Source organism: Streptomyces sp. KMM 9044 (assembly GCF_024701375.2).
Taxonomy (GTDB): domain Bacteria; phylum Actinomycetota; class Actinomycetes; order Streptomycetales; family Streptomycetaceae; genus Streptomyces.
Genome location: NZ_CP113910.1, coordinates 3,963,981 through 4,019,682 on the forward strand (window position 1 = coordinate 3,963,981; position 55,702 = coordinate 4,019,682).

The window sequence follows — 55,702 nt, forward strand, 5'->3', positions numbered from 1 at the left end:
TCAGCCCCGACTCGAACTGCCCGTAGCAGGCGAAGAACAGTACGAAGCCCAGCACACACAGCTGCACCATGGCGCGGTTGCCCCTCAACTGTCTCCAACTGCCCCTGGCCGACGGAGCCGGTGCGCCCTCGACATGCGGCGAACGCGGCATCCGCACCGTCGCCATCACCACGACCAGCAGCAGGAACATCGCCGCCTCGATCGAGAACAGCACGGTGAAGGAGGAGGCTCTGCTCGTGTCGACGAGGTGTCCTCCGATGAGACCGCCGACCCCGAGCCCGAGGTTCTGCAGGAAGAACTGCATGGCGAACGCACGCGACCGGGTCTGAGCCGTGGAGCAGTCCACGATCATCGTCGCCAGTGCCGGCTGCATCACGGCCTGCCCGGCCCCGAGCGCCGCCGCCGACACCAGCACGCTCGACGCGCCGCTCGACAGGCCCAGGCTCAGCGCCCCGGCGGCGGCCGTGACCAGGGCGACGCGCAGCACCGGCAGCGGACCCCGCCGGACGATGGCACGCCCGGCGAACGGCAGCACGATCAGCGCCGCCACCGCGAACACGGCGAGCACGAGCCCCGCGGTCATGGCCCCGAGCCCTCGTACCTGCGCCACATAGACGTACAGGTAGGGGACGGTGAAGCCGAGCCCGAACGCACTGAGTGCGTTGCCCACGTGGATCCGGCGCATCGCAGCGCCCATCGCCCTGGTCACGTTCACCTCTTTCGGAAGTTAGGAGTGAAGACTTAAAGACTAAAGTTCGAAGGTGAAGAGTACACGTCGAACAACTTCAATGCGAAGGGCTTCGAGGTGAAGAGTGGCGTGCCATACTGCGGCCATGGGCGAGACCTCCGGCCTCAACGAGCCGACACTCGAAGAGCAGATCGCCGCGTACCAGCGCGAGTTCCAGGACCTCGACCCCCAGGTCGAGAAGATCGTCAACGCGCTGTCCCGGCTGAACCGCCGCATGAACGTCGCCTACGGCCGCCAGATCGCCGAGCTCGGCATCACCAATGCCGACTGGGAGGTCCTCAAGGTCCTCGTCCTGGCCGGCGCCCCGTACCGCATGGGTCCCAGTGATCTCGCCAAGCGCCTCGGACTCACGCCGGCCGCCATGACCCACCGGATCGACCGCATGGTGGCGGAGGGACTCGTCAACCGGGAACGGGACGAGACGAACCGCGTGCGGGTCATCGTCGAGGCGACATCCGCCGGCCGCGAGAAGTGGCTCGAGGTGATGCGCATGGCGGCGGGTTTCGAGGAGGACCTGCTCCAGGACCTCTCCTCGGAGGAGCGGATCGCCCTGGGTGAGGTGCTCACCCGCCTTCTGCGCAGGGTGGAGGACGCCCAGCCCGACGCCGGCGGGCGCCTCACCGATCTGGACTGACGGCCGCGGGCCACGAACGGCCGAAAAGATCTTGACAGAGGTCGCTTGACTTCCCTTTCCCCGATCCGTAGAGTTCTTCGAGTTGCCATCGGGACGTAACGGTTCTTCGGCGGCGCTTCCGCCGCGAAAGCGGCACTCAAAACCCCGGCACGACCTCTCCAGCGGACGACTATCGGCATGTCCGAATTCAATTCGCACGGGACGTCGCTGCTCGAATCGGATCCGAACAGCTCCGATTTGAGAAGCGGCGAGCAGGTCCGCTAAGGTTTGAGACGTCGGAACGGCCCAAGGGCCGGAAAGGCGAACCCCGCTGACCGGGGGTCAGGTCGAAGAAAAAGATCTGATAGAGTCGGATCCGCCGGAAAGGGGAACGCGAAAGCGGGAGCCTGGAAAGCGGAAGGCCCGAGGAAATCGGATCGGAAAGATCTGGTAGAGTCGGGGACGCAGGACCGAAGGGAAGCGCCCGGAGGAAAGCCCGAGAGGGTGAGTACGAAGGAAGCGTCCGTTCCTTGAGAACTCAACAGCGTGCCAAAAATCAACGCCAGATATGTTGATACCCCGTCCTCGGCCGTTCGGCCGGGACGAGGTTCCTTTGAAGAAAACACAGCGAGGACGCTGTGAACGGTCGGGCCTGTTCCGCTCGACTGTTCCGCTCTCGTGATGTGTCCTTCCCGGTTACGGGAGAGCATTCACGGAGAGTTTGATCCTGGCTCAGGACGAACGCTGGCGGCGTGCTTAACACATGCAAGTCGAACGATGAACCACTTCGGTGGGGATTAGTGGCGAACGGGTGAGTAACACGTGGGCAATCTGCCCTTCACTCTGGGACAAGCCCTGGAAACGGGGTCTAATACCGGATAACACTTCCACTCGCATGGGTGGGGGTTAAAAGCTCCGGCGGTGAGGGATGAGCCCGCGGCCTATCAGCTTGTTGGTGAGGTAATGGCTCACCAAGGCGACGACGGGTAGCCGGCCTGAGAGGGCGACCGGCCACACTGGGACTGAGACACGGCCCAGACTCCTACGGGAGGCAGCAGTGGGGAATATTGCACAATGGGCGAAAGCCTGATGCAGCGACGCCGCGTGAGGGATGACGGCCTTCGGGTTGTAAACCTCTTTCAGCAGGGAAGAAGCGAAAGTGACGGTACCTGCAGAAGAAGCGCCGGCTAACTACGTGCCAGCAGCCGCGGTAATACGTAGGGCGCGAGCGTTGTCCGGAATTATTGGGCGTAAAGAGCTCGTAGGCGGCTTGTCGCGTCGATTGTGAAAGCCCGGGGCTTAACCCCGGGTCTGCAGTCGATACGGGCAGGCTAGAGTGTGGTAGGGGAGATCGGAATTCCTGGTGTAGCGGTGAAATGCGCAGATATCAGGAGGAACACCGGTGGCGAAGGCGGATCTCTGGGCCATTACTGACGCTGAGGAGCGAAAGCGTGGGGAGCGAACAGGATTAGATACCCTGGTAGTCCACGCCGTAAACGGTGGGAACTAGGTGTTGGCGACATTCCACGTCGTCGGTGCCGCAGCTAACGCATTAAGTTCCCCGCCTGGGGAGTACGGCCGCAAGGCTAAAACTCAAAGGAATTGACGGGGGCCCGCACAAGCAGCGGAGCATGTGGCTTAATTCGACGCAACGCGAAGAACCTTACCAAGGCTTGACATACACCGGAAAGCATTAGAGATAGTGCCCCCCTTGTGGTCGGTGTACAGGTGGTGCATGGCTGTCGTCAGCTCGTGTCGTGAGATGTTGGGTTAAGTCCCGCAACGAGCGCAACCCTTGTTCTGTGTTGCCAGCATGCCCTTCGGGGTGATGGGGACTCACAGGAGACCGCCGGGGTCAACTCGGAGGAAGGTGGGGACGACGTCAAGTCATCATGCCCCTTATGTCTTGGGCTGCACACGTGCTACAATGGCCGGTACAATGAGCTGCGATGCCGTGAGGTGGAGCGAATCTCAAAAAGCCGGTCTCAGTTCGGATTGGGGTCTGCAACTCGACCCCATGAAGTCGGAGTTGCTAGTAATCGCAGATCAGCATTGCTGCGGTGAATACGTTCCCGGGCCTTGTACACACCGCCCGTCACGTCACGAAAGTCGGTAACACCCGAAGCCGGTGGCCCAACCCCCTTGTGGGGAGGGAGCTGTCGAAGGTGGGACTGGCGATTGGGACGAAGTCGTAACAAGGTAGCCGTACCGGAAGGTGCGGCTGGATCACCTCCTTTCTAAGGAGCACTTCCAGGCTGCCGGGCTTGCCCGGTGGTCCAGGGGCCAGTACACCGGCGCGTGTCCGGTGCTGGTTGCTCATGGGTGGAACGTTGATTAGTCGGTGCTCTTGGTTGTTTTCTTCTTCCAGTACTGCCCGCAGGGGTGTGGAACGTCGGGGGAGCGGCAGAGGGTGCCGGGCACGCTGTTGGGTGTCTGAGGGAATGATCCCTCTGGATGCCGGCCCCAGTGAACTCCGGTTGTTGCCGGGGGTGGTGGGTGGTTGGTCGTTGTTTGAGAACTGCACAGTGGACGCGAGCATCTGTGGCCAAGTTTTTAAGGGCGCACGGTGGATGCCTTGGCACCAGGAACCGATGAAGGACGTGGGAGGCCACGATAGGCCCCGGGGAGTCGTCAACCAGGCTTTGATCCGGGGGTGTCCGAATGGGGAAACCCGGCAGTCGTCATGGGCTGTCACCCATACCTGAACACATAGGGTATGTGGAGGGAACGCGGGGAAGTGAAACATCTCAGTACCCGCAGGAAGAGAAAACAACCGTGATTCCGGGAGTAGTGGCGAGCGAAACCGGATGAGGCTAAACCGTATGTGTGTGAGACCCGGCAGGGGTTGCGCATGCGGGGTTGTGGGATCTCTCTTCTGTTGTCTGCCGGCAACAGGGCGAGTCAGAAACCGTTGATGTAGGCGAAGGACATGCGAAAGGTCCGGCGTAGAGGGTAAGACCCCGTAGTCGAAACGTCAGCGGCTCGTTGGAGAGACACCCAAGTAGCACGGGGCCCGAGAAATCCCGTGTGAATCTGGCGGGACCACCCGCTAAGCCTAAATATTCCCTGGTGACCGATAGCGGATAGTACCGTGAGGGAATGGTGAAAAGTACCGCGGGAGCGGAGTGAAATAGTACCTGAAACCGTGTGCCTACAAGCCGTGGGAGCGTCGCGTCGAGTGCGTGCACTCGGCGTCGTGACTGCGTGCCTTTTGAAGAATGAGCCTGCGAGTTTGCGGTGTGTTGCGAGGTTAACCCGGGTGGGGAAGCCGTAGCGAAAGCGAGTCCGAACAGGGCGTTTCAGTAGCATGCTCAAGACCCGAAGCGGAGTGATCTAGCCATGGGCAGGTTGAAGCGGAGGTAAGACTTCGTGGAGGACCGAACCCACCAGGGTTGAAAACCTGGGGGATGACCTGTGGTTAGGGGTGAAAGGCCAATCAAACTCCGTGATAGCTGGTTCTCCCGAAATGCATTTAGGTGCAGCGTCGTGTGTTTCTTGCCGGAGGTAGAGCACTGGATAGGCGATGGGCCCTACCGGGTTACTGACCTTAGCCAAACTCCGAATGCCGGTAAGTGAGAGCGCGGCAGTGAGACTGTGGGGGATAAGCTCCATGGTCGAGAGGGAAACAGCCCAGAGCATCGACTAAGGCCCCCAAGCGTACGCTAAGTGGGAAAGGATGTGGAGTCGCACAGACAACCAGGAGGTTGGCTTAGAAGCAGCCATCCTTGAAAGAGTGCGTAATAGCTCACTGGTCTAGTGATTCCGCGCCGACAATGTAGCGGGGCTCAAGCGTACCGCCGAAGTCGTGTCATTGCGATATGTGCCCCCAACGGGGATCGTGATGGGTAGGGGAGCGTCGTGTGCCGGGTGAAGCAGCCGCGGAAGCGAGTTGTGGACGGTTCACGAGTGAGAATGCAGGCATGAGTAGCGATACACACGTGAGAAACGTGTGCGCCGATTGACTAAGGGTTCCTGGGTCAAGCTGATCTGCCCAGGGTAAGTCGGGACCTAAGGCGAGGCCGACAGGCGTAGTCGATGGATAACCGGTTGATATTCCGGTACCCGCTGTGAAGCGTCAAACATCGAGCATCGTGATGCTAAGGCCGTGAAGCCGTTCCGGACCCTTCGGGGAAGGGAAAGTGGTGGAGCCGCCGGTCCAAGCGGTCAGTAGGTGAGTGATGGGGTGACGCAGGAAGGTAGTCCAGCCCGGGCGGTGGTTGTCCCGGGGTAAGGGTGTAGGCCGTGCGGTAGGTAAATCCGTCGCACACGGGGCTGAGACCTGATGCCGAGCCGATTGTGGTGAAGTGGATGATCCTATGCTGTCGAGAAAAGCCTCTAGCGAGTTTTATGGCGGCCCGTACCCTAAACCGACTCAGGTGGTCAGGTAGAGAATACCGAGGCGTTCGGGTGAACTATGGTTAAGGAACTCGGCAAAATGCCCCCGTAACTTCGGGAGAAGGGGGGCCATGTCCGGTGATGGGGTTTTCCCTCTGAGCTGGGTGTGGCCGCAGAGACCAGCGAGAAGCGACTGTTTACTAAAAACACAGGTCCGTGCGAAGCCGTAAGGCGATGTATACGGACTGACGCCTGCCCGGTGCTGGAACGTTAAGGGGACCGGTTAGTCATTCTTCGGGGTGGCGAAGCTGAGAACTTAAGCGCCAGTAAACGGCGGTGGTAACTATAACCATCCTAAGGTAGCGAAATTCCTTGTCGGGTAAGTTCCGACCTGCACGAATGGCGTAACGACTTCTCGACTGTCTCAACCATAGGCCCGGTGAAATTGCACTACGAGTAAAGATGCTCGTTTCGCGCAGCAGGACGGAAAGACCCCGGGACCTTTACTACAGTTTGATATTGGTGTTCGGTTCGGCTTGTGTAGGATAGCTGGGAGACTGTGAAGCTGTCACGCCAGTGGTGGTGGAGTCGTCGTTGAAATACCAGTCTGGTCGTGCTGGATGTCTAACCTGGGTCCGTGATCCGGATCAGGGACAGTGTCTGATGGGTAGTTTAACTGGGGCGGTTGCCTCCTAAAGAGTAACGGAGGCGCCCAAAGGTTCCCTCAGCCTGGTTGGTAATCAGGTGTTGAGTGTAAGTGCACAAGGGAGCTTGACTGTGAGACCGACGGGTCGAGCAGGGACGAAAGTCGGGACTAGTGATCCGGCGGTGGCTTGTGGAAGCGCCGTCGCTCAACGGATAAAAGGTACCCCGGGGATAACAGGCTGATCTTCCCCAAGAGTCCATATCGACGGGATGGTTTGGCACCTCGATGTCGGCTCGTCGCATCCTGGGGCTGGAGTCGGTCCCAAGGGTTGGGCTGTTCGCCCATTAAAGCGGTACGCGAGCTGGGTTTAGAACGTCGTGAGACAGTTCGGTCCCTATCCGCTGTGCGCGTAGGAGTCTTGAGAAGGGCTGTCCCTAGTACGAGAGGACCGGGACGGACGAACCTCTGGTGTGCCAGTTGTCCTGCCAAGGGCATGGCTGGTTGGCTACGTTCGGGAGGGATAACCGCTGAAAGCATCTAAGCGGGAAGCCTGCTTCGAGATGAGGACTCCCACCTCCTGGAGAGGGTAAGGCTCCCAGTAGACGACTGGGTTGATAGGCCGGATATGGAAGCACGGCAACGTGTGGAGTTGACCGGTACTAATAGGCCGAGGGCTTGTCCTCAGTTGCTCGCGTCCACTGTGTTGGTTCTGAAACCACGAACGACCCCGTCGTCACCGGTATGCGGTGGTGGGCGGTGCGGTTGTCTGTTTCATAGTGTTTCGGTGGTCATAGCGTGGGGGAAACGCCCGGTTACATTCCGAACCCGGAAGCTAAGCCCTACCGCGCCGATGGTACTGCAGGGGGGACCCTGTGGGAGAGTAGGACGCCGCCGAACAATCTTTGACGGGAAGCCCCGTGCCCTTCGGCACGGGGCTTCCCGCGTTTAGGGTCGGTTTTATGACGGCTCCACCAGCTTGACGTCGTACGCCGGGGTCACTGCCTGGATGCAGTCCCTCGAGCCCGTTTCCTCGTCGAGGTCGAACGTCGTGAGGACGCGGGTGCGGTCGACGGTGGCGTGGGGGCGGAGCGGGTGCGGCTCATCGTGCCCCCCGACAACGGGCGCGCTCTCGGCTTCTACCGAAAGGCGGGATTCACCGAGAGCGGGGCGACCGTGCCGTTGGAGGGGAAGCCGGACGAGCGCGAGATCGAGATGGTCGTCGGGCGCTGAGCGGCACCGGCCCTGGTGCCGAGACGGCCACCGTCGGCACGGATCAGTCGGCCCGGAGAGCGGAGCGGGGGAAGACGACTCCCGTCAGGTCTTCGGAAACCTTCCACAGGCGGCGGGCCACCTCGGCGTCCTGCGCCTTCGCCGAGCGGCCGACCAGTTCCGGGGCGCCGCGGCCCTCCATGAAGCCGCTCGGCCCCGCGTAGCTGTTGCCAGGGACGTCCGCGACGGCTGCGTAGAGGGTGGGGAGGGCGCCGGCGTCCTCGCTCTGTGTGAGGAGGCCCGCCACCGCGGTCTTCACGCGGTGGCGGACACGTCCCCGGCCGTCGTACCTCAGCAGGTTGGTGGCCGCCAGACCCGGGTGCGCGGCGGTGGCGATCACGGGGGAGCCGGCCTCGGTGAGCCGGCGCTGGAGTTCCGAGGTGAACAGCAGGTTGGCGAGTTTGGACTGCGCGTACGCGGACATCGCCCGGTACGGCCTGTGCTCCCAGTTGAGGTCGTCGAAGTCGATCGAGCCCATCTTGTGGCCGTTGGACGAGAGAGTGACGACCCGCTCCCGGATCTGTGGCAGGAGGAGGTTCGTGAGCGCGAAGTGCCCCAGGTGGTTGGTGCCGAACTGCAGCTCGAAGCCGTCGGCCGTGCGGGAGAACGGCGGGATCATCACGCCCGCGTTGTTGATCAGTACGTCGACGGGGTCGGTGAAGTCCTCGGCGAACGCGCGGACCGAGGAGAGGTCGGCGAGGTCGAGCCGGCGGACCTCGGTGTGGCCGGACACCCCGGCGGCTGCCTCACGCCCTTTTCCGGCGTCGCGTACGGCGAACACGACGCGCGCCCCCTTGGCGGCGAGGACGCGGGCGGCGACGCGGCCGATCCCGCTGTTCGCGCCGGTGACGACGATCGTGCGGCCCGTCATGGACGGAATGTCCGCGGTGGAAAACGCTGATGTTGCCATGAGCTACAAAGTAGACTCCGACAACAAAGTAGTCAATGGATACACGCTGTTAGGGTGGGGCCATGCCAGACGCGATCGCGGACGCCACCGAAGAGAGGCCCTACCATCACGGCAACCTCCGGGCCGCCCTGCTCGACGCGGCCGCGCGCGGCCTGCGGGAGCGTGGCGCGGACCAGCTGTCGCTGCGCGACCTGGCCCGGGAAGTCGGCGTCAGCCACGCCGCGCCGCGCCGGCACTTCCCGGACCGCCAGGCACTGCTCGACGCGCTCGCCGAGGACGGGTTCGCCCGGCTGGACACGGTGCTGCGCGCCGCGCCGGCGGGCCCGGACGAGGACTTCCCCTCGCGCGTACGGGCCGCCATGACGGCCTACACCCGCTTCGCCACCGAGAACGCGGCGCTCCTCGAGCTGATGTACACCAGCAAGCACCGGCCGGGTGCGGAGCGGATCTTCAAGGCGGCGGAGGCGCCGTTCGGGCTCATGAACGCCCTGATCGTCCAGGGCCAGGAGCAGGGGGCGCTCCAGGCGGGCGAACCCGAGCGGATCGGGATCGTCCTGTTCGCGACCCTCCAGGGCATCGCTTCGATCACCAACGGCAACATCGTCCGGCCGGAACTGCTCGACGGGCTGGTGGAGACCGCCGTCGAGCAGTTCCTGCGCGGTGCCCGCCCGCTTGCGTGAGGCTCCTGACGCCTGCTGACGCCGCTCTGCGCCAACAGCAGAAGCTCACCGTGGCTCTTCCCCGGCCGTCAGCCCGGACGGCCCGTGAACCCGGTCGGCCTTCGAGTCCACCTGCGCGAGATCGGCGTCCCTCCGCAGCGCGGCAGAACCTCCGCGCTCCGTCAGCTCGTCCTCCGAGCCCCGGCCCCCGTCATCGCGAAGGCACTCGGCTGTCACGACGAGACCGCCACCCGCCTGGTCACCGAAGCCGGCGGGACCTGGAGCCGATACGCCGTTGGGGATCACACACGGTCACCGCCAGGTCGGGTTCCGCTGGGAACCGGCGGCATGTGATGACGAGAGTCCGCCAGTCCCGAGGCCGGTCTTCTCACCGGTGGCCGCACCACAGGGGGCGGAGCCGTTCGCGGAGTCCTCGTCAGCCGACGGCTCCCTTCGGGTGGTGGCGGCGCAGGTTGGCGGCGAGGACGCGGTCGAGTGTGCGGTCGGGCAGGATCCGGACCAGGCGGGTGATCAGGGCGGCGTCCCGGCCGGCGGTGTAGCGGGTGCGCGGCTTGCGGGTTGTCACGGCCTTCGCGATGACCAGGGCGGCGGCGTCGGCGGTCAGGCCCGATGCAGTGCCCGTGACCATCAGTTCGTTGTTCGCCCGGACCAGGCTGCCGTAGCGCTCGTCCTGCTCCGGCGTCATCCGGACGGCCATTTCGTTCGCCGCCTCGACCCCGCGGGCGGCCAGCTCCGTGCGGACGCCGCCGGGCTGGATCACCACCACCTGTACGCCCAGCGGCGCGACCTCCCGGCGGAGTGAGTCGCTGACCGCCTCCAGGGCGAACTTCGCGCCCGCGTAGGCGCCGTATGTGGCCATGGCGGCCGTGCCGCCGACCGAGCTGATGTTGATCACGCGGCCCTTGCTGCGCAGCAGTGCGGGGAGGAGCGCCTGAGTGACGGCGATGTGGCCGAACAGGTTGACTTCGAAGACCCGCCGCCACTCCGTCATCGGCAGGGTTTCGACCGGGGCGTTCACCTGGACGCCGGCGTTGTTGACGAGCGCGTGCAGGGCGCGCGGGTCGTCGGCGACCCGCGCGGCGAGTGCCTCCACCTGCTCGGACTTGGTGATGTCGAGGATGACCGGCTCGATGCCGGTCGATCGGACGGCGTCGGCGTCACGGTTGCGTCGCACGCCGGCCAGGACGTGAAAGCCCCGGCGAGCCAGTTCGCGGGCGGCCGACGCGCCCATGCCCGTGGAGGCTCCGGTCACGACGATCAGCTTCTGGGCTTCAGATGACGTTGTCACCTTGGCTACTGTACTGGTCCAGATGACATCGTCAACTGTAAGATGGGTGCCATGACCACCCGCGCGGAGTCCGCCGCCGCCACCCGCCGTGCCCTGCTCGACGCGGCCGCCGAACTCCTCGACCTCGGCGGCACCGAAGCGGTCACCTTGCGCGAGGTGGGCGCGCGGGCAGGCGTGACCCGGGGAGCGCCGTACCGGCACTTCACGGGCAAGGACAGCCTGCTCACCTCCGTCGCGGCCGAAGGCTGGGAACGGATCGGCGACCGGGTGCACACCCTGCGGACCGACCCGGCCCTGTCCGCCTCCGAGAAGCTGCGCGGCGCTCTCCACGCCCTCATCGACGTCGGCCGGGACCAGCCGCACCTGTACCAGGTGTTGTTCAGGCGGCGCGCGAACCTCCCCGGGCAACTCGGTGACGGGATGGACCGCATCCGGCGTCAGCTGTGCGGGCCGGAAGGCGACCCGGCCGTGGCCGACCGCGCGGCCGAGCGCTTCCAGGACGAGTTCCTGGACATCGTCGCCGCCCTCGTGGGAGAGCGGAACGCACGGCACTACGGAGCCGTGCTGCTGACCAGCGCCCACGGCATCGCGGGCATGGAGCTCAGCGGCCACCTCGACACGGACAAGTGGCACACCACCGCCGGCGAACTCGTCGACGCCCTCGTCCGCATGGTCACGGGTGCCGGCGAGGTGACATAGCAACGCCCCGCCTCCTCGTCACGCCCCGCCGCCCACCGCCACCCACAGCGTCGCTCGCGACGGAGCACACACCACCGCGCCCGGAGCCGGGCTCCTGGCTGCGAACGTGGGCAACCGACAGACGCGGAACGCGGTCACGCACCGAAGGGCCCTGGCCGGCTGGGCGGCACGCACATGTCGCCGCGCTGCCGCGGACCCGGCACCCCTGCCGAGCCCGGCGTTCGGTGTCCGATGCCGGTTCTCGCCCGGTCTTCGACGGACACGTGCAGCCGAGGGATAAGGCGGGGTATGGATCCGCAGCACTCCCGCTCGCTCGAACCGTCCGCCGCAGACGTGCTGCGCGCCCGGTACGCGAGCCGCCTGCCCGACGGGCTGGACGAGTTGACCGGACCGGCACACGGGCAGGTCGAGCTCCCGCTGCACGTCGCCTGGTCCGGCCTGCGCGCGTACGACCTCGACCGGCCGCGTCAGCGGATGAGCTTCTACCGGACCGTTCTGGCCGAGGGCCGGCGCCAGGACCTCCTTGTCTTCCTGAACCGGGACCTGCTCGCATCCCAGTGGCCGGCGCTGCGCACCCTGGTCAGCAGGCACATCCGCGACGTGTGGGAGGACGCCTTCCCCGAGCTCGCCCGTGAGGCGTCCGCCGCCGCGTGAACCTCAGCGGCCTGCACCGCCGTCTCCCGCCGGACGTCCTCACCATCGGCACGCCCTATCCGCTGGTCATCACCGGCGGATACGCCGTCCAGGCACACGGGCTGGTGAACCGGCTCAGTCAGGACCTCGACGTCGCCACGGAGAACCCCGCCCCCATGGCGGACATCGCCGAGCAGCTGCGCCGGGCCCTGACGGAGCGGGGCTGGCGCGTGACGGTGATCGGCGTCGACCCGCTGTCGGCCCGCCACCTCGCGGCCGACCCGGACACCGCCCCGGACACCGGCGAGGACTGCGCGGTGGATGTCCTCAAGGAGAACCTGTGGGCCGCGCCGCTCACCACCGCATACGGCCCGGTCCTCGCCCTCGACGACGTGATCGGGACCAAGGTCCGTGCCCTCGCCGACCGCGGCGCGGTCCGCGACCTGATCGACGTCCATGCCGCCTCCGCCCACCACACGGTCACCGTGCTCGAGCGGCTGGGCGAACGGCACGGCCGCGACGAGTTCCGCCGCGAGGACCCGAGTGACCGCCTGGCGGGCGCCGAGTGGTACGACGACGAGGAGTTCGCCGCCTACGACCTCACCGGGGAGCAGATCACGCAGCTCAGGACATGGGCCCGCCAGTGGGCGAACGACCTCGACCAACGCCTCGGCGAGGACGAGGACCCTCAGGGCACCTGAAGGCGGAGCCGGGGGCTGAGCAGCACGCGGTCAGAGTGTGCGAAGAGCCGGTCCACAGACGTCGTCGCCCGGTCCGGCAGCAGGACAGGTCACACGTCGGGTCGCGGCACCAACTAACCTGCGCTGGTGACCGGAACCGAGCTGGATGAGTTGATCGTTGCTGACGGTGCGGCGCTGCGCGCGTGGCTGCTGGACAACCACACCGCCTCTCCTGGCGTGTGGCTCGCCCTGACCAGGAAAGGCGGCTCCGTCACCACGCTGACCTGGCAGCAGGCGGTCGACGAGGCACTGTGCTTCGGCTGGATCGACGGGCAGGCCCGCAAGCGTGACGAGGAGAGTTCCTGGAGGCGGCTCACCCCGCGCCGGCCCCGTAGCGTCTGGTCCCAGCGCAACGTCGCCAACGTGGCCCGGTTGGAGGCGGCCGGTCTGATGCTGCCCGCCGGCCGCGCCGCGGTGGACGCCGCGAAGGCCGACGGGCGGTGGACGGCCGCCTATGCGCCGTCATCGGAAGCGGAGGTGCCGGCCGACCTGCGAGCCGCGATCGCCGCCGACCCAGCGGCGCAGGCGATGTTCGAGGTGCTCACCAGGACCAACCGCTTCGCCCTCATCAACCGGGTCGATGCCGTCAAGCGGGCCGAGACGCGCACCCGGAAGATCGCCGAGTGCGTGGCGATGCTGGTCCGGCACGAGACGGTCCACCCGCAGCGAGCCAGGCCGGCGGACCCGTCGGCGTCGTGACCGGGCGTCTGCCGGAACGGACCTCGAAACTCTGTCTCGTCCGCTTCGAGAAGCGTGCAGGTCTCCGCCGGTTCGCGGTCAGCCGTATCGTTCGACGAGCGCGTTGCCGATCGAGGCCAGACCGAGGCCAGGTGGTCTCGGGCACCCGGAGGGCCGGTCGCCTTGAGCCATTCGACCAGCCCGGCGAGCATGTACTCGTTGTGGCCGTGGAGCACGGCCTCGATGCGGCCGTCGGTCGTGGAACCTCCCACGTCGAACCGGCTGCCGAGCGCCATCCGGCGTATGCCTGTCCCGTGGGGTGTGCATACCGCCTGGATCTCCAGTGGTGTTCGTTTGCGGTCCCCGACCGTTCGGCGGCAGTCGCCGAAGCGGAACCCGCGGCCGGCTGCAGGCCCGTACGGACCTGACCTCTTCAGCTCAGAGGGGTCGGGCGACGCGGGGGCGGAACCGCCCGCAGCAGCTCCCACAGTGGACGCGAGCCCGACGCCCACACGGCCAGCGTCTGGCGGTCGACGACGTGCAGTCGCTGCTGTCCGGCGAACGTCACCGCGGGACCGGTCACCCGGCCGTTCGTGACGATCACCGCGACGTCGGCCCCGTGTACCTGCCGGGCCGTGCCGTTGAGTACCTGCAGATCCGGCGTCCCCACCGCCGAACCCCGAACGCCGTCACGGCGGTGCTTGCACTGGATCACCCAGCGCCGCCCGAACGGATCGGTGGCCTTCACGTCCGCGCCCAGGTCCCCGCGGCCCCCGACCCGCCGTGCGTCCCGGCAGCCGTCACGCTGCATCAGCTCCCGTACCGCGTCCTCGAACCGCGTGTGGTGCAGCGCGTCCAGCTGAGGAAGCCCGTAGCGCAGGCCCCGCGCCCGCACCGCCTCCCACCGCACCCGTTGCTGCCGGCCGTACAGCCAACCCCCACCGGCCAGCACGGCGAGCACCAGGACCACGACGAGGACCCACCAGTGCGCCAGCAGCCAGTTGACCGCCATCACCACCAGGCCGATGGCGGCAACCGCCACCACGGCGAAGACGAGCAGTTGCGCGTCCCGCTGCTGCTGCCGCCGGCTCGGTCGCCTCGTACGCCGCCGAGCCGGCGGCCGGTGCCGGGTCACCACTCCCACCGGATGGGGTACGACACCGACGGACGGGGCTCCGGCGCCCGCACGGCAGGGGCGTGGTCGAACCGGATCGGATACCGCCCCGTCGACTTCGGCGACGGGGCCTCGTCCTCCCCGGCAGAGAGGGTGCCGTGGCCCAGCCCGGCCACGGCCACGGCCACGAAACCGAAGATCGTTGTTTCCCGTCTGGCGCCCGGAGCCCACCGCGTATGACCGCGAACCGGTGTCCCGTCCGAGCACACGTACGACCGTACCCACGGCATACGAGCCTCCCTCTCGTCACAACTCCCCGCACAGCAGCACATGCTGACAGATGCCACTGACAACGCGTCAGGGTGTCGGTACTCGGAGTGGTCAAGGGGTCGCCCGTGCCGTCCGCTGTACGGCGCAGGCGGCCCTCTGGGGCACTGGCTCGCCGAAGTAGAAGCCCACCGTGCCGGCGGAGAAGTCCGTGCTGTTGAAGCCCACCGTGCCGCCGCCCGGCGGTGATCAGTCGACGGCCACGGCGCATACGTGACTCTCGAGCGTGCGGGCGTATCCGCCCCCACGCCGTTCCTGCGGGAAAGCCGGTCACTCGCGACCTCCGTCGCCCCGCAGGTACGCTCCTGCACGTGTCGCAGCCACCGCGGCCTCGGCGGCCTGGTCCGCGGCGGCCTCGTCGAGGCGGCTGCTGGTCAGCAGGCGGTAGTGGAGGGGGGCGGAGACGGCGCGGATCACCTCGTGGGCATCGGTGCCCTCGGGCGCCTCGCCCCGGTCGACGGCCTGGAGGAACAGCCATGGAATACAGTCGGCTGGGCGCATCAGGCCTCAAGGTCCCCGCACTGAGCTTCGGCACCGGCACCTTCGGCGGCCACAGACCGCTGTTCGGCGCCTGGGGCAAGACCCGACGCGCAAGAAGCATGCCGTCTCGTGGAGATCTGCCTCGACGCCGGGATCACGATCTCCGACACCGCCGACGTCTATTCCAGCGGGGCCTCCGAGGAGGTGCCGGGCGAGGCGATCAGAGGCCGCAGGGACCAGGCGATCGTGTCCACCAAGACCGGCCTGCCGATGGACGACGGCCCGGGCGACGCCGGCTCCTTCCGTTCGCGCCTGACCACCGCGTGCGAGGACGCCCTGCGTCGGCTCGGTACCGACTGCATCGACCTGTTCCACCTGCACGCCTTCGACGCCGGCACACCGGTCGACGAAGTCCTGTCCACGCTCGACGATCTCGTACGGGCAGGGAAGGTCCGCTACCCGGCATCTCCAACTTCTCCGGCTGGCAGGCGATGAAGTCCCTCGCGAGCGCGGAGAGATACGGCCACCCGCGCTATGTCGCCCATCAGGTCCACTCCTCCCTCGTCGGCCACGACTACGAAGGGGAGCTGATGCCCCTCGGGCTCGACCAGGGACTGGGAGCCCTCGTCTGGAGCCCGCTCGGCTGGGGACGGCTCGAACCCGGACGACACCGCAGCCTGGGGCATGGCACTCATCGCCGCTCTCTACACCAGCGCCGCCACCGACCCGGCCTTCGCCCCGGCCGATCAACTCCCCACCCTGCGCCTGATCCTCCATCGCTTCCCACGGCCCAACACCCGACAGGAGCCGGAGCGATGAACGGACCCCCACAGGACCCAATACGGCGGCAGGCGCACAGGGCGACTTCCGGCCGCGTCGGCGGCGAATACGCGACACCTCAACCTACGCGCCTGCCCGTCCCGAGGTAGAGGCCGAGGCCGTCGTGCGGCCAGCGGGCCCGGGACTGTTCGCGGGAGCGGAGGAGGGCCAGGGCGGGCATGCCCCGCTCCGGGCCGGTGGCGAGCAGGTCCGGGAGCTGGGGGAGCGGGGCCACGGCCGCCACGTCGTCCAGGACCAGCGTGAATGGTGGGTCGAGCCGACCGGAGGATGACCGTTCGGCCATGCGCCGGCCGTGCTCGACCACGCTTGCGGTGAGGGCCGTCAGCAACGGCATCGCACCCGGGCGGGTGCGGGGATCCTCGATGGACTCGCCCACCACATAGAGCGTGCCCCCTTCGTGGACGAAGGAATCCAGGGCGAGCGCATCAGTTCGGTCGGGCGTGCAGGCCTCGCGGACGTTGACCGTCGACAGGGCCGACAGCGCACGCGTCGTCAGTTGCTGCGCGATGTCCCGGCGTTCCGGGTACGCGGTGAGCGTCGACTCCAGTTCGCCGGCGGCGCCCGGGGCCGCCTTCGGGCTGGTGCGCAGGATGCGCACCGCCTCCTGGACCTGGGTGCCCTGTGCCCAGCGGTGGACGTGGCGGACGGTACGGCCGTCGATGGCGGCGGCGTGCAGGTAGCAGCGCAGGAGGGTCTGGGCGGTGTCGCTGACGGCCTGGTCGAGGCGGGAGGCGGGGAGGACCGGGGCCAGCAGGGCGGCGGCGCGCGCGACGGCCGTGTCCTTGGCCTCGCAGCCGCTGGTGGGCGACCAGTGGAGGCGGGCCGGGGTGTCGCAGAGGTGGGTCGGGTCGTAGAGGTGGATGGGGCCGAGCTTGGCCCGCGCGTCCTTCGTCTCCTCCCAGAGGGCGGGGTTCGAGGTGAGGACGAGAGCGGGGCCCTCCGCGTCCCGTACGGCCGCGGCGGCGGCGGTGCGACGGGCGTCCGGGGGGCCGTAGACCACCGGGTCGGAGGGCGAGGGGCGGACCGCGAGGGCCGACGGGGCCGGGTCCCCCAGCGGCGGGAGGGCTTCGGTGGGGGCGGGTTCGGCCTCCTGCGGTGGGGTCGTGGCCGGGAGCGGTTCCGTTTCCCGTCCCCGTACGGGATCGGGTGCCGTTCTCGGGGTCGGTACCTCGTGCTGGGCCGGCTCCGGCGAAGGTTCCGGCTTCGCCGTCGGGGCCGCGTGCCCCGCCGCCCGCTCGGCCTTCTGCCGGGCCCGTACCGCCCGCCACCGGGCCACCGTGCCCAGGACGAAGACGGTGAGGACGACCAGCAGCATCAGCTGGCCGATGAGCAGGCCCCAGAACAGCCCGTATCCCGGGAGGGCGGAGGCCGGGGTGTCCGGCCAGGCGTCCGGGACGTCGTGGGGCTGGGAGACGAGGTGGCGTATGGCGACCGGGGTGCGGGTGAAGGTGACACCGGACGGCCAGGAGCCGCGGGCGAAGAGGCTCGCGAGGCCCGTGGCCGTCCACACCAGCAGGGTGATGCCGAGCAGGAACGCGAGCAGCCCGACCAGCAGCCCGTCCGGGACGCCGCCCCGGCCGTCCCGCGCCTGACCCTGTCCGCCGCCGTGACCGTCCGGTCTCACGTCGGTTCCCTTCCCCTACGCCACCGTCGACTCGGAGTCGCCGACGTGCTGTTCCACGAAGGCCGCCGCCCGTTGCTCCGCCTCCAGCTCGGCGGCGCGCAGGGCGTCGTCGGCGGCGAGGAAGTCGACGGAGGACTCGGTCATCGCGCGGTCGGTGAAGACCAGCGGGCGCTCCGTCTCGGTGATGAGGTGTTTGACCACCTGCACATTGCCGTTGACGTCCCAGACCGCGATGCCCGGGGTGAGCGAGGGGATGATCTCCACCGCCCACCGGGGCAGGCCCAGCACTCTGCCCGTCGCCCGTGCCTCGTCGGCCTTCTGGGCGTAGATGGTCCGGGTCGACGCCATCTTGAGGATGGCCGCCGCCTCCTTCGCCGCCGCCCCGTCCACCACGTCGGACAGGTGGTGGACGACCGCGACGAACGACAGGCCGAGCCGTCGCCCGAACTTGAGCAGCCGCTGGAACAGCTGCGCCACAAAAGGGCTGTTGATGATGTGCCAGGCCTCCTCGACCAGGAAGATGCGCTTCTTGCGGTCGGGGCGGATCCAGGTGTGTTCCAGCCAGACGCCGACGATCGCCATCAGGATCGGCATGGCGATGGAGTTGCGGTCGATGTGGGACAGGTCGAAGACGATCAGCGGCGCGTCCAGGTCGATGCCGACCGTCGTCGGGCCGTCGAACATGCCGCGCAGGTCACCGTCGACGAGCCGGTCGAGCACCAGGGCGACGTCCAGGCCCCAGGCCCGCACGTCGTCTATGGCGACGTTCATCGCTTCCGCCGACTCCGCCTCGGGGTGGCGCAGGCGCTCGACGATGTCGGTGAGGACCGGCTGGCGTTCGACGATCGTCTCGGTGACGAAGGCGTGCGCGACCTTGAGCGCGAAGCCGGCGCGCTCGTCCAGGCCGTGCCCCATCGCGACCTCGATGATGGTGCGCAGCAGGGCGAGCTGGCCGGTCGTGGTGATCGACGGGTCGAGCGGGTTGAGGCGGATGCCGTGGTCCAGGGCGGCCCTCGGGTCCAGCCGGATGGGAGTGATGCCGAGTTCCTGCGCGATGAGGTTCCACTCGCCGACGCCGTCCTCGCCCTGTGCGTCCAGGACGACGACCTGGCGGTCGCGGAAGCGCAGCTGGCGCATGACGTACGTCTTCTCCAGCGCCGACTTGCCGTTGCCGGACTCGCCGAGGACCAGCCAGTGCGGCGCGGGGAGCTGCTGGCCGTAGAGCTGGAACGGGTCGTAGATGTAGCCCTTGCCGGAGTAGACCTCGCGGCCGATGATGACGCCGGAGTCGCCGAGGCCGGGGGCGGCGGTCGGGAGGTAGACGGCCTGCGCCTGGCCCGTGGAGGTGCGTACCGGCAGCCGTGTCGTCTCGACCTTGCCGAACAGGAACGACGTGAAGGCGTCGGTGACGACGGACAGCGGATCCCGCATCAGAACTCAGCCCCTACCTTCGAATGCCGGTGGCGAACGGGAGTGTGTTCACGAAGGCGCGGTGGTGCTCGCGGTCGCACCACTCCAGCTTCAGGTACGACTTTCCCGCCGACGCCCTGATGGTCCGCTTGTCGCGGGCCAGCGCCTCGGGGGTGCGGGAGGAGACGGTGATGTAGCCGACGAGGTTGACGCCGGCCGCGCCGCTGGCGAGGTCCTCGCCGCGCTGGTCGAGACGGCCGTGGGCGGCGATGTCGCGCGGGTCGACCGTGCGGTTCATCTTCGCGGCGCGCGAGGCCTCGGCCTCGTCGTTGGTCTTCTCCGTCAGCATGCGCTCGATGGCGACCTCGGTGGGCTCGAGGTCCATCGTCACGGCGACCGTGCGGATCACGTCCGGGGTGTGGACCAGGAGCGGCGCCAGGAAGTTGACGCCCACCGGGGTCATCGGCCACTCCTTCACCCAGGCCGTGGCGTGGCACCAGGGGGCGCGGGTGGAGGACTCGCGGGTCTTGGCCTGGAGGTAGGTGGGCTCCATGGCGTCGAGCTCGGCCGGCCAGGCGTTGCGCTTGGTCATCGCCTGGATGTGGTCGATCGGGTGGTCCGGGTCGTACATGGAGTGGATCAGCGAGGACAGGCGGCTCTGGCCGAGCGGCTGCCGGACGCGGATGTCGGCCTCCTGGAGCCGGGAGCAGATGTCGGTCAGCTCACGGGCCATGACGACGGCCAGCCCGGCGTCCCGGTCCACCTTGCCGCGCCCCTGGGTGCGCATCGCGCGCGCCATCGCGTTGGCCTCGGCGGCCAGGTCGCGGTTGAAGTGCATACAGGCGACGAGGTACGCGCGGTGCTGCTCGCTGCTGGTCGACACCATCGACTGCAGCTGGTCGTAGGACTGCTGGAGCCACGGCGGCGCCTGGTCGTCGCCGCGCTGTGAGACGTCCTTGGCGTGCGCGTCGGGGTCGGCGGGCAGCGTGCGGGCGAGCATCTGGATGCGGGTGACGAAGCCGTCGCCGTTGGCCACGTGCTTGAGCAACGTGCCGAAGCGGTCGACGAGCGCCTCCTGGTCCTCCGAGTCACGCAGGCCCACGCCGGGGCCCTCGATCTCGATGGCGGCGGTCACCGTCTTGCGGTCCGCGTGCAGCTGCACGGCGATCTCGTCGGGCCCGAACGGGGCGGCGAGCCAGGTGATCCGGCCGATCCCCGGCGGCGGGCCGATCTCGATCTCCCGGCCGTCGAGCCGGGTGCCGGCTTCGACGACGCCCGAGCGGTACGTCGTGCCCTGGCGCAGGGTCCGCTTGTAACTGCGGTTGATCTCGAACCACTTGTAGAAGGTGCGGCCCCTGTAGGGGACGTACACGGCCGCCAGGGCGATCATCGGGAGGCCCGTGAGCAGCACGATCCGCAGGGTCAGGACGGGGACGAGCAGACCGGCCATCATGCCGAAGAACGCGCCCACGACGATCAGCGCGATCTCACCGGTCTCGCGATTGCGGCCGACGATCGCGTTCGGCCGGGCGCGGCCGATCAGATACGTACGGCGGGGCGTGACCGGATGGGACATATGGGCTTCGGTCGTCAACGCCCTTCACCTCCCGTGCTGTTGCTGTTGCGGTTCCCGTGGGGCGTGCTCACCGGGCCGCCCTGGCGGGGGGCGGGTGCGGCGGAGGGGACGGCTCCGCCGCCGCTGTTCGAGGTGCGCGCGCTGTGCGCGGCGACTCCGCCGGAGACGGGGTTGGACGGGCGGGCACCGCCGGAGGACTGGCCGCCCCCGCCGCCGTTGCTGTCGGCGCGCGTGCTGTGGGTCTTGATGCCCTGCGCGACCATCGTCGCCGGGGAGGCCATGACCGCCGCGGCCTTGCCTTCGGCACCCTGCATGAGGCGGTTGCTGCGCGAGTTCGCGATCTCGTCTCCGAAGCCCGGCACGAAGCGGTAGATCATCGCGCTGGCGAAGATGGCCAGCAGGATGATCGCCAGGCCGGACACCACGGCCGAGAACGCGTCCGGACCGTCCTCGTTGGACAGCGCCCCCGCCAGGCCCAGCACTATGACGATGACCGGCTTCACCAGGATCACCGCGATCATGATGCCCGCCCAGCGCCGGACATGGCCCCACAGGTTCTTGTCGACCAGACCCGCGTACACGACCGTGCCCAGCAGCGCGCCCACGTAGAGCAGCGCCGCGCGGATGACCAGCTCCAGCCACAGCACCCCGGCCGCGACGATCGACACCAGCGAGACGACGATCAGCATGATCGGGCCGCCGCCGATGTCCGCGCCCTTCTCCAGGGCGCCGGCGAACGTGCCGAAGAACGTGTTCGTCTGGTCGCCGGTCGCGTTCGCCAGCACGTCCGTGATGCCGTCCGTGGCCGACACGATCGTGTAGAGGATCAGCGGGGTGAACGCCGAGGCCAGCACCGTCAGCCACAGGAAGCCGATCGCCTCGGACAGGGCCGTCGTGAGGGGGACACCCCGCACGGCCCGCTTGGCGACCGCCATCAGCCACAGCAGCAGCGTCAGGATCGTCGACGCGGCGAAGACGACCGCGTACTGCTTGAGGAACGTCGGGTTGGTGAAGTCCACGGCCGCGGTCTCGTCGACGGCGGCGCTGAGCTTCTTGATCGTCCAGGAGGCGGCGTCGGCGCAGCCCTGGGCCAGGGAGGCGAGGGGGTCGAGGGCGGAGGCGGGGCTGTCGAGGGTGCCGGCTCCGCCGGAGTCGCCGGAGGCTGCGCCATTGCCTTGCTCGCAGCGCTCCTTGGCGGGGCCGTGGATCAGGTCGCAGGGATTGTTGCTCTCCTCAGGAGTGGGCGTGGGGGTGGGCGCTGCCATGGCCCGGGTGGCGAAAAGGACGGCTGATACCTGTACGGCCGCAGCGATACCGGCCAGCTTGAACAGGCGACGATTAGCGGGCATACGTGAACCCTCCGTACTCCTCGACGGCCTTCGCCATCTCTTCGGCACTGGAGGCCCGCTCATCGCCGGGAACCGGCGTCGGGCCGTCCTTCTGAGAGTGAGTCACGATCTTCCAGTCGCCGTTGGTCCACTCGAGCTGAACAGTGATGGTGAACCAGCTGTTGATGACCGGGTTGGTGGAGCTCTCGCCCGCAAGGCCGAGGAGGCCGCTGCACCAGACTTCGACCGTCGCGGCGTTGTCGGAGGCCTCGATGACCTTGGTACCCATCGGGCTTGTACGCGAGACGAACGTGTAGCCCTCGGGCGTCGTGCCGTCCTCGTTCAGACCCACATTCTGGTTGAACTCCGGCGTGTACGCCTTGTCGAGTGTGGCTCCGAAGTCCGCAACCCGTGCGGGGACGAGGACCGAGTTCAGAATGGCGTCGCGCTTCCCCTTGTTGAACATCTCAGCCGACCCCAGCGCCACCGCGTAGTTCGCCGCCGCGCTCTCCGCTCCCTGGCGGTCCCGGGCGAAGCCTGAGGGGATGCCGGCGTTCACCGACCGGACCGGCTTCTCTCCCGAGGGGGCCGTCGCCTCCGCCTTCGGGGAGTCGTCGCCCTCACCCGATGCGGAATCGCCTCCTCCACGGTTCGCGAAGGCGATCGCGGCGATCAGGAGCACCACCACGCCGACCACCGTGACCAGGCTCCGGGACGACGTACGGCCGCCGCCTCTGCGTCCGCCGCCGTGCGGGCCGCCGCTGTCCGGCATGCGGGTACGGGTCTGGCCCGATCCGCCGTACCCGCCGGTGCTCTCGTACTCGTCCCCGAGACTCATACCGCCTGCGCCCCCTCAGCGTCGTGCGGAAACACCTCGTACTCCGCGTACTCCTGGTACGACGGTAGCCGTGCTGGTCCCCGCGCGGGCGCGGTGTTATGAGTCGACATCAGGGAAACGCAACCTCGGGCGGTGGGCGCGACGGGCGGGTGGGGTGGAGGGGAGGGGAGGCTGGGCGTACCCGGTCGGACGCACGGGGCGGGGCCCTAAACGGCCATTCCGTACACGATGGTGAACACCGTGCCCAGTGAACCGATGATGAACACGCCCGTGAGCCCGGCGATGATCAGACCTTTGCCCTGCTCCGCGCTGAACGTGTCCCGCAGCGCCGTCGCACCGATGCGCTGCTTCGCCGCGCCCCAGATGGCGATGCCGAGGCAGATCAGGATGGCGAGCGCCATGACCACTTCGATCATGACTTTGGCCTCGTTGCCCAGGCTGCCGAAAGGACCCCAGTCGGGAGCGATCCCACCGATGATGGTGTTGATGTCTCCCTCGTCGGCCGCGAAGAACATGTAAGTCACCGCCCCTGTCGGGTCGTTCCAGGCCTCTGCTGGCGCAGAGGTCAGGGCCCATTGTCGCCGACGATGGCGCCGCCGCATGCCGACTCGGCGTCATTAGTTGGCAGGTTTTGTATGAATAACCGCTGTCACCGGCGCGCGCCGGTCCCCGGAACGGGCGCGGGTCGGTGGGTGAGGAGGCGTATCATCACTCTGTGTATCACGTTCGGACCGAGAAATGGTCGAACTCACCCGCACGCACACCCCGGACGAACGTGTCCCACCTGCGCCGGTCCGTCGTGACGGCGGTGCCCGGGGCCGCGGCGGCACGGATACGGACCGTGTTGCCGTCGCCGAGGGCCACCTCGATGGCGGATGGCCGACCGGCCGTCACCTCCCGTTCCTCCTTGAGTGACTGGACAAGGGTCATGAAGGCATCGGGCGTGGTGGTGCGTATCGCTCCGCCGGCCGCGGAGTTGCTGGCCAACGCCCATCCGCACACCACCGGGCCCTACGCGCTGCGGCTGCGGGCCGCCGAGGCGGGGCGGCTGCGGGTCGGGGTGTGGGACACGGACCCGCGGGTGCCGCCCGGCTTCGTCGGCACCACACCGCTCGCCGCCCCACCGGACGAGTCCGAGAACGGGCGGGGGCTGCCGTTGGTGCGGGCCTGTGTGTCCGTGTGGGGCGTGGGCCGTGGGGGAGGGAGGGGCCTGTGGGCGGAGTGCGGCGGTTGACGCCGTACCCCGTGGTGCGTTCCGGCCCGCGCGGCGCGTCCGTTGCTCCCCTCACATGATCACTCCGGAGGGGGGCGTCCGCCTCTACACTGACCACGGACGTGGGCAGTGGGCGGCGTACTTCTGGACGGCGAGGGGCGGTTGACGGTGCGTAAGGCCTGGATCGCGGTGGGGGTCGCGGGAAGCTCGGCGATCGCCTTCGTCATGCTGCTTGCCGTCGGGGTCTACGTCGTCGCGGGGAACCTCGCCGGCGGGGCCGGCGGCGGGGCCGCCAAGACGCTGGCGAAGGGCGCGGTGCCGGCCGAGTACCAGAAGCTCGTGGCGACCTGGGGCAACCTCTGCCCGGCCATCAACCCGGCGCTGCTCGCCGCCCAGTTGTACCAGGAGAGCGGGTTCAACCCGAAGGCGCAGAGCCACGCGGCGGCGCAGGGCATCGCCCAGTTCATCCCCGGCACCTGGGCCACCCACGGTGTCGACGGGGACGGCGACGGCGACCGGGACGTGTGGGACCCGAACGACGCGATTCCGTCGGCGGCGACGTACGACTGCGCCCTCGCGGGCTACGTGAAGGACGTCCCGGGGAATCCGACCGAAAACATGCTGGCCTCCTACAACGCGGGGGCCTATGCGGTCATCAAGTACAGCGGTGTGCCGCCGTACGAGGAGACGCAGAACTACGTCAAGCGCATCCTCTCCCTGGAGAAGAGTTTCGCCGCGCCGGTCGGCCGGGTCGACCCGTCCGAGCAGGCGGCCGGAGCCATCGGCTACGCGCAGGAGAAGCTCGGCACACTCTATCTCTGGGGTGGTAACGGCACCGCTGACCAGGGAGGACGCTTCGACTGCTCGGGGCTGACGAAGGCCGCGTACGAGAGTGTGGGGATCACGCTCCCGCGGGTGGCCAACGACCAGTACAACGCGGGACCGCATCCCGCGCGGGAGGAATTGCTTCCCGGCGATCTGGTCTTCTTCTCGGACGACCTCACCAATGCGCGGGCCATCCGGCATGTGGGCATTTATGTCGGAGGTGGGTACATGATCAACGCGCCCCGTCCGGGCGCTGTGATCCGGTTCGACCCGATCGACACACCTGACTACCTCGGTGCCACTCGCGTCACCGAAGATGGCGCGAAAGCGCTCCCCACGACAGTCTGAGCGTCTGGCGAACCCACCCCCTGAGCTGCGAAGACGCATCTCTCTTCGATAACGTCTGCGTACTCATTCAGTGGATGTTGGAACGTACGGGCAAGGGTCGTGCGTTCCTGTTGTCGTAGCCCGAACAGTCAGCGGACCTACACACCACGGGGGTGGCGGAGCGGCGTATCGCCCTGTGCGCCGAGACAAAACGACGAAGGAGCCGCAGCACCATGGCTGGACTCGCCGACTCCGGGTCGAATCCCGACGTCGACCTGCTTTACGACATCAATGGCCTGGCGAAGGCCGCACCCCCGTGGGTCGATGGAATCATGGGTTTCATGGGCGAGTTCGGCCTGCTGTTCGCCCTGCTGGGGCTGGTGGTGTGGTGCTGGTGGGGCGTCAGACGGCGGGGTGGCGAGGACGCGGCCCCGACCGTGGCGGCCCTGGTGTGGGCTCCCCTCGCGGCGGGCGTCGCGGTCCTGGTGAACGTGCCGATACGCGGGTTCGTGGAGCGGCGCAGGCCGTTCTACGACCATGAGGGACTCGAGGTCCTGGTCGACGGCAAGACCGACTTCTCGTTCGTCAGCGACCATGCGACGCTCACCATGGCGCTGGCGGTGGGGTTGTTCCTGGCCAACCGGCGGCTCGGGCTCGTCGCCCTGGTGATCGGGGTGTTGGGCGGGTTCATCCGGGTCTACATGGGTGTGCACTACCCGACCGACGTCGTGGGCGGTCTCGCGCTCGGCACGGCCGTCGCCCTGTTGCTGTCGCCGCCCGCGATGGCGCTGCTGACGCCGTTGATGAGGGCGGTCGAGCAGTCGCGGCGGGGGGCGTGGCTGATCAAAGGACGGCAGGCCCGGGCACGGGTGATTCCCGGTGAGGCGCGGTCGTCTGAGGTGGGCGGGCGGGACCTGGCGGCGTAGACCGCGCGGCACGGACGCAGGCCGCAGACCGCGGGCGGCAGACCGATGGGGTGACCTTCCCGGGTGGATTCCCGGGAAGGTCACCCCATCGCGTGTTTCTGGCCCTCGGCGCGGGCCAGGCTTCTGGCCCTTCGCGCGGGGCCGCGCCAGCCGCAACTGCAGCGGGCGAAGCAGAAAGGTCCCAGTTCAGCGGTGGTGATCCGGTGCTCCTGGGGGTGCTCCGTGTCGTCCTGCTCTTCCACGCCACCACGGTACCGTCCGGGCGTGTCCGCGTGACCAGGTCCGTGACGGGGTTCCCTACCGGTCGTTGACCTTGAAAAAGGGTTAGCCCGTGTCGGATGGAGCGGGGGTAGGCGGGCCATGGCTGGACGGCAACCGCAGCGTACGCGGATCTGTGATGCGGTCGTTGCGCTCGGTGTGGCCGGCGGGCTGGCCCTCGGTGGTGTCTCGGGGTGCGGTCGCGGCGGGGACGGCGACACGGCCGGCGGTGAGGCGGCGGTGGTGGTGCGGGGGGCCGCGGACGCGCTGGTGGGCGCGGGCAGCTCCAAGGCGCGTACGTCGATGGAGATGGCCACCGGCGGCACCCGCGTGACCATCCGCGGCGAGGGCGTCTACGACTACCGGAAGCGGATCGGCCGGCTGAAGGTGCTGCTGCCGCAGGACCCGTCCGGTGCGCCGGTGCGCCGGCCCATCACCGAACTGCTCGCGCCGGGCGCGCTGTTCATGAAGAACCGGGGCGCCGGGGTGCCCGCGGACAAGTGGGTGCGGGTGGACACCGGGACCCTGTCCGACGGGAACCTCGTCACCGGCGGCGCCACCGACCCGTTCACCGCCGCCGAGCTGCTGCGCGGCGCGCGGACGGCGACGTACGTGGGCAGGACGGAACTCGCGGGTGCCGCGGTGCGGCACTACCGTGGCACCGCGGATCTGCACGAGGCCGCACAGGCCGCCTCGGAGGCGAACAAGGGGCCGCTCGGCGCGGCGGCGAACGGGTTCGCCACCGCCGAGGTCCCCTTCGACGTCTACCTCGACGACCAGGGACGCATCCGCAAGGTCCGCCACCGCTTCAGCTTTGTGAACAACGAGGAGTCCGCCCCGGTCGCGGTCGCCTCCACCACCCTGCTCTACGCCTTCGGCACCCCCGCCGACGTACGCCTCCCGGAGACCGGTGACATCTACGTGGGGCGGATCGCCCAGCAGCCGGGCGAGGAGCCGGGCGAGGAGCCGGCCGAGTAGTGGGGGGCGTGGGCCGGGGCGCGGGCCGGGATTGACCGGCGTGAACTAGCCCTTATGTGCCATGCGCGGGGAGTCGGATGCTGCCTACCCTAGGAAGCCTCTGACCTTATGACCGTATGGATGAGGTGACGTGCGTGGCTCCGCTCGGGGGTGGTTTGGTTCAGGACCATGTGGCCCTCGCCGAGATCGAGCTGTGCGGGGAGCTGATCATCGCCGCCTCCGCCGCCCAGGGGCCGCTCAGTCTGGAGAGCATCGACCAGGTGCTGCGCGTGGCCGAGGTGCGTGCGGAGACGGCGGCCGGGGCACGCCCGTAGGGGTCAGGTGCGGAGCATGCGGGCGATGGCCTGGGTGGCTTCCCTGACCTTGGCGTCGATCTCGTCGCCGCCCTTGACGGCCGCGTCCGCGACGCAGTGGCGCAGGTGCTCCTCCAGCAGTTGCAGCGCGAAGGACTGCAGGGCCTTGGTGGAGGCGGACACCTGGGTGAGTATGTCGATGCAGTAGACGTCCTCGTCGACCATCCGCTGCAGGCCCCGGATCTGGCCCTCGATGCGGCGCAGGCGCTTGAGGTGTTCCTGCTTCTCGTGGTGGTAGCCGTGGATGCCCCGGTCGTGGTCGGTCACGACCCCGACCGCCGTGGCGGTCGAGGGGGCGTCTTTCGCTCCCGTTGCGGCCGTTACTTCCGTCACGTCCTTCACGCTCGTCCCGTCCGTCGCGTCCGGAGAGGAGGACGCGTCCGCGCCGGCCTCGGTGGTCGTCATCGCGTCCTCCTGGTGCAATGGCGGGCGACATATACCCCTGGTGGGTATATCGTACCGAACTTTGCCGGGTATGGGCACTGCGGCCGGTACCGCCGGCGCCGGCCGTGGCGCAGCCGTCGGACCGCCCCCGTGTCCGTCGCCCTGCCTGATGGGTGACACTGGTGGGCGGCCCGTAGCCGTGGCTGGATGGTGCGCCTAGCATCAGCCACACCGAACCGATGCACCCCGAGGACCCCACGTGCGCTTTCGTCTGACCCCCAGGGAGACGAGCTTCTACGACATGTTCGCCGCATCCGCGGACAACATCGTCACGGGCTCGAAACTCCTCATGGAACTGCTCGGGGCGGACACCCCTGCCCGGGGCGAGATCGCCGAGCGTATGCGGGCCGCGGAACACGCGGGTGACGACGCCACCCATGCGATCTTCCACCAGCTGAACTCCTCGTTCATCACGCCCTTCGACCGCGAGGACATCTACTCCCTCGCCTCGTCCCTCGACGACATCATGGACTTCATGGAGGAGGCCGTCGACCTGGTCGTCCTCTACAACGTCGAGGAGCTGCCCAAGGGCGTCGACCAGCAGATCGAGGTCCTCGCGCGGGCCGCCGAGCTCACGGCCGAGGCCATGCCGAACCTGCGCACCATGGACCACCTCACCGAGTACTGGATCGAGGTCAACCGCCTGGAGAACCAGGCCGACCAGATCCACCGCAAACTGCTGGCCCACCTCTTCAGCGGCAAGTACGACGCCATCGAGGTGCTCAAGCTGAAGCAGATCGTGGATGTCCTCGAGGAGGCGGCCGACGCCTTCGAGCACGTGGCGAACACGGTGGAGACCATCGCCGTCAAGGAGTCCTGAAACCGTCCATGGACACCTTCGCTCTGGTCGTGACCATCGGGGTCGCGCTCTTCTTCACGTACACGAACGGCTTCCACGACTCGGCGAACGCCATCGCCACCTCGGTGTCGACCCGTGCGCTCACCCCGCGCGCGGCGCTCGCCATGGCCGCCGTCATGAACCTGGCCGGCGCCTTCCTGGGCTCCGAGGTCGCCAAGACCGTCAGCGAGGGGCTGATCCAGACCCCCGAGGGCTCGAAGGGGATGGGGATCCTGTTCGCGGCGCTGGTCGGCGCGATCACCTGGAACCTCATCACCTGGTACTTCGGCCTGCCGTCCTCCTCCTCGCACGCCCTGTTCGGCGGCATGGTCGGAGCGGCGCTGGCCGGCGGGACGACGGTGTACTGGAGCGGGGTGCTCGAGAAGATCGTCATCCCGATGTTCGTCTCGCCGATCGTGGGCCTGCTCGCGGGTTACCTGGTCATGACCGCGATCATGTGGATCTTCCGGAACTCCAACCCGCACAAGGCCAAGCGGGGCTTCCGCATCGCGCAGACGGTGTCGGCGGCCGGCATGGCGCTCGGCCACGGTCTGCAGGACGCGCAGAAGACCATGGGCATCGTGGTGATGGCGCTCGTCATCGCCGATGTCGAGGAGTACAGCGACCCGATCCCGGTGTGGGTGAAGATCGCCTGCGCGCTGATGCTGTCGGCGGGCACCTACGCCGGTGGCTGGCGCATCATGCGGACCCTCGGGCGGAAGATCATCGAGCTGGACCCGCCGCAGGGCTTCGCGGCCGAGGCCACCGGCGCGACGATCATGTTCGGGTCGGCGTACCTGTTCCACGCGCCGATCTCGACGACGCACGTGATCACTTCGGCGATCATGGGTGTCGGCGCGACGAAGCGGGTGAACGCGGTGCGCTGGGGCGTCGCCAAGAACATCATCCTGGGCTGGTTCATCACGATGCCCGCGGCGGCCCTGGTGGCGGCGGTCTCGTACGGGCTCGTGTACCTGGCGTTCCTGTAGCCGGTGCCGGCATCGGCATCTGACACGTGACACCTGGCGCGTGGTGCCCGGAACCTGACACCTGGTGCCCGGTGCGTGGTGCCCGGAACCCGGTGTGGTGTGTGGAACCTGGTGTGTGGTGCTCGGTGCGTGGCGTCCGGGGCGCCCCCGGCACGGCATCCGGCGCCCGGCACCGTAGGGGCAGACGAAGGGGCCCGCCCCGGTAGTGGGGGCGGGCCCCTTCTGCGTCCTCGCGGTGGCACCGCCATGCAGCACCGCGAGGGGTTCGGATCAGCCGAAGCGGCCGGAGATGTAGTCCTCGGTGGCCTGGACCGACGGGTTGGAGAAGATGCGCTCCGTGTCGTCGATCTCGATCAGCTTGCCCGGCTGGCCCACGGCCGCCAGGTTGAAGAACGCCGTGCGGTCCGAGACGCGCGCGGCCTGCTGCATGTTGTGCGTCACGATGACGATCGTGAACTGCTCCTTGAGCTCACCGATCAGGTCCTCGATGGCGAGGGTGGAGATCGGGTCCAGGGCGGAGCAGGGCTCGTCCATCAGGAGCACCTTCGGCTCGACCGCGATCGCGCGGGCGATGCACAGACGCTGCTGCTGACCGCCGGAGAGGCCCGAGCCGGGCTTGTTCAGACGGTCCTTGACCTCGTTCCAGAGGTTGGCGCCCCTGAGGGACTTCTCGACGACGCCGTCCAGCTCGGACTTCCTGTACTTGCCGTTCAGCCGCAGCCCGGCCGCCACGTTGTCGTAGACCGACATGGTGGGGAACGGGTTGGGGCGCTGGAAGACCATGCCGACCTCGCGCCGCACGGCGACCGGGTCGATGCCGGGACCGTAGAGGTTCTCGTCGTCGAGCATGACCTTGCCCTCGACCCTGCCGCCGGGCGTGACCTCGTGCATGCGGTTGAGCGTGCGCAGGAAGGTCGACTTGCCGCAGCCGGACGGGCCGATGAAGGCCGTCACGGAGCGGGGTTCGACGGTCATCGAGATGTCCTCGATGGCGAGGAAGGAGCTGTAGTAGGCGTTGAGGCCGCTGATATCGATGCGCTTGGCCATGTGGATCACTGCTTCTTTCGGGTCCGAATCGCCGGTGGGCCGCGTCAGCGACCGGTCTGCGGGGCCTTCCAGCGGGCGATGCCGCGGGCCACGAGGTTGAGGATCATGATGAACGCGATGAGCGTCAGGGCCGCCGCCCAGGCGCGGTCGTAGGCCGCGCCGGAGCCGCCGCTGTTGGCGTACTGCAGGTAGATGTACATCGGCAGTGACGCCTGCGGGTCGGAGAAGGGGTTGGCGTTGATCACGCTCGTACCCCAGACCAGCAGCAGCACGGGGGCGGTCTCACCGGTGATGCGGGCGACGGCCAGCATGACACCGGTGGTGATGCCACCGAGGGACGTGGGCAGGACGACCTTCAGGATGGTGCGCCACTTCGGGATGCCGAGCGCGAGGGACGCCTCGCGCAGCTCGTTCGGGACGAGCTTGAGCATCTCCTCCGTGGAGCGGACGACCACCGGGATCATCAGGATGCACAGGGCGAGCGACCCGGCGAAGCCGGAGTAGCCCATGCCCAGGATCACGATCCACAGACTGAGGATGAACAGACCGGCGACGATGGACGGGATACCCGTCATGACGTCGACGAAGAAGGTGACGGCCTTGGCGAGCTTGCCCCGGCCGTACTCGACCAGGTAGATCGCGGTCAGCACACCGACCGGGACCGAGATCAGCGCGGCTATGCCGACCTGCTCCAGGGTGCCGAGCATGGCGTGGTAGATGCCGCCGCCCGGCTCGCTGTCGGCGACGACGCCCATGGAGTGGGTGAGGAAGTAGCCGTCGAGGACCTTCACACCGCGCTTGAGGGTCTCCCAGATGAGGGAGGCCAACGGGATGACGGCGATCAGGAAGGCGACCCAGACCAGGCTGGTCGCGGTGCGGTCCTTGGCCTGGCGCCTGCCCTCGACCGTGGCCGAGACGGCGTAGGAGCCGAGGACGAAGAGGACCGCGGCGATCAGCGCCCACTGGACGCTGCTGTCCAGGCCGGCCACGGTGCTGATGCCGAGGCCCAGGGCGACGGATCCCGCCGCGACGGCCCAGGCGAACCACTTGGGGAGCCGGGCGCCGTGCAGGGAGTGCGCGGACTTGGGGGTGATCGTTGCGTGGCTCATGCGTTGGCCCCCGAGTACTCCTTGCGACGGGCGATGATCAGGCGGGCGCCGCCGTTGACCAGCAGGGTGATCACGAAGAGCACCAGACCGGACGCGATCAGCGCGTCCCGGCCCATCACGGTGGCCTCGTTGAACTTGCTGGCGATGTTCTGCGCGAACGTGCCGCCGCCCGGGTCGAGCAGGCTGGCGTTGATGTCGAAGGACGGCGAGAGCACCATGGCCACGGCCATCGTCTCGCCGAGCGCGCGGCCGAGGCCCAGCATCGAGGCGGAGATCACGCCGGAGCGGCCGAAGGGGATCACCGACATGCGGATGACCTCCCAGCGGGTGGCACCCAGGGCGAGAGCGGCCTCCTGGTGCATCTGCGGCGCCTGCCGGAAGACCTCACGGCTGACGCTGGTGATGATCGGAAGAATCATCAGGGCGAGCAGGATGCCGACGGTGAACAGCGAGCGCGCGGCGCCACCGTTCCACTCGAAGAGCCCGGTCCAGCCGAGGTAGTCGTCCAGCCAGCCGTAGAGGCCGTCCATGTGCGGCACCAGGACGAGGGCGCCCCACAGGCCGTAGACGATGGAGGGCACGGCGGCGAGCAGGTCGATCACGTATGCGATGGTGCCGCCGAACCTGCGCGGGGCGTAGTGCGTGATGAACAGCGCGATGCCCACCGAGACCGGGACCGCGATGACCATGGCGATGATCGAGGACACGACGGTGCCGTAGACCAGGACCGCGATGCCGAACTCCGGCGGGCTGCCGCTGGGGTTCCAGTCGAACGAGGTGAAGAAGTTGGCCTCGTTCTCACTCAGCGCGAGAACGGTGCGGTAGGTGAGGAAGGCCGCGATCGCGGCCATGATCACCAGGACGAGGATGCCGGACCCCCGGGAGAGCCCGAGGAAGATCCGGTCGCCGGGACGGGTGGCGCCGCGTGCGGCACGCTTCTGTTCCGTCGTGGGCGGCGGGGGGACGGGGGGTGGAGCGGTCTGCTGTGTGGATGTGTCCATCGGGGTCTCCGGTCTGCGGGGCCTCCCGCTGGTCGGGGGCCCCTGGCGGCGGTGCACCGGACGGTGCGGCCCGGCCCCGGGTTCCGGGGCCGGGCCGCACTCGGGTCAGCTCAGGCTCGTGATGGTCTCGCGAACCTTGGTGATGATCTCCTCGGGCATCGGGGCGTAGCCGGCGTCCGCCAGCAGGCCCTGACCGTCCTCGGAGGCCATGTAGTTCAGGAAGGACTTCATGGCGGGCAGGGACTCCGCCTTGTTGCCCTTGTCGCAGGCGATCTCGTACGTCACCAGGACGAGCGGGTAGGCACCCTCGGCGTCCGGGGTGTAGTCCAGCTCCAGCGCGAGGTCCTTGCCGGTGCCGACGACCTTGGCGGCGCCGATGGCGGCCGTGGCGTTCTCGATCGTGGCCTCGACCGGCTCGGCGGCCTCGGTCTTCACATCGACGGTCGTGATGCCGTCCTTGGCGTAGGAGAGCTCGAAGTACGAGATCGCACCCGAGGTCTGCTTCACCTGCTGCGCCACACCGGAGGAGCCCTGGGCGGACTGGCCGCCCTTGGCCTCCCACGACTTGCCGGGCTCGTAGGGCCAGGCGTCGGGCGAGGCGGCCTTCAGGTACTTGGTGAAGTTGTCCGTGGTGCCGGACTCGTCCGAGCGGTGGAAGGCCTGGATCTTCAGGTCGGGAAGCTCCGCGTCGGGGTTCAGCTTCGCGATCTTCTCGTCGTTCCAGTTGGTGATCTTGCTGTCGAAGATCTCCGAGAGGGTCGCCGCGTCCAGGACGAGCGTGTCGACACCCGGGACGTTGAAGCCGACGGCGATCGGACCGCCGACCATCGGCAGGTCGATGGCCTGACCGTCGGCGCAGACCTCCTTGGAGTCCTCGATCTCCTCCGGCTTGAGCGCCGAGTCGGAACCGGCGAACGCGGTCTGACCCTGGAGGAACGCGGTGATACCGGCACCGGAACCGTCGGGACGGTAGTTGATCTGCGCGTCCTTGCAGGCGGCCGCGTAGTTCTTGACCCAGGCGTCGATCGCGTTCTTCTGCGCGGACGAGCCGGAGGCCTGGAGCTGGCCGGCGGCGTCGGTGCAGTCGATGTTGCCGGCCTGCGCCGTGGCCGAGCTGTCGGCGGTCCCGCTGTCGCCGCCGCTGGTGTCGTCCGAGCCGCACGCCGTGAGGGCCAGGGCGCCGGACACGGCGAGAGCACCGAGAGCGAGGGCCCGCCGGTTCTTGCGCTGAAGCTTCACTTGAGTTCCTTCCAGGTGCCGCCGTCCTGAATTCCGGCGGCGTGCGAAGTCTTAAGTCGGAGTCCGGGTGGTGCGAGTGCCCGTTCGGCAGGCGCTTCGCATCCCGTACGACCGAAATTAGGCAGAACAGGTGAAGCACCCCACGGTCGCAAATGAACGGAAGGTGAACCCCTATGGACGGTGCGGTGAGGTAACGGAACGCTTACGTCAAGGACACGGGCGGATACCGGGCGGGAACGGAGCGGTGGGCACGTTCCCGCCCGGTATCCGCGCGGGTGTCGCCGACGACGCGCGGAAGGTGGCGAGCAGGGCGTCCACCAGGTCCGCGTCCCTCGGCTCGGTGAGCCGGCCGCGGGCCATGTGCGGGGGGAGCCACAGGACACGGTCCACTTCGTCGTTGGGCGTGAACGCACCGGAGACCGCCTCGGCGGCCCAGTAGCGGACGTGCTTGGGGCGGCCGTTCGCCAGATAGTGCGCCGACGGGAGTTCGGCCGTCGCCACGGCCGAGTGGCCCGTCTCCTCGGCGACCTCGCGCAGTGCACCGGCGAGCGCGTCCTCGCCGCGCTTCAGCTTTCCCTTGGGCCAGGACCAGTCGTCGTACTTGGGCCGGTGGACGAGACACAGTTCGAGCGTGCACGTGACCGGGGAACGGCGCCACAGGACACAGCCGGCCGCCTGGACGGTCAGGCGACCGGGTCGGCCGGGTGCGCGGGAGGCGCGGCCTGCGCCGTGGCCGAAACCGTGGTCGGACGGGGTCGAGCCCACCGGAACCTCCCTATGGCGAGCCGAGGACATCCTTGTGCCAGCCGCGCTGGAACGCGTACCGCGCCGCCTCCACCTCGTGCCGCTGGTCCGCGTGGAGCACCCCGAGCGCGTACGCCGTGGCCGGGGCGATACGCGGGGTCCTGGCGGCGTGCGCCGCGGCCGCCGCCGCCTCGGACGCGTCCCGGTGCCGGTCGAGGGCCTCGCCGGTGGCGAGCAGACGGACGTCGGGGGGCGGGGTGGCGGCGGTGGACGCCGGGACCGAGGTGGAGCCGTCCGCGTCGGCGGCGGTGTGGTGCAGCGCCTCGCGGGCGTACCGGTGCAGGCGCAGGAGCAGACGGACCTGGTGCCAGGGGGCGTCCTGCGGATGCGGGGCCAGATCCGGGGACAGCCCGTGGACCAGCGCCTCCGCGTTGTACGGGCTCCCCGCGGTGAGCAGGGGCAGCGCCGCGACGGCGTCGGCCAGCCGCTCCCGCGCGGCCTCGGCGGGCGGACGCAGATCGGCGGCACCGGCGCCCGGGACCAGCGGAACCTCGCTGGCCAGCACGGCGACCTTGTCGGCCACCGCGTGGAACCGGGAGGAGCCGAGGGCCTGGAGCGCTGTGGAGTGCGCCCGGGTCCGGGCCAGGGTGAGCTGCCGGTCCAGGAGAGCGCCGGCCTTGGCGGCACCCACGGTGAGGCTGCCGCGCTCGGGGGTGGTGGTTCCGGCTCCGATGGAGCCGGTTCCGGTGGCGAGCGAGGCGGTATCACCCCTGGCGGCGACGGCGGCCGGGGCGGAGGACCGGGCGGCTCCGCCCGCCGGACCGGTCCCGGCCGCTCCCTGGGCCGGGAGCGTCGCCGTGCCGGACAGCCGGTACAGCGCCTGGAGCAGGCGCTCCAACCGCGCCGAGCAGGCGTGTTCCAGGGCCAGGGTGCCGGATACCCAGGCCAGCTCCGGGCGCATCGCCTCGGACCAGCCGGGGTCCAGGACCGCCTGGAAGGTGTGCAGGCTGCCGCTGATCCGGCGGGCCGAGCGGCGCAGCGCGAGCGCCGCTTCGACGGAATCCCCCGAGGCCGCGCCCGCCCCCGCCTCCCGGTGGAGGCGCAGCGCGCGGAGGAACTCGGTGGCCTGGTCCCGCAGGTAGACCGCCAGGGCCTCCGCGGACACCGGACCGGTCGTCGGGCCGGTCGTCGGGCCGGGTTTCGAGCCGGTCACCGGGTCCGTCGGGTCAAGGTGTTGCTGTGCCACGCCGGCGCCTCCGGGCGTCTGTGAGCATCTCCTGGACATGTCGTAGGGGCTGGCCGTCCGTGTCCGTCGCGTGCCGGGTCCACTCGCCGTCCGGGCCGAGGTGCCAGGACGTGGTGCGGTCGGACATGCCGGACTCCAGCAGCCGGTTCAGGGATGCCCGGTGGGCGGGGTCGACGACCCTGACCAGCGCCTCGATACGGCGGTCCAGATTGCGGTGCATCATGTCCGCGCTGCCGAACCACACCTCGGGCTCGCCACCGTTGCCGAAGGAGAAGACGCGGGAGTGTTCGAGGAAGCGGCCGAGGACGGAACGGACCCGGATGTTCTCCGACAGCCCCTCGACGCCCGGCCGGATCGCGCAGATGCCGCGCACCCACACGTCCACCGGAACGCCCGCCTGCGAGGCCCGGTACAGGGCGTCGATGATCGCCTCGTCCACCATCGAGTTGACCTTGATGCGGACGTACGCGGGGCGTCCGGCGCGGTGGTGCTGGGCCTCCTTGTTGATCCGGGAGACCAGCCCGTCGCGCAGGGACTTGGGGGCGACCAGCAGCCGTCGGTACGTCTCGCGGCGCGAGTAGCCGGAGAGGCGGTTGAACAGGTCCGAGAGGTCCGCGCCGACCTGCGGGTCGGCGGTGAGCAGGCCGAGGTCCTCGTACAACCGGGCCGTCTTCGGGTGGTAGTTGCCGGTGCCGACGTGGCTGTAGCGCCGGAGCGTCTCGCCCTCCTGGCGGACCACCAGGGACAGCTTGCAGTGGGTCTTCAGGCCCACCAGGCCGTACACGACGTGGCAGCCGGACTCCTCCAGCTTGCGTGCCCACTTGATGTTGGCGGACTCGTCGAAGCGGGCCTTGATCTCGACCAGGACGAGGACCTGCTTGCCGGACTCGGCCGCGTCGATGAGCGCGTCGACGATCGGGGAGTCGCCGGACGTCCGGTACAGGGTCTGCTTGATCGCGAGGACGTCCGGGTCGGCCGCCGCCTGCTCCAGGAAGGCCTGCACGGACGTGGAGAACGAGTCGTACGGGTGGTGCAGCAGGACGTCCCGGCTGCGCAGCGCGGCGAAGACGTCCGCCGCGGACGCCGACTCGACCTCGGCGAGATCGCGGTGCGTGCCGGCGATGAACGACCGGTACTTCAGCTCCGGCCGGTCGATTCCGTGGACCCGGAAGAGACCGGTGAGGTCGAGCGGCCCTGGCAGCGGGTACACCTCGGCCTCGCCGATCTTCAGCTCGCGCACCAGGAGGTCCAGGACGTCACGGTCGATGTTCTCCTCGACCTCCAGACGCACCGGCGGCCCGAAGCGACGCCGCATGAGCTCCTTCTCCAGGGCCTGGAGCAGGTTCTCGGTGTCGTCCTCCTCGACCTCCAGGTCCTCGTTGCGGGTGAGCCGGAAGGCGTGGTGCTGGAGCACCTCCATGCCCGGGAACAACTCCTCCAGGTGGGCCGCGATGACGTCCTCGACAGGGACGTAACGGCCCGGGGAGCTCTCCAGGAAACGGGACAGCAGCGGCGGCACCTTCACCCGGGCGAAGTGCCGGTGACCGGTGACCGGGTTGCGCACGATCACGGCCAGGTTCAGCGACAGGCCCGATATGTACGGGAAGGGGTGCGCCGGGTCGACCGCCAGGGGGGTCAGCACGGGGAAGATCTGGTGCCGGAAGAGGGTGAACAGGCGGGCCTGCTCCTTCTCCGTCAGCTCGCTCCAGCGGACCAGGTGGATACCCGCGTCCGCCAGCCCGGGGAGGACGTCCTCGTGGAAGCAGGCGGCGTGTCGCGCCATCAGCTCGCGCGAACGGGCCCAGATCATCTCCAGCACCTCGCGCGGCTGGAGGCCGGACGCGGAGCGCGTGGCGACACCGGTGGCGATACGGCGCTTCAGGCCGGCCACCCGGACCATGAAGAACTCGTCCAGGTTGCTGGCGAAGATCGCGAGGAAGTTGGCCCGCTCGAGGAGGGGTGTGGCCGGGTCCTCGGCGAGCTCCAGGACCCGCTCGTTGAACGCCAGCCAGCTGCGCTCCCGGTCGAGGAACCTGCCCTGGGGCAGCGGCTCGCCGCCCGTGTCCGCCTCCTCGTAGACGTCGAGATCCGAGTCGATGTCGGGTTCCAGGTCGGAGACCGTCCCGGCCACGGTGTGCGGCCGGTGGGCGGCGATCGAGCCCACGGAGGGCTGCGCGTGTTGTACCTGGCCCTGGGCTTTGGCGCCACCTGCGGCGTTCGACTGGCTCATGAACCCATTGTTCCGCGCCACGGGCCTCGCAAGCGCGTCGGAGTGCGCGGGCGGGAGTGATCGTGCCCGTGGGGCGTCCCCGTTCCCCCTGCGGGGCGGCGGCTCTGGCGCGGCGGGATTCATGCGCCGAGCGTCGCAAGACTGTCTGAATCACTGGTTACGGAGACATGACGTGAGGGATAGCGGGGGGCGTCCCGCGGGGGTCGGGGCGGGCGCCCGGAGGCGCCCGCCCCAGCGCGCGCGCCCGGCCCCCGCACGCTGGTGAGGTGTCACTCCGGCCGGGTGCCCCTGGGGACGACCGCGTGCGCCGGGTGACGGGAAGGGGACTGGGCCGCGCTGCTGCTCGTCGCGCGGGCGGGCCGGGACGCCGTGACTGACCAGCTCGCCCCGTTCACCGCCGCCGGGCAGGGGGTGTCGGCGCCGGTCGCCGTCCTCGCCGCCGGGCTGCTCTTCCAGCTCCGCGACCGCTTCGGCCTCAGCCGGGCGGGCGGCACGGGCGGCGCCGGCGCGGTCGGAAGGCCGCCTTGGCCGTCCGCCTTCATCGTCTGTGGCGCCTCGTCTTCTCCATTTCATCTCTTTTTCTGCTTGTTCCACGACCTGTACGGGAGTTCTGCATGACCCCGACCGTCTCCGCCTCCGGGCTGAGTCTCCGCTTCGGTGGCACCCGGGCCCTCGACGACGTGTCGCTGCGGCTGTCCACCGGTGCCACCGGGCTGCTCGGGCCCAACGGCGCGGGCAAGACCACCCTGCTGAGGGTGCTCGCCACCGCCGTACCGCCCGGCCGGGGCGCGTTCACGGTGCTCGGCCACGCCCCCGACACCTCGCGCGGCCGCCAGGAGGTCCGGCGCCGCCTCGGCTACCTGCCGCAGGCACCCGGTCTCCCTCCCGGCTTCACCGCCTTCGGGTTCGTCGACTACGTGGCGCTCCTCGAGGAGCTGACCGACCGCACAGCCCGGCACCGCGAGGTGCGGCACCTGCTGGACGAGGTCGGGCTCACCGACGTACGCGGCAGGCGGCTGCGGAAGCTGTCCGGCGGGACGCGCCAGCGGACCGCCTTCGCCGCGGCCCTGGTCGGCGACCCCGCCTTCCTCGTCCTCGACGAGTCGACCGTCGGACTGGACCCCGAACAGCGCATGCGGTTCCGCGAGCCGATCGCTCGGGCCGGGGAGGGGCGGACCGTGCTCCTGTCCACCCGACAGACCGAGGACGCGGCGATGCTCTGCAGCCGGGTGGTGGTCATGGCCGCCGGCAGCGTCCGCTTCGACGGCACCCCCGCCGAACTGACCGCACAGGCCGACGGACGGGTGTGGAGCAGCGCCGAACGCGCCCCCGGCGCGCGGGTGGGATGGCGCACGGGCTCGGGCACCTTCCGCACCGTGGGAGATCCGCCCCACGGCGCCGACCTCCTCGCACCCACCCTGGAGGACGGCTACCTGCTCACCCTCGGTGGCGTCGGTGGGCTGCCGCCCACGACCGGTGGACGGTGCTGCTGTGCGTGGCCCTGACGGTGTGGGCGGTGTGCGGGGCGGAACCGGTACGGAGGTGGAGGGGAAGAGCGGCTCACTGGCCGCTGAGGTCCTGAGCCGCGGCCTCCGGCCCCGGCGAGACCGGGGCCGGCCCCGGCGAGGGCTCGTGCCGCCCCCGCCGGATCGCGGTTCCCCTCGTCCCGTCTCCCGACTCCCTCCACCACTCCGGCCGCAGCCCCGGCGCCCGTCACCGTGGAAGCCGCGGAGCCTGCCGCCACGGCATGAACACCTGGTGGAGCAAGGCCGGTCGACCTGTCCGGGCGCCGACCGGCCCGGGCGCGCCCTCTCAGGTTCTCCCGGGTCCTCAGGTCTCGGTGCGGTACATGAGGTCCGTCTCGTGGGTCAGGAAACCCAGCCGCTCGTAGACGGCCACCGCCGCCTTGTTGCCGGCGTCGACGTACAACATCGCGGTGGGCAGCCCCAGCCCCGCAAGGTGCCGCAGCCCGACCGTCGTGAGGGACTTGCCGAGCCCGCAGCCCTGGGCCTGCGGGCTCACCCCGAGGACGTACACCTCGCCGAGGCCCTCCGTCCGGTGCACCTTGGTCCAGTGGAAGCCGACGAGGCGGCCGTCCCGCTCGGCGAGGAAGAAGCCCTCGGGGTCGAACCACGGCTCGGCCTTGCGGTCGTCGAGGTCGCGCTGGGCCAGGGAGCCCTGTTCGGGGTGGTGGGCGAACGCGGCGGCGTTCAGCGCGAGCCAGGCGGCGTCGTCCTGACCGGGGACGAAGGCGCGCACGGTCACTCCTTCGGGGAGCACCGGGTCGGGCAGGTTCAGGTCGGCCAACGGCCGACGCATCTGACGCAGTTCGCGGAACAGGGCGAGCCCGAGGACCTGGGCGAGGTGCCGGGCGGCGGAGTGGCCGCCGTGCGCCCAGACGCGCAGCCGCTTGCCGGAGGCGGCGAGCAGCGCGGACCCGAGCGCCCGCCCGTGCCCCTGCCCCCGGTGCGACGGGTGCACGACGAGTTCGGCGGCCGGGGGCTCGACCGGGTCGGTGTCCTCCAGTTGGGCGTAGCCGACGAGTTCACCCTCGCCGGCCTCGTCGTCTCCGCCTGTCAGGAAGAGCAGCAGGTGCGAGACGCCCGCCCGCTCCCCGCCGCGCAACTGCAACCGCCCCTGCTCGGACACCGCCTGCTGTCCGTCGGTCCCGGCGGCCTCGTCCAGCAGGGCGAGGACCGTCTCGACCTGATCCGGGGAGAGCGCGGCGTACGTCCGAAGCGAGCGGGTGCGGCCGGAGCGTGCGATGTCGTCGCTGGTCATGCGTACGAGGGTAAGCGGAGCCCGCCGAAAACGGACGGGACACGGAGCGCACCGTGACGGCCGATCGGGTCCGGCAACCAGCGACGGAGCGAAACATAACCAGGATGTAACCGCGAAACCCCTGTCGCGCTACGCGCGTTGACTTTAGGCTGCGGGGCGGTCGGCGCGCCTCGCGGGGGTCCCGCCTGTATGCACGCAGACCGGCCCCGACCACCCCGGACGCATCCCGAACCACGTACACGCACACCCGTGAACGCTCACGCAGACCCACTGGGGGGCACATGCCAGCCACACCCGACTCCTCGGCCTCGTCGGTGCACCGGCGCAGACGCCGTACGAACCGCCTTCTCGCGACCGCGGCCGGTGTGCTCACCGTCGGCGCGCTGACCGCGGCTGCCCTGCCCGCCGGTGCGGCGAGTGCCGGCGGGGGCAAGGGCGGCACGTCGCACGGCCACCACGAGGGCCACAAGGGCGGAAAGGGCGACAAGGGCCGCTACCAGGACGTGCAGCTGCTGTCCTTCAACGACCTGCACGGCAACCTCGAACCCCCGACGGGCTCCTCGGGCCGGGTCACCCACCTCCACGAGGACGGCACGACGGAGACCATCGACGCGGGCGGTGTCGAGTACCTCGCCACCCACCTGCGCAAGGCCCGCAAGGGCAACCGGTACTCCGTGACCGCGGCCGGCGGCGACATGGTCGGCGCGTCTCCGCTGCTCTCGGGCCTGTTCCACGACGAACCCACCATCGAGGCGCTGAACAAGCTCGACCTCGACGTCACGTCCGTCGGCAACCACGAGTTCGACGAGGGCGCCCAGGAACTGGCCCGGCTGCAGAACGGCGGCTGCCACCCCACCGACGGCTGCTACACGGACAAGAAGTTCAAGGGCGCCGACTTCCCCTACCTGGCGGCCAACGTCCTGGACGAGAGGACGGGCAGGCCCGTCCTCAAGCCGTACTGGGTGTGGAAGCAGAACGGCGTCAAGGTCGGCTTCATCGGTGTGACGCTGGAGGGCACCCCGGACATCGTGTCCGCCGAGGGCGTCAAGGGCCTGTCCTTCAAGGACGAGGTCGACACCATCAACAGGTACGCCAAGGAGCTCCAGCGCCAGGGCGTGAAGTCGATCGTCGCCCTGGTCCATGAGGGCGGCTTCCCCGCCTCGTCCTCCTACAACTACGACTGCGACTCCCCGGGTGCGGGCGACGGCGTCTCCGGCCCGATCGCGGACATCGCCGAGAACGTGTCGCCCCAGGTGGACGCGCTGGTCACCGGCCACACCCACGCGGCGTACGTCTGCACGATCCCGGACCCGGCGGGCAAGCCCCGCATGGTCACCTCGGCCGCGTCCTTCGGTCGCCTCTACACGGACACGACGCTGACGTACGACCGCCGTACGGGTGACATCGCCCGTACGGCCGTGGAGTCGGCGAACCACGTGGTGACGCGGGACGTCCCCACGGCACCGGACATGACCCGGCTGATCGCCAAGTGGGACACCCTCGCCGCCCCCATCGGCAACCGCGCGATCGGACACATCTCCGGTGACATCGTCAAGGACGGCACCGAGTCCCCGCTCGGCGACCTGATCGCCGACGCCCAGTTGGAGTACGGCAGGACGCTGGACCCGGAGACCGACCTGGCCCTGATGAACCCGGGCGGCATCCGCGCGTCCCTCACCCACGCGGCGAGCGCGAGCGAGGGCGACGGCGTGGTCACCTACGCCGAGGGCTTCACCGTCCAGCCCTTCGCCAACACGGTCAACCTCCAGGACTTCACCGGCGCACAGTTGGTCCAGGTCCTCAGGGAGCAGGTGAGCGGCGCGAACGAGGCCTCGACGAAGATCCTCCAGATCTCCGCCGGCCTGACCTACACCCTGGACCTGACCGAGTCCGGCGCGGACCGGGTGGTCACGGACTCCATCAGGCTGAACGGCGAGCCGATCGACGAGGCCGCCACCTACCGCGTGGCCACGAACAGCTTCCTCGCGGGCGGCGGCGACGGCTTCACCACCCTCGGCGAGGGCACGGACGACCTGGTCGGCGAGGACGACCTGACGGCCCTGGAGCAGTACCTGACGGCCAACTCCTCGGCGACGAACCCGATCGCACCGCCGGCGGCGGACCGCATCACGATCGTGCAGTAGCCGACGGACGTTTCCCGAGGAGGGGGCCCGGTGCCTCCGGCAGCCTTGCGAGGCCTGCCGACGCCGGGCCCCTTCTTCCTGTCCGCCTTCCTGCCCACGCCCCGTCCGAGCGGTCAGACGGCGACCAGGTCGATGACGTTGATGACGACGTGGCGGTTGGACACGACGTAGGTGACGAAGCCGTTCTGGAAGCCCGCGGACCAGCTGTTGTCCCGATTGCTGACCGCAGGCGGTCCGAACGGGTTGAGAACGAGCAGCTTCTCGAGGTTCTCGAGCGAGGTCCGCCGGGAGGCCGGTAACGCGGCCTTCCGCTGTGCCGCGCGGTCCACGTACCGGATGACGTAGGCACTCACCGGAGCTCTCCCGCATTGACGGACCGGCCGTCCGCGTCGTAGGCGCGGCCGTCCGCGTCACGGAACAGGAGACCCTCGGTGTCGTCCTTGGCCATGCGCTCGACGGTGTGCTCGACGTCCTCGAGATACCCCGGTGTGGCGCAGGCGCAGGCGAACGGGAACCACTTGTCGACGGCGGCGTCGAGTGCCGGCTGGTCGAAGTCGGCGGCAGCGCTCAGCCACTCCTGCTCGAAGGCCTGCAGCCAGTCCCGGCGCCGTTGCAGGGCGTCCCGGATCGCCTCGGGTGTCTTCTCGCAGGAGTTCGGATCCACCTCGTGGGCCATGGTCGGCTCCTTCTCTCCGGCCGGGGTGTGACCTGTACGCCGGAGGTCCACGGTAGAACGCGAGGGGCGCCGGGCGGCTTCGGCCGTGCGTGTCGCCTGCCACCTGCCCCGACGCGTGCTCCCCGGCCGACCGCGACACGGAGTACGTCCCCCAGCGATTCCGTCGCCCTGGTCGGCGCGAGAAGCACCGCCCGCTCACCGGCCCCCGGATCACCGAACACGGCTCCGGCATCCGCGAGCACCCGCTCGCCCGAGTCCAGCTGCTCCGCCTGGACGTCGTCGGCGAGCAGCGACAACCGGCTCCGGCTCCAGTCGTGTTCTCAACCGGCCTCCGGTGCGTCGTAGGAGAACTTGTACCCGGCGAAGTCGGTGACGGGGACGTATCCGATCCGCTGGTGGAGGACGTTGCTGGTGGGGTTGGCCGGGTTCGTGAACAGGACGACGTCCGTCGCGCCCGCGGCCAGCGCGGCACGGCTCACCTCGACCGTCACGGCACCCGCGTGGCCGCGGCCCCGGAGGTGGGCCGGGGTGCGGACGGGGTCCACCCGGACCATGCCGCCGGTGATCGAGGTCGTGGCCGCCACGGAGACGGGAGTGCCGTCCGGGGTCTCCCCGGACGTGAAGTGTCTGTCGCCGAAGCGCGAGTCGGCCCAGGAGCCGGAGTCGATCAAGTCGATGGAAGGCTGCTCCCCGACGTCGACGCAGAACCCACGGCACCGGCGGACGACTTGCTCACGGTCCTTCTCGCCCGCGATGCGACCCCGGCCTTCTGGGCGCGGCCTCGGTGGGGTGAGCGTGCCGAGACGGTAGAGACGAGTCCGCCAGAAGGGTTCCGGCACTGCGCCCGTGTGCTGCTGCCACGCCTCGGCGAAGGCGGTGGCGGTGTCGTGGTCCGCGATGACGTCGGAGGGGGAGTGGCCGGGCCCGGCCAGGTGAGCGGCGAGGTGGCCGGCCTGCTCGGCAGAGAGGGTGAGGCCCAGACGGCCGCGCGGAGTGCGGTAAAAGATGGCGCGGACAGGTGGCGCCCGCGCCGGGCCCTGTGTTCCTGTACTCGGCGAATACTCGGCGAAGCGGTCGTCCTTCCAGGAGAAGCCGCTCACGTCGGTCCAGGGCGCGGTGCGGACCGCGGCGCCGAGATGGGTGTCGCGGACCGTGGTCTGCGGGTCGAGAAGGCGTCGCCGCCCGCGTGCCGGGGGCGGCCCGGGTGGAAGGTGCGGTCCGGGACGTCGCCGTTGACCGTGGAGTCGGCGATCAGGAAGCCGTTGCGGCCGGCGGCCGTGCCCGGGGCGGCACCGTGGGCCGGACGGCGGCGGCCGGGGCCGGCGGGAGTGCGATCGCGAGGGGCCCTCCGGCGCGGTGGGGCCGGGGCCTGCCGGGGTGCTCGCTCATACGGCGATCCGTTTTTTGGGGGGATGAGTCGCCGGTCGGTCGCCGTCGGGCACCGGAAGGCTGCCGCCCCCTCCCGTCGGCTACGGCACCTCGGGGGGCGGGGTCGGGGCTCCGGGGAGGCGGATCGTGGCCGTGGTGCCTCCGGCGCCGTCCCCGGCGCGGGTCAGGGCGACCTCGCCGCCCGCCTGCTGGACCGTGCGGGCCACGATGGACAGGCCGAGGCCCGAACCGGGGAGCGCGCGGGCGGTCGGGGAGCGCCAGAAACGGTCGAAGACGTAGGGAAGTTCGTCGGCGGGGATGCCCGGCCCGTGGTCGCGGACGGTGAGGACGCCGTCGGCGAGGCGGACCTCGACCGTGCCGCCCTGAGGACTGAACTTCACCGCGTTGTCGAGGATGTTGACCACGGCCCGCTCGAGTGTGGAGGGCTCCGCACGGACGTACCAGGGCCGGACGTCCGCCGTGATGGTCAGCTCCGGTCCGCGCAGCCGGGCGCGGCGCAGCGCCGACTCCACGGCGTCCTGCCAGGCGACGATCTGCGCACGTCCCTCGTGCTGCCCGGTGTCCGGCCGGGACAGTTCCTGCAGGTCACCGATGAGCGCGGCCAGTTCGGTCATCTGTGCCTTGACCGAGGCGAGCAGCGCCTTGCGGTCCCCGGCGGGCAGCGGGCGGCCCGTCTCCTCGCTGCGGGTGAGGAGTTCGATGTTGGTGCGCAGGGAGGTGAGCGGGGTGCGCAGTTCGTGGCCGGCGTCCGCGATGAGCTGCTGCTGCAGGTCGCGGGAGCTGGCGAGGGCGGACGTCATGGAGTTGAAGGAGCGGGAGAGGCGGGCGACCTCGTCCTCGGCGTCGTCCGCCACGGGGATGCGGATGCCCAGGTCCTCGGTGCGGGCCACCTCCTCCACGGCCTCGGTGAGTTCGTCCACGGGGCGCAGGCCGGCGCGGGCGACCGCGAGGCCGGCGGCGGCGGCGCCCAGGACGCCCACGCCGGAGACGAGGAGCAGGATCAGCGCGAGGTCGTCGAGTGTCTCCTCGGTGCCCTTGAGCGGTACGGCGACGAGGACGGCGGCCTGCGAACTGGTCAGCGCGCTGGGGTCGTTGATCACCAGCGGCAGGGTCAGCACGCGTACCTCGGCGCCGTCCTGGTCGGTGCCGTCGCGGTAGCGGCCCGTGGAGCCGTCCCCGGCGCTCGCGATGACGTCCTGGTCCGACGAGGTGACCTTGATCCTGCCCGACGAGCTGGGGAACAGGCAGACGGTGCCGTCCTCCCTGACCACCTGGGAGAACGTCTCTCCGAAGCCGCCGCCCCTGCTGTCCCGGGGCGTGTCCGTGCAGTTGCTGAGCGCGCTGCGGATCTCGTCGACCCGCTGCGGCCCCTGGAGCACCGTCGCCTGCTTCAGGTCGCTGTCGAGCTGCTCGTACAGCTTCCCCTGCACGATGAACCAGCACGTCACCGACACCGCCGCCACCGCGAACGCCACCGCCGCCGCCACCAGCAGCGACAGCCGCGCCCGGATCGGGAGCGAACGGAACCTGCGGGCCAGCCTGTTCACTCCGTGCCGCCCTGACGCAGGGCGTAACCGACGCCCCTCACCGTGTGCACCAGACGCGGCTCGCCGCCCGCCTCGGTCTTGCGGCGCAGGTACATGACGTACACGTCGAGGGAGTTCGACGACGGCTCGAAGTCGAAGCCCCAGACCGCCTTCAGGATCTGCTCCCGCGTGAGTACCTGGCGCGGGTGCGCCATGAACATCTCCAGCAGCGTGAACTCCGTACGGGTCAGCTCCACCTGACGCGCACCCCGCGTCACCTCGCGGGTCGACAGGTCCATGCTCAGGTCGGCGAAGGTGAGGACCTCGTTCTCCTCGTCGGCACCGGCCACGGCGGCCGCGTACGAGCTACGGCGCAACAGCGCGCGGATCCGGGCGAACAGCTCGTCCAGCTCGAACGGCTTGACCAGGTAGTCGTCCGCCCCGGCGTCCAGTCCCGTCACCCGGTCGCCGACCGTGTCCCGGGCGGTCAGCATCAGGAGGGGCGTGGTGTCGCCGGTGGCACGGATGCGGCGAGCGGCGGTCAGTCCGTCCATCCGGGGCATCTGGATGTCGAGGACGACCAGGTCGGGCCGGTACTCCGCAGCCTTCTCCAAGGCGTCCGCACCGTCGACGGCGACCTCGGTGCCGTACCCCTCGAAGGCGAGGCTGCGCTGGAGCGCTTCGCGCACCGCCGGCTCGTCGTCGACGATCAGGATGCGCTGGGGGGCACGGTCGCCTTCTGCGGGGCTCATGGGGTCGTGGTTCCTCTGGTCTGCCGGTGTGCCGGAATGGGAGGGGAGTGCGGCCGGGGGCTCGCCGGGCTCTCAGGATCCCAGGCTCGCACGACTGTCCGGGGCGCGGAGAGGTACGGTCCCCCGCGGGCCGGCCGTGATCCGGTGGGGGCGGCGGGGGCGGTGGGGATCAGCCGCGCGCGGTACGGCGTCCGCGTCCGCTGGCGGTCCTGCGGCGGATCGTGGCCGGGGCCGCCTCCGGGACGGCCTCCGGGGCCCGCCGTACCGGCGCGTGCAGTTCGCCCGCGCCCTCCAGGGCGGGCGGGAGACCGGCCGGGCCGGCGCCGGGGGCCCGGTGGGCGACCTGTTTGATCTGTTTGATCTGTTTGATCTGAGTGGTCTGCGCGGTCATGGAGGACTCCGCGGGTGAGAATCTCGTCGGCCGGGTGTGTGACGCGTCAGTCCGTGGCGCCGGACCGCAGGTCCGCCAGGTCCGCCTTGACCGTGTCGACCGGGATGGCGAAGCCCAGGCCCACGCTGCCGGCGTCGGCCGAGGAGTCGCTGCCGCTCGACGAGTACATCGCGGAGTTGATGCCGATGATGTCGCCGTTCATGTCGATCAGCGCGCCGCCGGAGTTCCCGGGGTTCAGGGACGCGTCGGTCTGGATCGCCCTGTACGTCGTCGTGGAGCCGCCGGTGTCGCCGTTGAACTCCTGGCCGCCGAACTCGAACGGCCAACCGCCGCCGGGCTGCCCCTGCTGCTGTCGCTGCCCCCGGCTCTCGTCCGTGGAGACGGTCACGTCGCGGTCGAGCGCCGAGACGATGCCGCTGGTGACGGTGCCGGTCAGGCCCCCGGGGGAGCCGATCGCCACGACCTCGTCGCCGACCTGCACCCCGTCGGAGTCGCCGAGGGTGGCCGCCGTCAGGCCCGAGGCGTCCCGGAGCTTGATCAGCGCGAGGTCCTTCGAGCTCTCCGTGCCGACGACGTCCGCGGCGTACGTCTTGCCGTCACTGGTCTGCACCTCGACCGAGGAGGCACCGCTGACGACGTGGTGGTTGGTGATGATCTCGCCGTCGTCCGTGATGATCACGCCGGATCCGGTGGACGACCCCGCGTTGGACTCGGCGTTGATCTCGACGATGCTCGGGCCGACCGCCTCGGCGACGCCGGACACCGTGCCCTTCTGGCCGACCGGCACCACGCTGGTGCTGGTCGAGTCGGCGGACGTGACGGTGCCGCTGCCGCTGCCGGCCAGCTCCTGGATGCCGTAGGCGGTGCCGCCGCCCACGGCCGCCGCGACGATCGCCACGGCGGCGAGCAGCGCGACCGGGCCCCGGTTCCGCTTCCGGCGGGGCCTCGGGGCGGCCGGGTCGGCCGCGTGGGTCGAGCCCTCGGGACCCGTCGGGGCCGTCGGGTCCGTCAGGGACGCGGGGTCCCCGGGACCGGCCGGGTCCGTCGGGGTCGTCTGCCGGTCCGGTGCGTACGCCGGCGGGGCCGGCCACTCCGGGTTCGCGGGGGAGGAGTAGGGCTGGGGGCCGCCCGTCTGGGGGCTCTCGTACTCGCTGCTGCGGCGAAGGCTCTCGGTCATGCCGACGAGCCTGGTGCCCGACGATGAGAGCACCCTGAGTGCCCGCTGAGAAGCCCGACAGAACCTCGTATGCCCGATATGAAGGCGGCGAGGCCGCCCTCCTCCCACCGGGTCCGGAGTGCGGAGTTTGGTGCTATCCGCAGCCGCAGGAGCGGCGGATCACCAGTTCGGACGGGAAGATCTTCAGCCGCTCGCGCTGCGAGCCGGCCACCCGCAGCCCGTCGTCGAGGACGAGGTCGACCGCCTCGCGCGCCATCCCCGAGCGGTCGGAGGCGACCGTCGTCATCGGCGGGTCCGTGAGCCCCGCCTCCTTGATGTCGTCGAACCCGACGACCGCCAGCTCGCCGGGCACGTCGATGCGCAGCTCACGGGCCGCGCGCAGTACGCCGACCGCCTGGTCGTCGGTGGAGCAGAAGACCGCGGGCGGGCGGTCGGGCCCGGAGAGGATGTCGAGCCCGACGCGGTAGGCGTCGTAGCGGTTGTACGGGGCCTCGAAGAGGCGGCCCTCGGTCGGGATGCCGGCGTCCTTCATGGCCCGCCGCCAGCCCTCGACGTGGTCGGAGACCGGGTCGCCGACGGAGGGGGTCTCGGCGGTGCCGCCGACACAGGCCACGTAGGCGTTGCCGTGTTCCAGCAGGTGGCGGACGGCGAGCTGGGCGCCCCCGAGGTCGTTGGTGACGACGGCGACGTCGTCGATGGCCTCGGGCCGCTCGTGCAGCAGGACGACCCGGGCGTCCCAGGCGTCTATCTCCGCGGCGGCCAGGTCGTTCAGCGCGTGGCTGACCAGGATCAGTCCGGAGACGCGCATGCCGAGGAACGCCCGCAGGTAGTGGACCTCGCGCTCGCCGACGTAGTCGGAGTTCCCGACGAGCACCATTTTCCCGCGCTCGGACGCCGCCTGTTCGACCGCGTGCGCCATCTCCCCGAAGAAGGGCTGGCGCGCGTCCGGCACGATCAGGCCTATGAGGTCCGTCCGCCGCGACGCCATCGCCTGGGCGACCCGGTCCGGGCGGTACCCCAGTTCCTTGATCGCGGCGAGTACGCGTTCGCGCGTGGCCGGGGCGACCGGCCGCGGTCCGTTGTTGATGACATAGCTGACGACGGCGGTGGAGGTACCCGCCAGCCGAGCCACGTCATCCCTAGTCACCTTGGCCACGCGCGGAGTCTACGCGGATATAACCGGCTGGGGCAGAGCGTGAACGACCTTGTGAACAGCACGGAAACGGCTCGCGTGTGCGGGCGCGGCGCTCGTGCGGGCGCCGTTCACGCCTGGGTCGGTGCCTCGGTGGCGTCCAGGGCGGCCGTCTCGTCCGCATCCGCCGCCTTTTGGCGGTCGGCCCCGGCCTCCTGCCGGCCGGCCTTGGCCTTCGCTTCCTCGGCGGCCCGCTCGACCTTCTCCGGCGTAACGAATCGATAACCCACGTTCCGCACGGTGCCGATCAGCGACTCGTGCTCGGGGCCGAGCTTGGCGCGCAGCCGCCGCACGTGGACGTCGACCGTCCGGGTGCCGCCGAAGTAGTCATAGCCCCAGACCTCCTGCAGGAGCTGGGCGCGGGTGAAGACCCGGCCGGGGTGCTGGGCGAGGTACTTCAGGAGCTCGAACTCCTTGAACGTGAGATCGAGGACGCGGCCTTTGAGCTTGGCGCTGTAGGTCGCCTCGTCGACGGACAGGTCGCCGTTGCGGATCTCCATGGGGGAGTCGTCGCTGACGATCTGCTGCCGGCCCATGGCGAGCCGCAGCCGGGCCTCCACCTCCGCCGGTCCGGCGGTGTCGAGGAGGACGTCGTCGATGCCCCACTCCGCGGTGACGGCGGCGAGGCCGCCCTCGGTCACCACGAGGACGAGGGGGCAGCCGGGGCCCGTGGAGCGCAGCAGCTGGCACAGGTTGCGGACCTGCGGGAGGTCGCGCCGGCCGTCGACGAGGATGACGTCGGCGCCGGGGGTGTCGACCAGGGCGGGGCCCTCGGCGGGGGCCACGCGCACATGATGGAGCAGCAGGCCGAGGGCGGGGAGTACCTCCGCCGACGGCTGGAGGGCGTTGGTCAGCAGGAGCAGTGAACTCATCGCACCCCTCCGTTGTATCCGTTGTATCCGTCGAGTCCGTCGAGGACGCGGTCCCGGCCCCGGTGGTCGGGCCGTGGTGCTGCCCACGACCGGGCCGTCATTCGTACGTGCACGGTTCGCTCGCCCATAACGTCTGGTTCCTCCTCGGTCCCTGCGAGGACGTTTACGGCACTGCTTCGTGCGTTTCGACGGCCCGTACACCGGCGGTTTCCCGCGCCGTATACAACGCTTCCGAAAGCACAAAAGGACCCGGGGGCTTCACTGCCCGAGTCCTCTCCCCAGGAGAATAGCCGACATGGGCACCGGTTCGGCAGGTCGTGTGGCGTTTTCCCTCAAGGGGCCGCATGCCAGGACACGTGGTGTGACGCGCGAAGTCACAGGTGGCGGTATGTCTTTCCGGACGTTTTTGCACACGGCGGACGGGGTGCGAATCAATTCCGTATACAACCCGGCGGTGCCCGAAAAGGTGATCGTGGAGGACGACCCACGGCCGCCTTCCCGTGACCTCGTGTTCGTGATCGCGCACGGGTTCACGGGGGATGCGGACCGGCCACATGTACGGCGGGTTGCGGGCGTGTTCGCCCGGTACGGGGCCGTCGTCACCTTCTCCTTCCGCGGGCACGGCGCCTCGGGCGGGCGGTCCACGGTCGGGGACCGTGAGGTGCTGGACCTGGCGGCGGCGGTCTCCTGGGCCCGGGAACTGGGGCACGCGCGCGTGGCGAGGGTCGGGTTCTCGATGGGCGGCTCGGTGGTGCTGCGGCACGCGGCGTTGTGCGGGGAGGGGGAGGAGGAGGGGGACGGAGGACTCTTCGCGGGCACCGGTACCGGTGGTCCGGATGCCGTGGTGTCGGTGAGCGGCCCGGCCCGGTGGTTCTACCGGGGTACGGCTCCGATGCGGCGGCTGCACTGGCTGGTGACCCGGCCCTCGGGCCGGCTCGTGGGGCGCTACGGGCTGCGGACCCGGATCCACCACCGGGCCGGGGACCCCGTACCGCTGTCCCCGGTCGAGGCGGTGCCGAGGATCGCGCCGACGCCGCTGCTGGTCGTGCACGGCGACCGGGACGGCTACTTCCCGCTCGACCATCCGCGCATGCTGGCGGCTGCGGCCGGCGAGCACGGGGAGCTGTGGGTGGAGCCGGGCATGGGCCACGCGGAGAACGCGGCCCCCGACGGCCTGCTGCACCGGATAGGTGACCGGGCGGTGGCCCGGGCGGGCTAGCCTGACCGTGTCCACTGTCGAACGATGAGGAACCTGTTGATGGCAAAGGTCACGGTGCGGTACTGGGCCGCCGCCAAGGCCGCGGCCGGGGCGGCCGAGGAGTCGTACGAGGCGGTCACGCTCGCCGACGCGCTCGCCGCGGCACGTGAGCGACACCCCGGCGAACTCGCACGTGTCCTGCGGCGATGCTCGTTCCTCGTCGACAGCGACCCCGTGGGCACCCGCGAACATGAGACGGTACGGCTGGCCGACGGCGGCACGGTCGAGGTGCTCCCGCCGTTCGCAGGAGGGTGAGCGATGACCAACCAGCCGTATCAGGGCTACGACGGGTACGACGGACGCCGAGAGGGCCACGAGGGCCACGAGGGCCACGAGGGCTACGACCCCTACGGCCGGCCCCGGCATCGGCATCAGCGTCCCGAGGATCAGGTGCAGCAGGGGCAGGCGCAGGCGTGGCCCGGTGGGCAGCAGGCGTACGACGATCCGCACGCCGCCCAGCAGTACACGCAGCAGTGGCAGGGGCAGACATGGGAGACGCGGATGCAGCCGCCGGTCCCGCCGACGGCCGCGGAGGAGACGTCGTACCTGCCCCCACAGACCGGACAGGTTCCGCAGTCCCCTGCCGCTCCGCAGGCCCAGCAGGCCCCTCCGGGACATCCCGGATACGCGGGTCGGGGTGACGGCGGCATGCCGAGCGGGCCCGCGGTGTACGCGGGGTACGGGGTGGCTTCCACCCACGGGACGCCGATCGGCGCCTCCGCCCCGCCTGCCGCACCCCCGGTCCCCGACGCTTCCCCTCCCCCTGCCCATCCCACGTCCACCCCCGCTCCCGGCGCCCCGGGCGGTCCCGGGTACGGGCCCGCCACCCTCGCCGGGAACACCCGGGTCACGGACGCGCAGCGCGCCCGCGCGGAGGGGCGTTCGCCGGTCATCGAGCCCGGCATGCAGCCGGCGGCGCTCACCGCGCTGCTGGGGCTGCTGCTCGCCGGCGGGGCGGCACTGGGCACGTACGCCCTGCTCGTACCGCTGGTGGCCCTCCAAGGGCTCACCGCGGCCGGCTGGTTCCGGCTGAACGGCATGTGGCCCGCGCGGCAGGGCATCGCGCTGGGTTTCCTCGGGGCGCTGGTCGCGGACGTGGCGCTGCTCGCGTCCGACCGGTCGCCGACGGCCCTTCTCGGCACGCTCGGCGTGTGGGTGCTGCTGTCGCTGGTGCTCCAGCTCCGGTCGCACGCCGATCCCGACGAGCGGATGTACGGCCTGACGGCGACGGTCACCGCGGCCGCGCTGGCGATCGTGGCGAGCGGCCACCTGGCGGCCGACGCCGACGCGGTGACCGTCGGCGGGGCCGCCGTGGCGGCGGCGGTCGTGGCACGGGCGCTGCCCTTGCCGACGCCGGCGTCCGTGGTGGCGGCGCTGCTTGTGGCGGCCGGTGCGGGTGCGCTGGTCGGCGGGATGACGGGGTTCGGCGCCTCGGGCGCGCTGGTCGGCGCGGGCACGGCGGTCTGCGCCCTGATCGGCCACCGTGCCGCGAGCTACGATTACCCGTCCCGGTTCGTCCACTTCACGGCCGGAGTGGCGCTGCCCCTGGCCGCGGCGGCACCGGCGGTGTACGTACTGGGCCGCCTGGCCGGCTGACGTGGTGAGCGGTACCTGTGACGGGTGCCCCTGGCGGGTGCCTGTCACAGGTGATCGACAATCCCGGGGTTCTCCCGGCCGGGAGGGTTACTCTCGCGCAGGACGGCTGCCCGGTTGTCGGCCCGGTTGTCGGAGGACTGCCGTCGAAACGCACTAGGTGGGGACTCAACCGCATGCGCGCACTGCGAATACTGCTGATCATCGTCGTGATACTGGGCGGCATCTTCGTGATCGTGGACCGCCTCGCGGTCAACTTCGCGGAGGGCGAGGTGGCCGACCGGCTCAAGTCGAGGGAGAACCTCAGCACCACCCCCGACGTGTCCATCCACGGTTTCCCCTTCCTCACCCAGATCGCCGGCGGCTCCCTCGACGAGGTGCAGATAGGGATCGACGAGTACGAGGCCGGCACCGGCGACGGCGGACAGAACATCCGGATCGACGATCTGCGCGCCGACATGAAGGGTGTCGAGTTCTCCGGCGACTTCGGCTCCGCCACCGCCGCCGACGCGACCGGCACCGCGAGCGTGACCTACGACGAGCTGCTCAGGACCGCCAAGTCCGAGTCCACGGACGTGGGCCCCGGGGTCACCGCCTCCGTCGTCGGCCTGACCGACGGCGGCAACGGGAAGATCACGATAGCGGTGGAGGCCACCGTGCTCGGCACCAAGCTGCCCGAGCCGGTCACCGTCCTCAGCTCCGTGACGGTCGTGGACGGCGACACCGTGCGGGTCCAGGCGGACTCCCTGCCGTCGTTCGGCGGCGTCGAGATGGCCGAGGCGCGGGTACGGGAGATCACCGACTTCGAACAGAAGATCGACGGCCTGCCCGGCGGGATCAAGCTCGACAGGGTCGAGGCGGGGAAGTCCGGCGTCGACATCACCGTGCAGGGCTCCGACGTCCGGCTCGCCGGGTAGGCGGACGGCCGGGTCGGCGGGGTCCGGTGGACCCCGGATGTCCGACAGGTGAGACAGGGGGGTCCGTAGAGCAGCCGCGGGAGGGGGAGCGGTCGGGTCCGGGGCGGCGGGCGGCGGGCTCGGCGCTCCCGTGCTCCCGCATCGCGGACAATCTTTTCTCAGTATGTGATACGGCGGTGACATGCCCGCCCTGCCCTCCTTACGATCGACAGCATGCAGTGTCAGACGAGCGTCCTCCGAGCGCGGGGACAAGCGGATCTCACGAAGCGGCGGGCAGTGGACCTCTGCCGCGTGGCCGCCATGCTCTGTCGGCCTTTCTGAGCGGACGCCCCGCCGTCCGCATCCCCGCCTCGCCCCGCCGAGGTGTATCCGTGCGCCCGCTCCCGTCGGAGCGGCCGCGCACCCTCGCCCTCGCACGCCCTGCCGCAACTGCCCCGGAGGAGACAGAGCATGAGCCGTAACGACGTACTGGTCGACGCAGACTGGGTCGA

General features: G+C 69.8%; 54 protein-coding genes, 3 rRNA genes and 2 pseudogenes (2 of these 59 only partly in view). 28 read left to right on the plus strand and 31 right to left on the minus strand.

Annotated elements, in window-relative coordinates:
- On the minus strand, positions 1 to 697 hold the 5' portion of the coding sequence (locus HUV60_RS17870) for an MFS transporter (RefSeq protein WP_257850137.1). The gene continues 581 nt to the left of window position 1, outside the view; the window shows 697 of its 1,278 coding nt (coding positions 1–697); the start codon lies at positions 695 to 697; the stop codon falls past the left edge of the window.
- Between the two features lie 136 nt (positions 698 to 833).
- On the opposite strand from HUV60_RS17870, the gene HUV60_RS17875 reads away from it, so the two are divergent.
- From HUV60_RS17875 to HUV60_RS17895, 5 genes are all read left to right on the plus strand, one after another.
- Positions 834 to 1,382 (plus strand): MarR family winged helix-turn-helix transcriptional regulator, encoded by a 549-nt coding sequence (locus HUV60_RS17875; protein WP_257848271.1) that lies wholly within the window; start codon positions 834 to 836, stop codon positions 1,380 to 1,382.
- A 688-nt stretch (positions 1,383 to 2,070) separates the two neighbouring features.
- A 16S ribosomal RNA gene (locus HUV60_RS17880) occupies positions 2,071 to 3,598 on the plus strand.
- A gap of 306 nt (positions 3,599 to 3,904) precedes the next feature.
- Positions 3,905 to 7,025: ribosomal RNA gene (locus HUV60_RS17885) — 23S ribosomal RNA — on the plus strand.
- Between the two features lie 97 nt (positions 7,026 to 7,122).
- Positions 7,123 to 7,239: ribosomal RNA gene (rrf, locus tag HUV60_RS17890) — 5S ribosomal RNA — on the plus strand.
- Together the 16S, 23S and 5S rRNA genes form the textbook arrangement of a ribosomal RNA operon.
- Before the next feature lie 207 nt (positions 7,240 to 7,446).
- Positions 7,447 to 7,572 (plus strand): hypothetical protein, encoded by a 126-nt coding sequence (locus HUV60_RS17895; protein WP_443047332.1) that lies wholly within the window; start codon positions 7,447 to 7,449, stop codon positions 7,570 to 7,572.
- 43 nt (positions 7,573 to 7,615) lie between these two features.
- On the opposite strand, the gene HUV60_RS17900 is transcribed toward HUV60_RS17895, so the two are convergent.
- Entirely contained in the window at positions 7,616 to 8,482 is an 867-nt protein-coding gene (locus tag HUV60_RS17900) for an oxidoreductase (protein ID WP_331462003.1), read from the minus strand.
- 101 nt (positions 8,483 to 8,583) lie between these two features.
- Here HUV60_RS17900 and HUV60_RS17905 point away from each other — a divergent pair, with 101 nt between their 5' ends.
- Positions 8,584 to 9,201, plus strand: coding sequence for a TetR/AcrR family transcriptional regulator (locus HUV60_RS17905; protein ID WP_257848273.1), 618 nt, complete (start codon positions 8,584 to 8,586; stop codon positions 9,199 to 9,201).
- Positions 9,202 to 9,616: 415 nt separating this feature from the next.
- Here HUV60_RS17905 and HUV60_RS17910 read toward each other — a convergent pair whose 3' ends face one another.
- A complete protein-coding gene (locus HUV60_RS17910; RefSeq protein ID WP_257848274.1) occupies positions 9,617 to 10,489 on the minus strand; it encodes an SDR family oxidoreductase in 873 nt (290 codons plus the stop codon).
- A 51-nt stretch (positions 10,490 to 10,540) separates the two neighbouring features.
- Between HUV60_RS17910 and HUV60_RS17915 the strand changes: the two genes are divergently transcribed.
- The 4 genes from HUV60_RS17915 to HUV60_RS17930 all read left to right on the plus strand — a co-directional run bounded on the left by HUV60_RS17915 (position 10,541) and on the right by HUV60_RS17930 (position 13,260).
- Positions 10,541 to 11,188 carry a TetR/AcrR family transcriptional regulator gene (locus tag HUV60_RS17915; protein ID WP_257848275.1) on the plus strand — a complete coding sequence of 216 codons (648 nt, stop codon included), beginning with the start codon at positions 10,541 to 10,543 and terminating at the stop codon, positions 11,186 to 11,188.
- Positions 11,189 to 11,476: 288 nt separating this feature from the next.
- A complete protein-coding gene (locus tag HUV60_RS17920) occupies positions 11,477 to 11,842 on the plus strand; it encodes a hypothetical protein (protein ID WP_257848276.1) in 366 nt (121 codons plus the stop codon).
- Positions 11,839 to 12,522 (plus strand): nucleotidyl transferase AbiEii/AbiGii toxin family protein, encoded by a 684-nt coding sequence (locus HUV60_RS17925; protein WP_257848277.1) that lies wholly within the window; start codon positions 11,839 to 11,841, stop codon positions 12,520 to 12,522. Before HUV60_RS17920 ends, HUV60_RS17925 begins: the two co-directional genes overlap by 4 nt.
- Before the next feature lie 123 nt (positions 12,523 to 12,645).
- Complete coding sequence (locus HUV60_RS17930; RefSeq protein ID WP_257850139.1) at positions 12,646 to 13,260, plus strand: YdeI/OmpD-associated family protein; 615 nt, start codon at positions 12,646 to 12,648, stop codon at positions 13,258 to 13,260.
- 412 nt (positions 13,261 to 13,672) lie between these two features.
- On the opposite strand, the gene HUV60_RS17940 is transcribed toward HUV60_RS17930, so the two are convergent.
- A complete protein-coding gene (locus HUV60_RS17940; RefSeq protein WP_257848278.1) occupies positions 13,673 to 14,374 on the minus strand; it encodes a restriction endonuclease in 702 nt (233 codons plus the stop codon).
- Positions 14,375 to 14,950: 576 nt separating this feature from the next.
- Positions 14,951 to 15,145 (minus strand): annotated as a pseudogene (locus tag HUV60_RS17945) (TetR/AcrR family transcriptional regulator C-terminal ligand-binding domain-containing protein); the annotation flags it as partial.
- Positions 15,146 to 15,156: 11 nt separating this feature from the next.
- Between HUV60_RS17945 and HUV60_RS17950 the strand changes: the two are divergent.
- Positions 15,157 to 15,816: pseudogene (locus HUV60_RS17950) on the plus strand (aldo/keto reductase); the annotation flags it as partial.
- Between the two features lie 28 nt (positions 15,817 to 15,844).
- Entirely contained in the window at positions 15,845 to 15,979 is a 135-nt protein-coding gene (locus HUV60_RS17955) for a hypothetical protein (protein ID WP_257850311.1), read from the plus strand.
- 79 nt (positions 15,980 to 16,058) lie between these two features.
- Here HUV60_RS17955 and HUV60_RS17960 read toward each other — a convergent pair whose 3' ends face one another.
- The 7 genes from HUV60_RS17960 to HUV60_RS17990 form a co-directional block, all read right to left on the minus strand.
- Positions 16,059 to 17,624 (minus strand): type VI secretion protein, encoded by a 1,566-nt coding sequence (locus HUV60_RS17960; protein ID WP_257848279.1) that lies wholly within the window; start codon positions 17,622 to 17,624, stop codon positions 16,059 to 16,061.
- A 15-nt stretch (positions 17,625 to 17,639) separates the two neighbouring features.
- Complete coding sequence (locus HUV60_RS17965; RefSeq protein WP_257848280.1) at positions 17,640 to 19,055, minus strand: ATP-binding protein; 1,416 nt, start codon at positions 19,053 to 19,055, stop codon at positions 17,640 to 17,642.
- A gap of 13 nt (positions 19,056 to 19,068) precedes the next feature.
- A complete protein-coding gene (locus tag HUV60_RS17970) occupies positions 19,069 to 20,610 on the minus strand; it encodes an SCO6880 family protein (RefSeq protein ID WP_443047530.1) in 1,542 nt (513 codons plus the stop codon).
- Between the two features lie 14 nt (positions 20,611 to 20,624).
- Complete coding sequence (locus tag HUV60_RS17975) at positions 20,625 to 21,959, minus strand: hypothetical protein (RefSeq protein WP_257848282.1); 1,335 nt, start codon at positions 21,957 to 21,959, stop codon at positions 20,625 to 20,627.
- The gene (locus tag HUV60_RS17980; protein WP_257848283.1) at positions 21,949 to 22,776 is read right to left on the minus strand and encodes a hypothetical protein; all 828 of its coding nucleotides are present in this window, start codon (positions 22,774 to 22,776) and stop codon (positions 21,949 to 21,951) included. Before HUV60_RS17980 ends, HUV60_RS17975 begins: the two co-directional genes overlap by 11 nt.
- Positions 22,777 to 22,982: 206 nt before the next feature.
- Positions 22,983 to 23,291: a hypothetical protein gene (locus HUV60_RS17985; protein WP_042174769.1), complete on the minus strand. Its 309-nt coding sequence runs from the start codon at positions 23,289 to 23,291 to the stop codon at positions 22,983 to 22,985.
- A gap of 205 nt (positions 23,292 to 23,496) precedes the next feature.
- A complete protein-coding gene (locus HUV60_RS17990; RefSeq protein WP_257848285.1) occupies positions 23,497 to 23,706 on the minus strand; it encodes a hypothetical protein in 210 nt (69 codons plus the stop codon).
- Between HUV60_RS17990 and HUV60_RS17995 the strand changes: the two genes are divergently transcribed.
- The 3 genes from HUV60_RS17995 to HUV60_RS18005 all read left to right on the plus strand — a co-directional run bounded on the left by HUV60_RS17995 (position 23,705) and on the right by HUV60_RS18005 (position 26,067).
- On the plus strand, positions 23,705 to 24,010 hold the full coding sequence (locus tag HUV60_RS17995; protein ID WP_257848286.1) for an ATP-binding protein: 306 nt from the start codon (positions 23,705 to 23,707) through the stop codon (positions 24,008 to 24,010). The genes HUV60_RS17990 and HUV60_RS17995 overlap by 2 nt on opposite strands.
- Positions 24,011 to 24,157: 147 nt before the next feature.
- Positions 24,158 to 25,162, plus strand: a complete 1,005-nt coding sequence (locus tag HUV60_RS18000) for a C40 family peptidase (protein WP_257850140.1) — start codon at positions 24,158 to 24,160, stop codon at positions 25,160 to 25,162.
- A 212-nt stretch (positions 25,163 to 25,374) separates the two neighbouring features.
- The gene (locus HUV60_RS18005; protein WP_257848287.1) at positions 25,375 to 26,067 is read left to right on the plus strand and encodes a phosphatase PAP2 family protein; all 693 of its coding nucleotides are present in this window, start codon (positions 25,375 to 25,377) and stop codon (positions 26,065 to 26,067) included.
- A gap of 80 nt (positions 26,068 to 26,147) precedes the next feature.
- Here HUV60_RS18005 and HUV60_RS18010 read toward each other — a convergent pair whose 3' ends face one another.
- Entirely contained in the window at positions 26,148 to 26,309 is a 162-nt protein-coding gene (locus tag HUV60_RS18010) for a hypothetical protein (RefSeq protein ID WP_257848288.1), read from the minus strand.
- A 118-nt stretch (positions 26,310 to 26,427) separates the two neighbouring features.
- Here HUV60_RS18010 and HUV60_RS18015 point away from each other — a divergent pair, with 118 nt between their 5' ends.
- Both HUV60_RS18015 and HUV60_RS18020 read left to right on the plus strand, forming a co-directional pair.
- Positions 26,428 to 27,303, plus strand: a complete 876-nt coding sequence (locus tag HUV60_RS18015; protein ID WP_257848289.1) for a hypothetical protein — start codon at positions 26,428 to 26,430, stop codon at positions 27,301 to 27,303.
- Between the two features lie 116 nt (positions 27,304 to 27,419).
- Entirely contained in the window at positions 27,420 to 27,617 is a 198-nt protein-coding gene (locus HUV60_RS18020; protein ID WP_443047334.1) for a hypothetical protein, read from the plus strand.
- A gap of 3 nt (positions 27,618 to 27,620) precedes the next feature.
- On the opposite strand, the gene HUV60_RS18025 is transcribed toward HUV60_RS18020, so the two are convergent.
- Positions 27,621 to 28,061: a metal-sensitive transcriptional regulator gene (locus HUV60_RS18025; protein WP_269441201.1), complete on the minus strand. Its 441-nt coding sequence runs from the start codon at positions 28,059 to 28,061 to the stop codon at positions 27,621 to 27,623.
- 238 nt (positions 28,062 to 28,299) lie between these two features.
- Between HUV60_RS18025 and HUV60_RS18030 the strand changes: the two genes are divergently transcribed.
- Both HUV60_RS18030 and HUV60_RS18035 read left to right on the plus strand, forming a co-directional pair.
- A complete protein-coding gene (locus HUV60_RS18030; RefSeq protein WP_257848290.1) occupies positions 28,300 to 28,920 on the plus strand; it encodes a DUF47 domain-containing protein in 621 nt (206 codons plus the stop codon).
- 8 nt (positions 28,921 to 28,928) lie between these two features.
- Positions 28,929 to 29,927 (plus strand): inorganic phosphate transporter, encoded by a 999-nt coding sequence (locus HUV60_RS18035; RefSeq protein WP_257848291.1) that lies wholly within the window; start codon positions 28,929 to 28,931, stop codon positions 29,925 to 29,927.
- A gap of 270 nt (positions 29,928 to 30,197) precedes the next feature.
- Here HUV60_RS18035 and pstB read toward each other — a convergent pair whose 3' ends face one another.
- From pstB to HUV60_RS18070, 7 genes are all read right to left on the minus strand, one after another.
- Complete coding sequence (gene pstB, locus HUV60_RS18040) at positions 30,198 to 30,974, minus strand: phosphate ABC transporter ATP-binding protein PstB (RefSeq protein WP_257848292.1); 777 nt, start codon at positions 30,972 to 30,974, stop codon at positions 30,198 to 30,200.
- A gap of 44 nt (positions 30,975 to 31,018) precedes the next feature.
- A complete protein-coding gene (gene pstA, locus HUV60_RS18045; protein WP_257848293.1) occupies positions 31,019 to 32,083 on the minus strand; it encodes a phosphate ABC transporter permease PstA in 1,065 nt (354 codons plus the stop codon).
- Positions 32,080 to 33,084, minus strand: coding sequence for a phosphate ABC transporter permease subunit PstC (gene pstC, locus HUV60_RS18050; protein ID WP_257848294.1), 1,005 nt, complete (start codon positions 33,082 to 33,084; stop codon positions 32,080 to 32,082). Before pstC ends, pstA begins: the two co-directional genes overlap by 4 nt.
- Positions 33,085 to 33,189: 105 nt before the next feature.
- On the minus strand, positions 33,190 to 34,323 hold the full coding sequence (gene pstS / locus HUV60_RS18055; protein WP_257848295.1) for a phosphate ABC transporter substrate-binding protein PstS: 1,134 nt from the start codon (positions 34,321 to 34,323) through the stop codon (positions 33,190 to 33,192).
- Between the two features lie 207 nt (positions 34,324 to 34,530).
- Positions 34,531 to 35,118 (minus strand): NUDIX hydrolase, encoded by a 588-nt coding sequence (locus HUV60_RS18060; RefSeq protein WP_443047335.1) that lies wholly within the window; start codon positions 35,116 to 35,118, stop codon positions 34,531 to 34,533.
- Positions 35,099 to 36,313 (minus strand): CHAD domain-containing protein, encoded by a 1,215-nt coding sequence (locus HUV60_RS18065; protein WP_257848296.1) that lies wholly within the window; start codon positions 36,311 to 36,313, stop codon positions 35,099 to 35,101. The genes HUV60_RS18060 and HUV60_RS18065 overlap by 20 nt, the downstream gene beginning before the upstream one ends.
- The gene (locus tag HUV60_RS18070) at positions 36,294 to 38,666 is read right to left on the minus strand and encodes an RNA degradosome polyphosphate kinase (RefSeq protein WP_443047336.1); all 2,373 of its coding nucleotides are present in this window, start codon (positions 38,664 to 38,666) and stop codon (positions 36,294 to 36,296) included. The genes HUV60_RS18065 and HUV60_RS18070 overlap by 20 nt, the downstream gene beginning before the upstream one ends.
- 246 nt (positions 38,667 to 38,912) lie before the next feature.
- On the opposite strand from HUV60_RS18070, the gene HUV60_RS18075 reads away from it, so the two are divergent.
- Both HUV60_RS18075 and HUV60_RS18080 read left to right on the plus strand, forming a co-directional pair.
- The gene (locus HUV60_RS18075; protein WP_269441202.1) at positions 38,913 to 39,161 is read left to right on the plus strand and encodes a hypothetical protein; all 249 of its coding nucleotides are present in this window, start codon (positions 38,913 to 38,915) and stop codon (positions 39,159 to 39,161) included.
- Positions 39,158 to 40,048, plus strand: a complete 891-nt coding sequence (locus HUV60_RS18080; RefSeq protein WP_257848298.1) for an ATP-binding cassette domain-containing protein — start codon at positions 39,158 to 39,160, stop codon at positions 40,046 to 40,048. The genes HUV60_RS18075 and HUV60_RS18080 overlap by 4 nt, the downstream gene beginning before the upstream one ends.
- A gap of 325 nt (positions 40,049 to 40,373) precedes the next feature.
- Here HUV60_RS18080 and mshD read toward each other — a convergent pair whose 3' ends face one another.
- Positions 40,374 to 41,324 carry a mycothiol synthase gene (gene mshD / locus HUV60_RS18085; protein WP_257848299.1) on the minus strand — a complete coding sequence of 317 codons (951 nt, stop codon included), beginning with the start codon at positions 41,322 to 41,324 and terminating at the stop codon, positions 40,374 to 40,376.
- Positions 41,325 to 41,605: 281 nt separating this feature from the next.
- Between mshD and HUV60_RS18090 the strand changes: the two genes are divergently transcribed.
- Positions 41,606 to 43,468, plus strand: coding sequence for a bifunctional metallophosphatase/5'-nucleotidase (locus HUV60_RS18090; RefSeq protein ID WP_257848300.1), 1,863 nt, complete (start codon positions 41,606 to 41,608; stop codon positions 43,466 to 43,468).
- A gap of 113 nt (positions 43,469 to 43,581) precedes the next feature.
- Here the strand turns inward: HUV60_RS18090 and HUV60_RS18095 are convergent, their stop codons facing one another.
- The 9 genes from HUV60_RS18095 to HUV60_RS18135 all read right to left on the minus strand — a co-directional run bounded on the left by HUV60_RS18095 (position 43,582) and on the right by HUV60_RS18135 (position 51,443).
- Entirely contained in the window at positions 43,582 to 43,821 is a 240-nt protein-coding gene (locus HUV60_RS18095; RefSeq protein WP_257848301.1) for a hypothetical protein, read from the minus strand.
- The gene (locus tag HUV60_RS18100; RefSeq protein ID WP_257848302.1) at positions 43,818 to 44,144 is read right to left on the minus strand and encodes a hypothetical protein; all 327 of its coding nucleotides are present in this window, start codon (positions 44,142 to 44,144) and stop codon (positions 43,818 to 43,820) included. The genes HUV60_RS18095 and HUV60_RS18100 overlap by 4 nt, the downstream gene beginning before the upstream one ends.
- 320 nt (positions 44,145 to 44,464) lie before the next feature.
- Positions 44,465 to 45,244: a GNAT family N-acetyltransferase gene (locus HUV60_RS18105; protein ID WP_257848303.1), complete on the minus strand. Its 780-nt coding sequence runs from the start codon at positions 45,242 to 45,244 to the stop codon at positions 44,465 to 44,467.
- Positions 45,245 to 45,613: 369 nt separating this feature from the next.
- The gene (locus HUV60_RS18110) at positions 45,614 to 47,080 is read right to left on the minus strand and encodes a sensor histidine kinase (protein ID WP_257848304.1); all 1,467 of its coding nucleotides are present in this window, start codon (positions 47,078 to 47,080) and stop codon (positions 45,614 to 45,616) included.
- Complete coding sequence (locus HUV60_RS18115; RefSeq protein WP_257848305.1) at positions 47,077 to 47,811, minus strand: response regulator transcription factor; 735 nt, start codon at positions 47,809 to 47,811, stop codon at positions 47,077 to 47,079. The genes HUV60_RS18110 and HUV60_RS18115 overlap by 4 nt, the downstream gene beginning before the upstream one ends.
- Positions 47,812 to 47,980: 169 nt before the next feature.
- A complete protein-coding gene (locus HUV60_RS18120; protein ID WP_257848306.1) occupies positions 47,981 to 48,202 on the minus strand; it encodes a hypothetical protein in 222 nt (73 codons plus the stop codon).
- Positions 48,203 to 48,248: 46 nt separating this feature from the next.
- On the minus strand, positions 48,249 to 49,379 hold the full coding sequence (locus tag HUV60_RS18125) for a S1C family serine protease (protein ID WP_257848307.1): 1,131 nt from the start codon (positions 49,377 to 49,379) through the stop codon (positions 48,249 to 48,251).
- Between the two features lie 133 nt (positions 49,380 to 49,512).
- A complete protein-coding gene (locus tag HUV60_RS18130) occupies positions 49,513 to 50,535 on the minus strand; it encodes a LacI family DNA-binding transcriptional regulator (RefSeq protein WP_257848308.1) in 1,023 nt (340 codons plus the stop codon).
- A gap of 107 nt (positions 50,536 to 50,642) precedes the next feature.
- The gene (locus HUV60_RS18135) at positions 50,643 to 51,443 is read right to left on the minus strand and encodes a winged helix-turn-helix transcriptional regulator (RefSeq protein WP_257848309.1); all 801 of its coding nucleotides are present in this window, start codon (positions 51,441 to 51,443) and stop codon (positions 50,643 to 50,645) included.
- A gap of 295 nt (positions 51,444 to 51,738) precedes the next feature.
- Between HUV60_RS18135 and HUV60_RS18140 the strand changes: the two genes are divergently transcribed.
- From HUV60_RS18140 to HUV60_RS18160, 6 genes are all read left to right on the plus strand, one after another.
- Positions 51,739 to 52,662, plus strand: coding sequence for an alpha/beta hydrolase (locus HUV60_RS18140; RefSeq protein WP_443047337.1), 924 nt, complete (start codon positions 51,739 to 51,741; stop codon positions 52,660 to 52,662).
- 39 nt (positions 52,663 to 52,701) lie between these two features.
- Complete coding sequence (locus HUV60_RS18145; RefSeq protein ID WP_257848311.1) at positions 52,702 to 52,956, plus strand: MoaD/ThiS family protein; 255 nt, start codon at positions 52,702 to 52,704, stop codon at positions 52,954 to 52,956.
- 3 nt (positions 52,957 to 52,959) lie between these two features.
- Positions 52,960 to 54,297 carry a hypothetical protein gene (locus tag HUV60_RS18150; RefSeq protein ID WP_257848312.1) on the plus strand — a complete coding sequence of 446 codons (1,338 nt, stop codon included), beginning with the start codon at positions 52,960 to 52,962 and terminating at the stop codon, positions 54,295 to 54,297.
- Between the two features lie 173 nt (positions 54,298 to 54,470).
- Entirely contained in the window at positions 54,471 to 55,211 is a 741-nt protein-coding gene (locus tag HUV60_RS18155) for an LmeA family phospholipid-binding protein (RefSeq protein WP_257848313.1), read from the plus strand.
- 213 nt (positions 55,212 to 55,424) lie between these two features.
- Positions 55,425 to 55,532, plus strand: a complete 108-nt coding sequence (locus HUV60_RS33950; RefSeq protein ID WP_350849312.1) for an Ms5788A family Cys-rich leader peptide — start codon at positions 55,425 to 55,427, stop codon at positions 55,530 to 55,532.
- Between the two features lie 129 nt (positions 55,533 to 55,661).
- On the plus strand, positions 55,662 to 55,702 hold the beginning of the coding sequence (locus tag HUV60_RS18160) for a sulfurtransferase (RefSeq protein ID WP_257848314.1). 805 nt of this gene lie beyond the right edge of the window; 41 of the gene's 846 nt are visible here — the first part of the coding sequence; the start codon lies at positions 55,662 to 55,664; the stop codon falls past the right edge of the window.

Bases quoted from the DNA above. Each gene is read 5' to 3' on its own strand.
- HUV60_RS18070 (WP_443047336.1), bottom strand. From the start codon at position 38,666: ATGAATCCCGCCGCGCCAGAGCCGCCGCCCCGCAGGGGGAACGGGGAC.
- HUV60_RS17995 (WP_257848286.1), top strand. From the start codon at position 23,705: ATGAAGGCATCGGGCGTGGTGGTGCGTATCGCTCCGCCGGCCGCGGAG.
- HUV60_RS33950 (WP_350849312.1), top strand. From the start codon at position 55,425: ATGCAGTGTCAGACGAGCGTCCTCCGAGCGCGGGGACAAGCGGATCTC.
- HUV60_RS18115 (WP_257848305.1), bottom strand. From the start codon at position 47,811: ATGAGCCCCGCAGAAGGCGACCGTGCCCCCCAGCGCATCCTGATCGTC.
- HUV60_RS18150 (WP_257848312.1), top strand. From the start codon at position 52,960: ATGACCAACCAGCCGTATCAGGGCTACGACGGGTACGACGGACGCCGA.
- HUV60_RS18035 (WP_257848291.1), top strand. From the start codon at position 28,929: ATGGACACCTTCGCTCTGGTCGTGACCATCGGGGTCGCGCTCTTCTTC.
- mshD (WP_257848299.1), bottom strand. From the start codon at position 41,324: ATGACCAGCGACGACATCGCACGCTCCGGCCGCACCCGCTCGCTTCGG.
- HUV60_RS17905 (WP_257848273.1), top strand. From the start codon at position 8,584: ATGCCAGACGCGATCGCGGACGCCACCGAAGAGAGGCCCTACCATCAC.
- HUV60_RS18145 (WP_257848311.1), top strand. From the start codon at position 52,702: ATGGCAAAGGTCACGGTGCGGTACTGGGCCGCCGCCAAGGCCGCGGCC.
- HUV60_RS17975 (WP_257848282.1), bottom strand. From the start codon at position 21,959: ATGCCCGCTAATCGTCGCCTGTTCAAGCTGGCCGGTATCGCTGCGGCC.
- HUV60_RS17985 (WP_042174769.1), bottom strand. From the start codon at position 23,291: ATGTTCTTCGCGGCCGACGAGGGAGACATCAACACCATCATCGGTGGG.
- HUV60_RS17980 (WP_257848283.1), bottom strand. From the start codon at position 22,776: ATGAGTCTCGGGGACGAGTACGAGAGCACCGGCGGGTACGGCGGATCG.
- HUV60_RS17915 (WP_257848275.1), top strand. From the start codon at position 10,541: ATGACCACCCGCGCGGAGTCCGCCGCCGCCACCCGCCGTGCCCTGCTC.
- HUV60_RS18155 (WP_257848313.1), top strand. From the start codon at position 54,471: ATGCGCGCACTGCGAATACTGCTGATCATCGTCGTGATACTGGGCGGC.
- HUV60_RS18005 (WP_257848287.1), top strand. From the start codon at position 25,375: ATGGCTGGACTCGCCGACTCCGGGTCGAATCCCGACGTCGACCTGCTT.
- HUV60_RS18120 (WP_257848306.1), bottom strand. From the start codon at position 48,202: ATGACCGCGCAGACCACTCAGATCAAACAGATCAAACAGATCAAACAG.
- HUV60_RS18140 (WP_443047337.1), top strand. From the start codon at position 51,739: ATGGGCACCGGTTCGGCAGGTCGTGTGGCGTTTTCCCTCAAGGGGCCG.
- pstA (WP_257848293.1), bottom strand. From the start codon at position 32,083: ATGAGCCACGCAACGATCACCCCCAAGTCCGCGCACTCCCTGCACGGC.
- HUV60_RS17970 (WP_443047530.1), bottom strand. From the start codon at position 20,610: ATGTCCCATCCGGTCACGCCCCGCCGTACGTATCTGATCGGCCGCGCC.
- HUV60_RS17900 (WP_331462003.1), bottom strand. From the start codon at position 8,482: ATGACGGGCCGCACGATCGTCGTCACCGGCGCGAACAGCGGGATCGGC.
- pstC (WP_257848294.1), bottom strand. From the start codon at position 33,084: ATGGACACATCCACACAGCAGACCGCTCCACCCCCCGTCCCCCCGCCG.
- HUV60_RS17875 (WP_257848271.1), top strand. From the start codon at position 834: ATGGGCGAGACCTCCGGCCTCAACGAGCCGACACTCGAAGAGCAGATC.
- HUV60_RS17955 (WP_257850311.1), top strand. From the start codon at position 15,845: ATGGCACTCATCGCCGCTCTCTACACCAGCGCCGCCACCGACCCGGCC.
- HUV60_RS17990 (WP_257848285.1), bottom strand. From the start codon at position 23,706: ATGACCCTTGTCCAGTCACTCAAGGAGGAACGGGAGGTGACGGCCGGT.
- HUV60_RS18080 (WP_257848298.1), top strand. From the start codon at position 39,158: ATGACCCCGACCGTCTCCGCCTCCGGGCTGAGTCTCCGCTTCGGTGGC.
- HUV60_RS18025 (WP_269441201.1), bottom strand. From the start codon at position 28,061: ATGACGACCACCGAGGCCGGCGCGGACGCGTCCTCCTCTCCGGACGCG.
- HUV60_RS18015 (WP_257848289.1), top strand. From the start codon at position 26,428: ATGGCTGGACGGCAACCGCAGCGTACGCGGATCTGTGATGCGGTCGTT.
- HUV60_RS18135 (WP_257848309.1), bottom strand. From the start codon at position 51,443: ATGAGTTCACTGCTCCTGCTGACCAACGCCCTCCAGCCGTCGGCGGAG.
- HUV60_RS18100 (WP_257848302.1), bottom strand. From the start codon at position 44,144: ATGGCCCACGAGGTGGATCCGAACTCCTGCGAGAAGACACCCGAGGCG.
- pstB (WP_257848292.1), bottom strand. From the start codon at position 30,974: ATGGCCAAGCGCATCGATATCAGCGGCCTCAACGCCTACTACAGCTCC.
- HUV60_RS18125 (WP_257848307.1), bottom strand. From the start codon at position 49,379: ATGACCGAGAGCCTTCGCCGCAGCAGCGAGTACGAGAGCCCCCAGACG.
- HUV60_RS18020 (WP_443047334.1), top strand. From the start codon at position 27,420: ATGGATGAGGTGACGTGCGTGGCTCCGCTCGGGGGTGGTTTGGTTCAG.
- HUV60_RS18060 (WP_443047335.1), bottom strand. From the start codon at position 35,118: ATGTCCTCGGCTCGCCATAGGGAGGTTCCGGTGGGCTCGACCCCGTCC.
- HUV60_RS17965 (WP_257848280.1), bottom strand. From the start codon at position 19,055: ATGCGGGATCCGCTGTCCGTCGTCACCGACGCCTTCACGTCGTTCCTG.
- HUV60_RS18090 (WP_257848300.1), top strand. From the start codon at position 41,606: ATGCCAGCCACACCCGACTCCTCGGCCTCGTCGGTGCACCGGCGCAGA.
- HUV60_RS17920 (WP_257848276.1), top strand. From the start codon at position 11,477: ATGGATCCGCAGCACTCCCGCTCGCTCGAACCGTCCGCCGCAGACGTG.